The 57671-nt window shown below is 60.9% G+C and carries 54 protein-coding genes (1 of these 54 running past the window's edge); 14 read left to right on the top strand and 40 right to left on the bottom strand.

Features of this window, described 5'->3' with window-relative positions; genetic code table 11:
- Positions 1–109 precede the first annotated feature (109 nt).
- The 15 genes from ACUXUR_RS14430 to ACUXUR_RS14360 form a co-directional block, all read right to left on the bottom strand.
- The gene (locus ACUXUR_RS14430) at positions 110–895 is read right to left on the bottom strand and encodes a 3-hydroxybutyrate dehydrogenase (RefSeq protein ID WP_445503055.1); all 786 of its coding nucleotides are present in this window, start codon (positions 893–895) and stop codon (positions 110–112) included.
- A gap of 381 nt (positions 896–1276) precedes the next feature.
- Positions 1277–1687 carry a response regulator gene (locus ACUXUR_RS14425; RefSeq protein ID WP_445503054.1) on the bottom strand — a complete coding sequence of 137 codons (411 nt, stop codon included), beginning with the start codon at positions 1685–1687 and terminating at the stop codon, positions 1277–1279.
- A gap of 188 nt (positions 1688–1875) precedes the next feature.
- Complete coding sequence (locus ACUXUR_RS14420) at positions 1876–2661, bottom strand: acetoacetate decarboxylase (RefSeq protein WP_445503053.1); 786 nt, start codon at positions 2659–2661, stop codon at positions 1876–1878.
- 141 nt (positions 2662–2802) lie between these two features.
- Positions 2803–3975, bottom strand: coding sequence for a patatin-like phospholipase family protein (locus ACUXUR_RS14415; RefSeq protein ID WP_445503052.1), 1173 nt, complete (start codon positions 3973–3975; stop codon positions 2803–2805).
- Between the two features lie 18 nt (positions 3976–3993).
- Positions 3994–4170: a hypothetical protein gene (locus ACUXUR_RS14410; protein WP_445503051.1), complete on the bottom strand. Its 177-nt coding sequence runs from the start codon at positions 4168–4170 to the stop codon at positions 3994–3996.
- A gap of 1232 nt (positions 4171–5402) precedes the next feature.
- Positions 5403–7265 carry an ABC transporter ATP-binding protein gene (locus tag ACUXUR_RS14405; RefSeq protein WP_445503125.1) on the bottom strand — a complete coding sequence of 621 codons (1863 nt, stop codon included), beginning with the start codon at positions 7263–7265 and terminating at the stop codon, positions 5403–5405.
- Between the two features lie 18 nt (positions 7266–7283).
- Positions 7284–8216 (bottom strand): ABC transporter permease, encoded by a 933-nt coding sequence (locus ACUXUR_RS14400; protein ID WP_445503050.1) that lies wholly within the window; start codon positions 8214–8216, stop codon positions 7284–7286.
- Positions 8182–9141 carry an ABC transporter permease gene (locus ACUXUR_RS14395; RefSeq protein WP_445503049.1) on the bottom strand — a complete coding sequence of 320 codons (960 nt, stop codon included), beginning with the start codon at positions 9139–9141 and terminating at the stop codon, positions 8182–8184. Before ACUXUR_RS14395 ends, ACUXUR_RS14400 begins: the two co-directional genes overlap by 35 nt.
- A 40-nt stretch (positions 9142–9181) precedes the next feature.
- Positions 9182–10975, bottom strand: coding sequence for a peptide ABC transporter substrate-binding protein (locus ACUXUR_RS14390; RefSeq protein WP_445503048.1), 1794 nt, complete (start codon positions 10973–10975; stop codon positions 9182–9184).
- Between the two features lie 1294 nt (positions 10976–12269).
- Positions 12270–13592, bottom strand: coding sequence for an NAD(P)/FAD-dependent oxidoreductase (locus tag ACUXUR_RS14385; protein WP_445503124.1), 1323 nt, complete (start codon positions 13590–13592; stop codon positions 12270–12272).
- 27 nt (positions 13593–13619) lie between these two features.
- On the bottom strand, positions 13620–15185 hold the full coding sequence (locus ACUXUR_RS14380; protein WP_445503047.1) for an ABC transporter substrate-binding protein: 1566 nt from the start codon (positions 15183–15185) through the stop codon (positions 13620–13622).
- A gap of 14 nt (positions 15186–15199) precedes the next feature.
- Positions 15200–16534, bottom strand: coding sequence for an MmgE/PrpD family protein (locus tag ACUXUR_RS14375; protein WP_445503046.1), 1335 nt, complete (start codon positions 16532–16534; stop codon positions 15200–15202).
- A gap of 18 nt (positions 16535–16552) precedes the next feature.
- Positions 16553–18322, bottom strand: a complete 1770-nt coding sequence (locus tag ACUXUR_RS14370) for an ABC transporter ATP-binding protein (RefSeq protein WP_445503045.1) — start codon at positions 18320–18322, stop codon at positions 16553–16555.
- On the bottom strand, positions 18322–19200 hold the full coding sequence (locus ACUXUR_RS14365) for an ABC transporter permease (RefSeq protein ID WP_445503044.1): 879 nt from the start codon (positions 19198–19200) through the stop codon (positions 18322–18324). Before ACUXUR_RS14365 ends, ACUXUR_RS14370 begins: the two co-directional genes overlap by 1 nt.
- Positions 19197–20138 (bottom strand): ABC transporter permease, encoded by a 942-nt coding sequence (locus tag ACUXUR_RS14360; RefSeq protein ID WP_445503043.1) that lies wholly within the window; start codon positions 20136–20138, stop codon positions 19197–19199. The genes ACUXUR_RS14365 and ACUXUR_RS14360 overlap by 4 nt, the downstream gene beginning before the upstream one ends.
- 225 nt (positions 20139–20363) lie before the next feature.
- On the opposite strand from ACUXUR_RS14360, the gene ACUXUR_RS14355 reads away from it, so the two are divergent.
- The 5 genes from ACUXUR_RS14355 to ACUXUR_RS14335 all read left to right on the top strand — a co-directional run bounded on the left by ACUXUR_RS14355 (position 20364) and on the right by ACUXUR_RS14335 (position 23179).
- The gene (locus ACUXUR_RS14355) at positions 20364–21140 is read left to right on the top strand and encodes an IclR family transcriptional regulator (protein ID WP_445503042.1); all 777 of its coding nucleotides are present in this window, start codon (positions 20364–20366) and stop codon (positions 21138–21140) included.
- A 30-nt stretch (positions 21141–21170) separates the two neighbouring features.
- Positions 21171–21515, top strand: coding sequence for a RidA family protein (locus tag ACUXUR_RS14350; RefSeq protein WP_445503041.1), 345 nt, complete (start codon positions 21171–21173; stop codon positions 21513–21515).
- Between the two features lie 362 nt (positions 21516–21877).
- The gene (locus tag ACUXUR_RS14345) at positions 21878–22147 is read left to right on the top strand and encodes a hypothetical protein (protein ID WP_445503040.1); all 270 of its coding nucleotides are present in this window, start codon (positions 21878–21880) and stop codon (positions 22145–22147) included.
- The gene (locus ACUXUR_RS14340) at positions 22126–22332 is read left to right on the top strand and encodes a hypothetical protein (RefSeq protein ID WP_445503039.1); all 207 of its coding nucleotides are present in this window, start codon (positions 22126–22128) and stop codon (positions 22330–22332) included. The genes ACUXUR_RS14345 and ACUXUR_RS14340 overlap by 22 nt, the downstream gene beginning before the upstream one ends.
- A gap of 277 nt (positions 22333–22609) precedes the next feature.
- Positions 22610–23179, top strand: coding sequence for a tyrosine-type recombinase/integrase (locus ACUXUR_RS14335; RefSeq protein WP_445503123.1), 570 nt, complete (start codon positions 22610–22612; stop codon positions 23177–23179).
- A 212-nt stretch (positions 23180–23391) separates the two neighbouring features.
- On the opposite strand, the gene ACUXUR_RS14330 is transcribed toward ACUXUR_RS14335, so the two are convergent.
- The 4 genes from ACUXUR_RS14330 to ACUXUR_RS14315 all read right to left on the bottom strand — a co-directional run bounded on the left by ACUXUR_RS14330 (position 23392) and on the right by ACUXUR_RS14315 (position 27047).
- Entirely contained in the window at positions 23392–24480 is a 1089-nt protein-coding gene (locus ACUXUR_RS14330; RefSeq protein ID WP_445503038.1) for a sensor histidine kinase, read from the bottom strand.
- A 2-nt stretch (positions 24481–24482) separates the two neighbouring features.
- On the bottom strand, positions 24483–25979 hold the full coding sequence (locus tag ACUXUR_RS14325) for an ATPase domain-containing protein (protein WP_445503037.1): 1497 nt from the start codon (positions 25977–25979) through the stop codon (positions 24483–24485).
- Positions 25969–26319 carry a HigA family addiction module antitoxin gene (locus ACUXUR_RS14320; protein WP_445503036.1) on the bottom strand — a complete coding sequence of 117 codons (351 nt, stop codon included), beginning with the start codon at positions 26317–26319 and terminating at the stop codon, positions 25969–25971. The genes ACUXUR_RS14325 and ACUXUR_RS14320 overlap by 11 nt, the downstream gene beginning before the upstream one ends.
- A 503-nt stretch (positions 26320–26822) precedes the next feature.
- Positions 26823–27047, bottom strand: a complete 225-nt coding sequence (locus ACUXUR_RS14315) for a hypothetical protein (protein ID WP_445503035.1) — start codon at positions 27045–27047, stop codon at positions 26823–26825.
- Positions 27048–27131: 84 nt separating this feature from the next.
- Here ACUXUR_RS14315 and ACUXUR_RS14310 point away from each other — a divergent pair, with 84 nt between their 5' ends.
- On the top strand, positions 27132–27281 hold the full coding sequence (locus ACUXUR_RS14310) for a hypothetical protein (protein WP_445503034.1): 150 nt from the start codon (positions 27132–27134) through the stop codon (positions 27279–27281).
- A 152-nt stretch (positions 27282–27433) separates the two neighbouring features.
- Here ACUXUR_RS14310 and ACUXUR_RS14305 read toward each other — a convergent pair whose 3' ends face one another.
- The 6 genes from ACUXUR_RS14305 to ACUXUR_RS14280 all read right to left on the bottom strand — a co-directional run bounded on the left by ACUXUR_RS14305 (position 27434) and on the right by ACUXUR_RS14280 (position 32987).
- Complete coding sequence (locus ACUXUR_RS14305; protein WP_445503033.1) at positions 27434–29176, bottom strand: sensor histidine kinase; 1743 nt, start codon at positions 29174–29176, stop codon at positions 27434–27436.
- Entirely contained in the window at positions 29166–29360 is a 195-nt protein-coding gene (locus ACUXUR_RS14300) for a type II toxin-antitoxin system ParD family antitoxin (RefSeq protein WP_445503032.1), read from the bottom strand. The genes ACUXUR_RS14305 and ACUXUR_RS14300 overlap by 11 nt, the downstream gene beginning before the upstream one ends.
- A gap of 139 nt (positions 29361–29499) precedes the next feature.
- Positions 29500–29763, bottom strand: coding sequence for a hypothetical protein (locus ACUXUR_RS14295; RefSeq protein WP_445503031.1), 264 nt, complete (start codon positions 29761–29763; stop codon positions 29500–29502).
- 91 nt (positions 29764–29854) lie between these two features.
- Positions 29855–30100, bottom strand: coding sequence for a hypothetical protein (locus ACUXUR_RS14290; protein ID WP_445503030.1), 246 nt, complete (start codon positions 30098–30100; stop codon positions 29855–29857).
- A gap of 15 nt (positions 30101–30115) precedes the next feature.
- Entirely contained in the window at positions 30116–31378 is a 1263-nt protein-coding gene (locus ACUXUR_RS14285; protein WP_445503122.1) for a cysteine peptidase family C39 domain-containing protein, read from the bottom strand.
- Between the two features lie 709 nt (positions 31379–32087).
- Positions 32088–32987, bottom strand: a complete 900-nt coding sequence (locus tag ACUXUR_RS14280) for a LysR family transcriptional regulator (RefSeq protein WP_445503029.1) — start codon at positions 32985–32987, stop codon at positions 32088–32090.
- Between the two features lie 151 nt (positions 32988–33138).
- Between ACUXUR_RS14280 and ACUXUR_RS14275 the strand changes: the two genes are divergently transcribed.
- The 7 genes from ACUXUR_RS14275 to ACUXUR_RS14245 all read left to right on the top strand — a co-directional run bounded on the left by ACUXUR_RS14275 (position 33139) and on the right by ACUXUR_RS14245 (position 41326).
- Positions 33139–34479, top strand: a complete 1341-nt coding sequence (locus ACUXUR_RS14275) for an ABC transporter substrate-binding protein (protein ID WP_445503028.1) — start codon at positions 33139–33141, stop codon at positions 34477–34479.
- 65 nt (positions 34480–34544) lie between these two features.
- Complete coding sequence (gene argH / locus ACUXUR_RS14270; RefSeq protein WP_445503027.1) at positions 34545–36104, top strand: argininosuccinate lyase; 1560 nt, start codon at positions 34545–34547, stop codon at positions 36102–36104.
- 4 nt (positions 36105–36108) lie between these two features.
- A complete protein-coding gene (locus ACUXUR_RS14265) occupies positions 36109–37167 on the top strand; it encodes an ABC transporter ATP-binding protein (protein WP_445503026.1) in 1059 nt (352 codons plus the stop codon).
- Positions 37160–38056 (top strand): carbohydrate ABC transporter permease, encoded by an 897-nt coding sequence (locus ACUXUR_RS14260; protein ID WP_445503025.1) that lies wholly within the window; start codon positions 37160–37162, stop codon positions 38054–38056. The genes ACUXUR_RS14265 and ACUXUR_RS14260 overlap by 8 nt, the downstream gene beginning before the upstream one ends.
- On the top strand, positions 38053–38949 hold the full coding sequence (locus tag ACUXUR_RS14255; protein WP_445503024.1) for a carbohydrate ABC transporter permease: 897 nt from the start codon (positions 38053–38055) through the stop codon (positions 38947–38949). Before ACUXUR_RS14260 ends, ACUXUR_RS14255 begins: the two co-directional genes overlap by 4 nt.
- A gap of 35 nt (positions 38950–38984) precedes the next feature.
- Positions 38985–40091 (top strand): mandelate racemase/muconate lactonizing enzyme family protein, encoded by a 1107-nt coding sequence (locus tag ACUXUR_RS14250; RefSeq protein WP_445503023.1) that lies wholly within the window; start codon positions 38985–38987, stop codon positions 40089–40091.
- Positions 40092–40099: 8 nt separating this feature from the next.
- Positions 40100–41326, top strand: a complete 1227-nt coding sequence (locus ACUXUR_RS14245; protein ID WP_445503022.1) for an MFS transporter — start codon at positions 40100–40102, stop codon at positions 41324–41326.
- 281 nt (positions 41327–41607) lie between these two features.
- Here the strand turns inward: ACUXUR_RS14245 and ACUXUR_RS14240 are convergent, their stop codons facing one another.
- The 15 genes from ACUXUR_RS14240 to ACUXUR_RS14170 form a co-directional block, all read right to left on the bottom strand.
- Positions 41608–42402, bottom strand: a complete 795-nt coding sequence (locus ACUXUR_RS14240) for an ABC transporter permease (protein WP_445503021.1) — start codon at positions 42400–42402, stop codon at positions 41608–41610.
- 9 nt (positions 42403–42411) lie between these two features.
- Positions 42412–43293: an ABC transporter permease gene (locus ACUXUR_RS14235; RefSeq protein WP_445503020.1), complete on the bottom strand. Its 882-nt coding sequence runs from the start codon at positions 43291–43293 to the stop codon at positions 42412–42414.
- Positions 43290–44408 carry an ABC transporter ATP-binding protein gene (locus ACUXUR_RS14230; protein ID WP_445503019.1) on the bottom strand — a complete coding sequence of 373 codons (1119 nt, stop codon included), beginning with the start codon at positions 44406–44408 and terminating at the stop codon, positions 43290–43292. Before ACUXUR_RS14230 ends, ACUXUR_RS14235 begins: the two co-directional genes overlap by 4 nt.
- Positions 44409–44445: 37 nt before the next feature.
- A complete protein-coding gene (locus ACUXUR_RS14225; protein ID WP_445503121.1) occupies positions 44446–45495 on the bottom strand; it encodes an ABC transporter substrate-binding protein in 1050 nt (349 codons plus the stop codon).
- Positions 45496–45546: 51 nt separating this feature from the next.
- Positions 45547–46218, bottom strand: a complete 672-nt coding sequence (locus ACUXUR_RS14220) for an RraA family protein (protein WP_445503018.1) — start codon at positions 46216–46218, stop codon at positions 45547–45549.
- Positions 46219–46229: 11 nt separating this feature from the next.
- Positions 46230–47036, bottom strand: a complete 807-nt coding sequence (locus ACUXUR_RS14215) for a carbon-nitrogen hydrolase family protein (RefSeq protein WP_445503017.1) — start codon at positions 47034–47036, stop codon at positions 46230–46232.
- A 138-nt stretch (positions 47037–47174) separates the two neighbouring features.
- The gene (locus tag ACUXUR_RS14210; RefSeq protein WP_445503016.1) at positions 47175–48086 is read right to left on the bottom strand and encodes a LysR family transcriptional regulator; all 912 of its coding nucleotides are present in this window, start codon (positions 48084–48086) and stop codon (positions 47175–47177) included.
- A 686-nt stretch (positions 48087–48772) separates the two neighbouring features.
- On the bottom strand, positions 48773–49558 hold the full coding sequence (locus ACUXUR_RS14205; RefSeq protein WP_445503120.1) for an SDR family oxidoreductase: 786 nt from the start codon (positions 49556–49558) through the stop codon (positions 48773–48775).
- The gene (locus ACUXUR_RS14200; protein ID WP_445503015.1) at positions 49558–50484 is read right to left on the bottom strand and encodes a dihydrodipicolinate synthase family protein; all 927 of its coding nucleotides are present in this window, start codon (positions 50482–50484) and stop codon (positions 49558–49560) included. Before ACUXUR_RS14200 ends, ACUXUR_RS14205 begins: the two co-directional genes overlap by 1 nt.
- Before the next feature lie 13 nt (positions 50485–50497).
- Positions 50498–51922 (bottom strand): FAD-binding oxidoreductase, encoded by a 1425-nt coding sequence (locus ACUXUR_RS14195; protein ID WP_445503014.1) that lies wholly within the window; start codon positions 51920–51922, stop codon positions 50498–50500.
- Positions 51919–52608: an aspartate/glutamate racemase family protein gene (locus tag ACUXUR_RS14190; RefSeq protein WP_445503013.1), complete on the bottom strand. Its 690-nt coding sequence runs from the start codon at positions 52606–52608 to the stop codon at positions 51919–51921. The genes ACUXUR_RS14195 and ACUXUR_RS14190 overlap by 4 nt, the downstream gene beginning before the upstream one ends.
- Complete coding sequence (locus tag ACUXUR_RS14185; protein WP_445503012.1) at positions 52605–53276, bottom strand: flavin reductase family protein; 672 nt, start codon at positions 53274–53276, stop codon at positions 52605–52607. Before ACUXUR_RS14185 ends, ACUXUR_RS14190 begins: the two co-directional genes overlap by 4 nt.
- 4 nt (positions 53277–53280) lie before the next feature.
- A complete protein-coding gene (locus ACUXUR_RS14180; protein WP_445503011.1) occupies positions 53281–54525 on the bottom strand; it encodes a Zn-dependent hydrolase in 1245 nt (414 codons plus the stop codon).
- Between the two features lie 5 nt (positions 54526–54530).
- A complete protein-coding gene (locus tag ACUXUR_RS14175; RefSeq protein ID WP_445503010.1) occupies positions 54531–55880 on the bottom strand; it encodes a dihydroorotase in 1350 nt (449 codons plus the stop codon).
- Positions 55881–55992: 112 nt separating this feature from the next.
- Complete coding sequence (locus ACUXUR_RS14170; protein ID WP_445503009.1) at positions 55993–57114, bottom strand: DUF917 domain-containing protein; 1122 nt, start codon at positions 57112–57114, stop codon at positions 55993–55995.
- A gap of 120 nt (positions 57115–57234) precedes the next feature.
- On the opposite strand from ACUXUR_RS14170, the gene ACUXUR_RS14165 reads away from it, so the two are divergent.
- On the top strand, positions 57235–57671 hold the 5' end (the start) of the coding sequence (locus tag ACUXUR_RS14165) for a LysR family transcriptional regulator (protein ID WP_445503008.1). It continues 490 nt past the right edge of the window; only the first 437 of its 927 coding nucleotides appear in the window; it begins with the start codon at positions 57235–57237; the stop codon falls past the right edge of the window.

Genomic DNA, 57671 nt, shown 5'->3' with positions numbered 1-57671 from the left:
ATGACTTCTCGGCATTGCGGGTTGTGGCCTCGGGCAGAAATCGCCTTTCAGTCCGCCCGCAGCGCGACGTGGCCGCGGGGCACTCCATTCGGTTTCCTGGCTCGACCCGTCACTCCGCCGTCCAGCCACCGTCCATGGACAGATTAGTGCCAGTGATCTGGCTGGCAGCGTCCGAGCAGAGGAAGACGGCCAAGGCCGCCACCTGCTCGACGGTCACGAACTGCTTGGTGGGCTGCGCTTCCAGCAGGATGTCATTGATCACCTGCTCCCTGGTCATGTTGCGCGCCTTCATGGTGTCGGGGATCTGCCGCTCTACGAGTGGCGTCCAGACATAGCCGGGGCTGACGCAGTTGACCGTGACACCATGCGTCGCGAGTTCGAGAGCCACCGACTTGGTGAGGCCAGCGATGCCGTGCTTGGCCGCCACATAGGCAGACTTGAAGGGCGAGGCCACGAGGGAAAGGGCAGACGCCGTGTTGATGATGCGCCCCCACTTGCGCGCCTTCATGCCAGGAAGCGCAGCGCGGATGGCATGGAAGGCGGAGGAGAGATTGATCGCGAGGATCTGATCCCACTTCTCGACTGGGAACTCCTCGACCGGCGAGACGAACTGGATGCCCGCATTGTTGACGAGAATGTCCACGGCTCCGAACACCTCCTGCGCTTCGTGCACCATGCCGGCAATCTGGTCGGGCCTAGACACATCAGCGGGCGAGTAGACTGCCTTAATCCCGAACTCGGCCTCAAGGCCAGCCCGTTCCTTCTCGATATCGTGCGGATCGCCGAAGCCGTTGATCAATACATTTGCGCCCTCCTTTGCGAGCGCCCGGGCAATGGCCAATCCGATCCCGCTGGTTGAGCCGGTCACAACGGCGGATTTGGAGCAAAGCGTCATTGAAGCCTCCTTGTTGCTGTATCCAATCGTTCGGTCTGAAGCACTCGTCTTGTAGGGATCTCCCTACGATCCTCAGCCCATCGAGTGTGGCACCTTGTGCGAACCATCATCCGACCATTACTCGTATGCGTTCACTCTGCATGTCTCGCGGATCCTGACGACTGAACAACACTTCAACTTCAGCATGATACCAAGCACTTTCAGGGCATTGTCAGTGGAAGAACAACACCCACCCGACTAATGCGAGCGGGGCAACAGCCCCCAGGGCAAAAGACACTGCGTTGCCTGTCATGCCATGCCTTCCTGAATGCGTTCGCCATCGTTGTGAGCCATCACGTAGCTCCAATCTCGGTCATAGACCCGCGCTAGCGACACGGCTTCTCAGGCCGCCCGGTTTGTCTCGACCGCGTTCGTTGTGAAAGTTGCCGTCTCCGCGGCCACAAGGGCCTGATGAATGGCGTTGAATACCGTAACCGCGGTCGGCTGTTTCAAGACAAGATCCCCGCGTGACGATATGCGCTGCTCCGCGCCAGCCAGGATCACAACCCTGTTCCCGTGCACCTCATGGTACTGGTCAGCGAGAATCCAACCGTCGACCAGGCCGGGCAGCACGACACGCGTGTACAGCCAACTGATGGGGTGGCTCCAGTCACGCAAGGCTAAAAAGGCCCTCTCGCCCGTATCCGCCGTAATGACCTCATGGGCTTGAGCCCGCAGCCACTGCGCGAGTGTCTCCCGCATAATCGGGTTGTCGTCGGCAATGAGGATCCGTTGTGGTTTAACCGTGTTCATGGTGCTCTCCGGAGTTCGCCGAGGGCTCTTTCGTCCATCAGCGCACCCCCGTTTCGTTTTCCGTCTCAGTCCCGGGGTGTATGCTTGCTATCCCGCATTGCATGCGAGCCATTGGTGATGGTGCTGCACTGGGGATCGGCTTGCCTTGGTCCAGGGGGCGCAGCCTGTAGCATGCACACTGGAGAACTTCATTCCGCCGGTTCGTAGCGTCTCTGTTTCCAGTGAGACGGCTCGGATGGCGCCAGATAGTTATGCGCGACCTTGCCGAGTCCGAGCGTCAGATCGGTCACGATGTGGGTTGCCGAGACCACCTCCAGGACAGGTAGCTCGGCCAAGGGAGCCAACGCATGCGGCCACAGACTCAGGGACGCCGGACCGACCCAGACCTCTTTCAGGGTGATGTCCTCCAGGTGATACTCGACAAGTTCGCAGATGCGGATGGTGCCGTCGACATGCGGGATGATCTTGAGCAGGAAGTTGGGCTCGCGAAGCGAGGTCATGACGCTTCCGAAATCGGCAGCCCGGTGCTTGTAGCCCATTGTGGCGGTCGCGATGCGAACCGGACCGTAGTCGAGCGTGCCGACCAGGGCATCGACCTCAGTGCGCAGGGTGGGATTCGCAAGCTTCTTAGGAAAGCCCCACAGCTCACGCCCCCCAGCAATGGGCGAATGGTCGTTGAGAAACATGCAATGGGTGTAGCTGCCCTTGCGGCCGCGGAACGAGACGGGAATGACCTGTCCGCTCTCGGTGTAATCGCCGAAGCCGTTCGAGTCCGGCATGCGGATGAACTCGAACTTCACCAGCGGCTCGTCGATCTCGAGCGGTTCCGGGACGAGCTCCCGAAGCTTCTTCGGATCGGTGCGGTAGGTGATGATCAGATACTCCCGGTTGCGAAAGCGATAGGGTCCGATCGGGTAGGCCGGGCTGGTCAGGGGCATTGCGAATGCTCTGGTCCGAACAATGTCTTCGTGCATAGCTAAACTCTCCTGTTTTCGATTGAGCGGGCCACGAGTGCGGCAGGCCGACTCGCACATCACATAGGTTGGTGCTGAGCTCAGCCGCGCTTGAGATCTCCGGCGCAGGATGTTCCCGGCGCTCTATACTCTCGTTGCGCGCTACTCCCGCCCGTCCTTGCCGAGATCGAACGTGCGGACTCCCTCCTGACCGTCGGGGCACTGCAACACCTCGGGGTGGCGTAACGTGCGAACCGCATCGTGATAACCGGCGCGCCAGTGCTCCTCCATCGATAACCGGGAAAACTCGTAGTCCTTTGAGTGGCCTTCGTAGTGTTTCGACCGGTAAATCAGCTGGATGATGTTGTACGCTTTGCGATCCGCCTCCGGGCTGAGGATCTTTGCCTCCTCGCTGGTTCGCAAATTATCCGGCAGGTTCGACAGGAGGCTTGCAAGCGCATTGCGCAGATGCTGCACGCGCTTGAACTGGTCCGTGCTGGCGCGCGTCCGGCTGGAATACTGGATTTCCTTGTGCCGCGTCGCAACCTCGGCCAGGTTGCGGGGCAGTTCGCCGTGGGCGCTCCACAGATCGACTTGGAACGCGAGTGTATCCTGCCGTCGGCCCGCATCGACCACCCAGTCGAGCGGCGTGTTCGAGACGAGCCCACCGTCCCAGTAGTATTCGCCGTCGATTTCGACGGCCGGGAAGCCGGGCGGGAGCGATCCGCTTGCCATCACGTGTTCGGGATGGATTGTGTGCGTAGTGTTATCGAAATATACGAAATTGCCGGTGCGCACGTTCACGGCGCCGACACTGAAGCGCATCGCACCCGCATTGATCCGGTCAAAGTCGACAACCCGCTCCAATGTGCTTTTCAGGTGTTTGGTCTCGTAGAAACTCGTCGCCTCGTGGGCACCGTCCGGGTGCAGCCAGGGAACCAGCAGCCGGGGCGTGAAAAAACTTGCGGCCCCACCGAAGAGAGCCCAGGTCGCGCTCAGCTGGTTAAAGAGGGCGCGCGCGATATCACCTTTGGGGGTGATGGTATGGAGGACGCTGGACCAGTCGAGCAGCGGGTTGGCGGTAATCTCCTGCCAAAAGGAGCGCAGCTTGGCGACCCGTTCGGCAGGTCGGTTCCCGGCAATGATTGCGGAGTTGATGGCACCTATGGAGACTCCGGCGACCCAGTCGGGATCGATGCCGGCCTCCGCGAGAGCTTCGTAGACGCCGGCCTGATAGGCCCCGAGCGCACCGCCACCCTGCAACACCAATGCGACGCATTCGAACGGGAGGTGTCGTTTGGCGGCAGTTAGATGCGGTTGGACTTGAATGTTCACGGCAGGCGTTCCTTCGCCTCAATGGCTTGTCGCCGCCGCCGCCGCGCGGATCCGCGGCGCAGTCAGCAACCGGTTGACAATGTGAGTGATCGTGCGGACCGACCAGACCTCAAGCTCTTCGGTTGGTGTGGCCTCTCTGCGATAGCCCATCGGCAGGATGCGGATCAGCATCAAGTGGTTAGGTTGCAGCAGCATTTTGGTCTCCGCATACGTGTGGTCTGCCGCCAGTGCATACATCGCCAAATTGTCCGTGGTCCAATATATTGTTTTAGGCATTATGATTGGTTAAAAATATCAATGGACCGGCGCCAGCTTCGGTAATTCTTCACGCCTGTCGAGGAATTGCGTTGAGCACGTGATTTACAGACCCTGCTTCAGCAGTACGATGCGCCTCGAAGCTAGGATGTGTTCTCCCGGGACACTGACCATCCAGCCGTGATCAACTTCCTGGAGACCGTCCGCCTAGATCAAGCGTGGATATGACCAACCCGACCAACTTGTAGGTGCGTTCGACGTTGATGCATGGAGGTTTCGTGAAGTCGATCTGAGCTACAACTCACCCTCGGCGTTCTCCAGCATGTTCCGCCCCTAGGGCGGGCAGACCTCGAAGCAGTACCATCGTGCGATTTAGCTCCTTTGGCGGTACATTCCACTGCAGTGAACGGCAGCCTAGGAGCGAGCCTTGGCTTCCCCATTCCGGTCGGGCAGCATCCAAACAGATATCCAGTCAAAGTCAGCGACGGGTCACTTGCGGAAGTGCAGCCGTGTCTTCAGAAGGTCAGCTTCCATGTGACAAGCTGACCTTGAGCACCACGTCCAGGCATCAAGACAAGTCTCAGTTGGGGCTCCAACGGTCTCTGTTTGAGCCGCCCCTCAGAGCTCGGAAAATGCATTTTTCGACGAGGAGAAATCACCGCCTGAAGAGGCGTGTTACAGGCGTTTTGAACGATACATTCGGTGACAGAGAAAACGTCGACAACGCCCAGGTCATTGAGAATGCCACTGTCTCTGGCCATTTGGAAAGTCAGCGATTTTGGAAGAATGATGGTGGTCTTGAGAGGATTCGAACTTACTAACCGTGTCTCTGCCATCGAAGGTCCGACCTGGATGGAAAACTCAGACCGCTCGTAAATGCAGAGAGAATCGCTTCTCTCCTGCCCTGCCCCATGGGTCAGCTTTCATCGTGGCGTAAAAACCCTGGTTCAGTCAGATGCGCAGGTGCCGCTTCTAATCTCCTGGTTCGACCAGGTCTGAGCCATGTCAGAAGATCCGCTTATCGCCACAACGCGGACCTTTGATTGGCTTCGAACCCAGTCTGTGCCGACCGGACAAAAAGATTGCGTTAGGCCTGGATGCGATCTGCCGTCAGGCTCGGATCGGCAACAGCAAGGGCGGCCCCCTCCGACCGTACCCGACGGCTCGAGCGGTCAGCCGGCCAACGTTCCCTGAAGATCCTTGGCCAGCATCGGGTCATTCCACTCCTCGCCCCAGACCTGGACGACATGGCCTGGCGACGCCTCCCGGTACAGGCGCTCCGGCGGGAGGTAGTCGACTGACCTGATGGGGCTCTTGATATCCCCGTCCGAAACCCGATGGCGGCTGCCGCGTCGCGTCGGGTCGGGCACCGGGACAGCGGCAAGGAGGCGCCGGGTGTAGGGGTGCTGAGGGTTCTCGAGAATCGCGCTGCGCGGCCCAATCTCGACGATCTCGCCGAGATACATCACGGCGATGCGGTGGCTCACGCGCTCGACGACCGCCATATCGTGGGAGATGAACAGAAAGGCGAGGTGCAGATCCGCTTGCAGGTCGAGCATCAGGTTGACGACCTGGGCCTTGACCGAGACGTCCAGCGCCGAGACTGCTTCGTCCGCCACGATGACTTTCGGCCCCACCGCAAGAGCCCGCGCGATCGCGATGCGCTGCCTCTGACCGCCGGAGAACTCGTGCGGGAAGCGCCTGGTCATGTCGGGCGAGAGACCGACCCGGCTCAGGAGATCGGCGGCGATCTCACGCGCCTCGTGCCGCGTTGCGAGCTTATTGATCAGAAGAGGCTCGGCGATCGCGGTGCCGATCGTCATGCGAGGATCGAGGCTTGCGAACGGATCCTGGAAGATCATCTGGATGAGCCTGCGGCGCTGCTGCAGCTCGCGGGGGCTGAGCCCCATCAAGTCCTCACCGTCGAGCCGGACGGAGCCGGCGAGCGGCTCGATCAGCCGCATGACGGAACGTCCCGTCGTCGACTTGCCGCATCCGGATTCGCCAACCAGCGCCAGCGTCTCGCCACGAGCGAGGCTGAACGAGACGTTCTCAACCGCGTGAACCCGTCCGCTCACCCGGCCGAACAGGCCGGACCGCAGATCGAAGCGCGTCGTCAGTTCCTTGACTTCGAGCACGGGCCGTGTCGACGGCACGATCGTATCCGGCGTCTCGACGGCGGGCTCCAGGATCCCGGTCGCACGATCGACGACAGGAAAGCGCATTGGATGTTGTCGCCCAGCCATCGAGCCGAGCACCGGCACGGAGGCGATGAGCGCGCGCGTGTAGCCCTGGCGCGGCCTGGCGAAGATCGTCTCCGTGGACCCGCTCTCGACCGCTTCGCCGTCGAACATCACAACGGTTCGGTCAGCAATCTCGGCGACGACTCCCATGTCGTGGGTGATGAAGAGGACGGACATGCCCTCCTCGTCCTGGAGGCTCTTGATGAGGTCGAGGATCTGCGCCTGAATGGTCACGTCCAGGGCGGTCGTCGGTTCGTCGGCAATGAGAAGCTTCGGCCGGCAGGCGAGCGCCATGGCGATCATGACGCGCTGGCGCATGCCGCCCGAGAATCGGTGGGGGTAGTCGTGGAGACGGGCTCTCGCATTCGGGATGCGCACCTTCTCCAGCAGGCGCACCGTTTCCGCGTCGGCCTCCGCCCGCGAGAGACGCCGGTGCAGCATCAGCGCTTCCGCGATCTGAAAGCCGATGGTCAGCACGGGATTGAGGCTGGTCATTGGCTCCTGGAAGATCATGGCAATGTCGTCGCCACGAACGCGGCGCATCTCGGCGCTCGGTAATTCCAGGAGATCACGGCCTTTGAGGAGCACTCGCCCCGTGACCCGGCTCGTATCGCGGGGCAGGAGGCGCATGATGGAAAGAGCCGTCACGCTCTTGCCGGAGCCCGACTCGCCCACGATGGCGACGGTCTCTTTCGGCCCAATCGAGAAGGACAGGTTGCGCACGACGGGGCGCCACGCACCCTCGACGCGGAAGGCGGCGGTGAGTTCCTGAACATCGAGGATCGATTCCATCACGCTCCGGCCTGCTCTCTAGATGATGCGTCGCGGGTCGAGCGCATCGCGCAGGCCGTCACCGACGAAGTTGATTGACAGGACAGTGAGGAAGATCGCGGCTCCTGGAAAAAGCGCCCAGTGGGGAGCAAACTCAAGATGATCCTTGGCGTCAAAAAGGATGCGTCCCCACGTGGGAATGTCCGGTGGGAAGCCAAGGCCGAGGAACGAGAGGGTCGACTCCGCGATAATTGCCGTCGAGACCTCAATCGTGCTCGCTACGATCACAGGTCCGAGCGCGTTTGGCAGAATGTGGCGCATCACCTGATGCCACCGGCTCGCGCCTTGGGAGCGCGCCGCCTCGACGAATTCCTTCTCCCGCAGAGAGAGGAACTGCGCCCGCACCAAGCGAGCCACTGGCATCCAGCGCAAGCCTCCGATCACCAGCACGATCACGACGAAGACACCGCCCTCTAGGCCGAACACAGCCTTGAGCCGGTCGCGGAAGAGATAGATGACGAGAAGCAGGAGCGGCAGTTGAGGCAGCGACAGGAAGAGGTCGGTAAGCCACGTCAGAAAGGAGTTGGCGATGCCGCGGGACATGCCGGCGACCGCGCCGATCACGACCCCGACGAGGGTCGCGATGATCATCGCGGCGAATCCAACCGCAAGCGAGATGCGCCCGCCATAGATCATGCGCGCGAGCAGGTCTTGGCCCAGGTCATCGGTGCCAAACGGATGAGCGAGGGACGGGCCCTGCAAGGTTGCCGCGAAGTCGATGTCATTGATTGCGACGGACCAGAGCAGGGATCCGAACATCACGCCGAGGCACATCAAGCTCAAGATGAAAGCCCCCGCCACCGCCAGCCGGTGGCGACGGAACCGCCGCCAGGTCTCGCTGCCCCGTGAGGCGGAGTGAGCAACTGGGGAAGCCGCTTTATCGGAAAGAGATGCGGGGATCGAGCCAGCCATAGAGCACGTCTGCGAGGAGGTTGAAGAATACGACGAGGCAGGCGAAGACGAAAGTTACCGCCATGACGACCGGGGTGTCATTCGCGAGCATCGCGTTGATGAGAAGGGATCCGATGCCGGGCACCCGGAAGATCTGCTCGGTGACGATGGCGCCGCCGAAGACGGCGGGCATCTGCAACGCCACGAGGGTGACCACCGGGATAAGGGCGTTGCGCGCAACATGGCGCAGCGTCACGGTCCGCTCGGGCAAGCCCTTAGCGCGTGCCGTGGTGACGTAGTCCAGCCGAACCACGTCCAGCACCGCCGCGCGCACGTAACGAGTGTAGGACGCTGCCTGAAACAGGCCCAGGACGAGGACCGGCATGAAGGCCTGCCGGGCGTGCTCCCAGTACCAGCGCCAGCCCGTCTCCGGGATGTCGGCCCTGTAGACGAACGGCAGCCAGTCGAGCTTGATTGAGAAGATCAGGATGAAGAGCAGTCCCGTGAAGAAGGTTGGCAGCGAGAACCCGACAAAGGCGAGGGTGTTCGCGATCTGGTCGAACACGGAGTAAGGACGGGTCGCGGCATAGATCCCGACGGGCAGCGCGATGGCGAGCGCTAGAACTTGGGACGATCCGATGACGAAGAGCGTGGTGGGCACACGCTGGAGGATGAGCGTGTCGACGTCGACGCGGCTCGCGAACGAGAAGCCCCAGTCGCCCTGCGCCATCGCGGCAAGCCAGCGCAGGTAGCGCACCAGAATGGGGTCATCAAGCCCGAAACTTTCGCGCAGGTTCGCCCGCACCTCAGGCGGGATGTTCGGGTTTGTCGCAAGCTCGCTGAACGGGTCCCCCGGCGCAAGCGCCAGCACTGTGAACAGGATGAGGCTGATCCCGAGCAGGCTCGGGATCGCCACGAGGAGGCGCCTGATCACGTAATTCGTCATCGGGCGCCCTCGTATCTGCCAGTCCGTGACACCGGAGGGATCATGTCTCGCGGTACCAGCTGTTGAGCGTCCACAGGTCGGCGTCCCAGCCGCTGTAGTTGGGCACCAGCGTGTTGCTGCAGGCAGCCGTTCGCGTGCGGGAGATGATCGGCAGGATCACGTTCGCGCTGCAGAAGATGTCGTTCATCTTGATAAAGAGCGCAGCACGCTTGACCGGATCGAGCTCCTTCTGCGCCGCCCGATAGGCTTCGTCGGCCGCCGGATCGACATAGCGCGAGATGTTTCGCCCCTGCCACTTGTTCTCCTTCGTCGCGACCTCCCACGAGACGAACTGATTGAGGAACCGCTCCGGATCAGGTTGCGGCTGCGTCGTCGTGTACATCTCCATGTCGCAATAGAGCTTCGTGTAGGTGTCCGGATTCGCGACGTCCGACGAGAAGAACACCGTCGCCGTCACGGACTTGAGCTCGAGATCGATGCCGGCCTTCTGGCAGGCCTGCTTGATGATCGCCTGCGTCTTCTGGCGAGGCGCATTGATCGAAGTTTGGAAGACGTACTTGAGCTTTTTGCCGTCTTTTTCGCGGATCCCGTCTGCGCCTTGTTTCCAACCGGCTTCGTCGAGGATCTTGTTCGCCTTGTCGATATTGAACTCGTATTTCATGTTGGGCGAACGGAACTGCTCCGGAGCATTGACGAAGTTCGCCGTGGCCGTGCCGCCGCGGCCGTAGATGAACCGCTGGATCGAGTCCCGGTCGATGAGCAGGTTGATGGCTTGGCGCACCGCCGGATCTGTGAGAGTGGGGTGCTTCGACTTGGCGTGCGAGCGCTCGCCGTCGATCTCGGTCCAGGGATCGGTGGTGTTGAGGATGATGAATTCCAGATCGCCGCTCGGAACCGTGATGACCTTGCCGCGCCCACCCGTCTCCATGCGCTTAAGGATATCGTCCTCGACCTGCATGTTCCAGGCGTAGTCGAACTCACCGGTCTGAATCACCGCCCTGGCCGCCGAGACGGCATCGCCACCGCCCTTGATCTCGATCGTATCGAAATGGGGTTGACTGGGGATGTGGTAATCGGGGTTGCGCTCGCCGCGCAGGATGTCACCGGGCTTGAAGTCGACAAACCTGTAAGGCCCGGTTCCGACAGGCTTGAGGTTGGCTGGCGCCTCGCGGGATTTGGCGCCTTTATACTCCGCGAAGACATGCTTCGGGATGATCATGCCGACCACGCCGACGAAGGGGTCGGCCCAGAACGGCGTGGGCTGCTTAAAGACGAGCCGGACAGTATGGTCGTCTACCTTCTCGACGGTTTTCAAGCTGGTGTAGGAGCCGCTCGTCGTGGCGGCGGTCGCCGGATCGATCGCATACTCCCAATTGAACACCACGTCGTCGGCGGTGAAGGGCTGGCCGTCATGCCATTTCACGCCGCGCTTGAGCTTCCAGGTGACGGTAGTGCCGTCCGCAGAGAGCCCGCCGTTCTCGCGGCTCGGGATCTCGGCTGCGAGAAACGGGATGAGGTTGCCGTCCTTGTCCCAGCCGGCGAGCGGCTCGTAAAAGACCCGGGAGCCATTCTGGTCCTTGGTTCCCGTCGCGAAATGCGGGTTGATAAGGGTAACGGCTTGCCAGAACAGGAGCTTGAGCGGTCCGCCGCCGCCGGCCTTGGTCGGCTTGTAGGCTGGTTGGGTCTGCGCGAAGGCAACGCCTGCCTGAGCGAGCAGCATGCCTGCCATCGGAGCCGTAAACCCGACCGACGCCATCCGGGCGATGAAACCGCGGCGCGACATGCGCCCATCCTTGACGGCTCCAATTAATGACCGAAGCTTCTCTTCTTCCATGGAGTTCTCCCTGCGCGCGGACAGCTGGCCGACCAGCCCTCGCCTTTTCTAAGGCAACTCATGCGCCAGGTACCCCCGGGCGCCGTGCACCCCATCCTGAGCAGCATTCGCTCGACTTGCAATAGGGTTCGAGCCACTGAGTTGGTGGCCCCCTCGCACCCATAAGGCTGTTGCCGTTGACCGTCTTGGCCTCGGACCGGCTGCCTCGTGATCCCGCGCCAGACCAGCGACCCGCTCCAGCGCGAACAAGGAGCACGGCAGAAAAGCCCCTAAGATCTCGCTCTGCGAGCGAGGCCCGCTTTGCCCAGAGGCAATTTGAACTCCACGATGTCTCGGCAGGAGAGCACCAAGACGACCGCGACATCATTCCGAACCTCGTAGGCGCTCGCGATCTCAGCTTGCGGCACCACGGCATTTTCGCCGCCCCGCTGTAGAACCCGCACTTGATCCCCACCCGACGCTACCACGTCCCAACAAGCCTAATCTGCCTTGCATCCACCAGTGCACAATACGCTTCCTTCGGGCAAGCGGGCCCACGACAGGAAGCTTTGCGATCGAGACGAACGTCCACTTTGGGTAATTACGAAAGTGCAGCCGTGGCATTGGACGGTCAGCTTGCACACGATAAGCTGACCTTGAGCACCAAGTTCGGGGCAAGACAAGTCTCAGTCGCGGTTCGAACCGGTGTCTGTTGAACCACTCCTCAGAGCCGGGAAAATGCGCTTTTCGAGGAGGAGAAAGCGCTCAACCGCCGAGAACCGGGGTAGAGAGACAGCCCGCATCCAGCTAAACCATTGAGAAATGGCACCGTCTCCAGCCACTTGGAAAGTCAGCGATTTTGGAGGATTGCTTGGTGGGTGTGCAAGGATTCGAACCTTGGACCCGCTGATTAAGAGCTTGCGATGGACATCGCGGCGAGAATGAGCAGCCCCCCGCACCGCTTCGGGTCCGCGGAGATATCGAAGCTGCCGACGAGGTCATCAGGGTCTCCAGGCTAACGTAACGAGGGAAAGAACCAGGCGAGCCGATGCGAGAGCATCGGCTCGCCCCTCGTCCGTTTTAATCAACCTCGCCAGCGTGCAACCTTCTCGAGGAAACGATACAACCGTCCATCATCGGTAGGAACCAGGGATGCCCATCGGAGAAATTAAGGCGCGGGAAGTGAGTATTGACAACGCCTCGATCATGGCTCGAAACGCAAAGCATCCTCTCTGCAGTGCGTGCCGCATCCGAGGATTGGTGGCCGGTATGACGAGCGACGATAGGAGGTCCACAGGAGGGCAATCGTATTTCTCTACATTTCCAACCCTGCCTTGCGGCTCTCCAACGTCGATATCACGTTAAAGCCAATCGACCGGAATGGCTCAGGCGCGATCCAGCTGGCGGTACCCATGCTTGCAGCCATTTTGTCGTGCTCGCCAAAGCCAAGCATTAATTCGGCCAAGTGACGGCCTAACATGGTTCCCTTCGCAATGCCGCTGCCATTGCAGCCACCCGACGCATAGAGCCCATCGTCGGCCTGCCCCCACCAGGGCGCACCGTTCATCGTAAAGGCGGTCGTTCCCGCCCAGAGATATTCAAACTGAACGTCTCTCAGGTTGGGCCAGCGCCGCTCGAAACGATCCCTGAGTTTTCGCGCCGCATAGGCTCCGTCCAATTCGCCTTCGTGTGCATAGAGACTACGCACCATGACCCGGTTCCGGCCGATCCGGCGCAGGGTGGTGCCAAGCCGGTGCGAGGGCAGAAGGCCCCATGCCGCCGATTCACCAATCTCCCCGATTCTGTCGTCGGCGATTTCTTCCGTCACTGCCGCATAGGTGTAAATCGTCGCCATGCGTGACTTAAGATAACCAAATTTGGGGATGAAGGCGTTTGTCGCCAGTGCAAGCTTCTTGCATTTCACGACGCCGTTTGGCGTTTCCAGTACCCAGCCGTCACTTTTTCGGATGGCCGTCACGGGCGTGTTTTCGAAAAGCTGGATCGGCGCCGGCAGCGCATCCGCGAGACCCCTAATCAGCGCAGCCGGCTGCAGCAGCCAGGTGTCCTGCATGTAGATGCCAAAACGATAATAGGACGTGCCGATACGGCGATGGATGTCGTCGCGCGACAGCACCGTGTGAGCGATCTTGTTTGCGCGCGCAACTTCAAGCACATTGCGCAACGAAGCCTCGCCGAGTTCAGTCGCGGCGCCCCGGATCGACCCCGCCTGTTTCAGATCGCAGCCGATGCCGTTATCACGGACTATGCTCATGAGCCAGTCGAAAGCTTCGGTAAAAAAGCCGGTCTGGATACGCGCCTTCTCCGCCATTTCGATCGAAGCATTGCGCGGCAATACGTCTGAACCGGTGAAGCCGGAGTTGCGTGCGGAAGACCCCTCCCCGACCGTCGTCGCCTCAATCACTGCAATACGCGTGTCGGGGTTCAACTCGTGCAGGCGTCGCGCCACCGCAAGTCCGGTATAGCCTGCGCCAATGATCGCATAATCGACGGTTAGATCTTGTTGCAGCGAGGGACGCGGCTGACGCGGCGGAAGCATCGCGTTCCAGCCGCACAGATTGGAATACCGGGGATAGGTCAGTTTTGCCATTTTGATGCCTGAACAGTGGAGGGAACGCACCAAGGGCGCGCTCCCAAGACACTCGCTTTAATCCTTGAAATGCGCCTGCTCGGTCAGCAGAGGGCCAAGCGACATCGAACCCTTTAGTTCGAAGCCCCAGTCGAGCTTGTCCTTGCGTATCCAGACCTGGGCCGTTTCGGTGATCGGAACGCCGCAGACATCCGCTACGATCAGCTTCTGAGCTTCCTGCCAACGCTCGATCTGCTTCTTGGGATCAGTCTCGGTTCTTGCCGCCTCGATCTGCTTGTCGGCGACGCTGCAATGGCTGAAATTGGTCACCTGTCCGGGTTCGCCAATCCCGCTCTTGGAATAGTAGAACTGGGTGAGATAGGTGTCGGCCACCGGGAACCGGGCCGCGCCGTAGTCGACGAGCGGGCTCAGGTCCTTACGGATCATCTGGTGCCAGGTGGAGTGTTCCGCGGGCTGCAGCTCGAGCTTGATCCCGGCCTTGGCCAACTGTGCCTGCAGCAACTGGTCGGTTGTCGCGTAACTCGGCAACTGGCTCGAAATCATCTTGACCGTCAGGCCATTGGGGAATCCGGCTTCGGCCAGAAGAGCCTTGGCCTTTTCGAGATTATGCTGTGGAAGGCCCGGCTCCGGGTTCAGGCCCAAATTGTTGGATGGGATCACCGACTTCGCGACGCGCGTAAATTCGGGGCCACGGAACTGCGCGATCTGGGCAGGAGCAAGTGCATAGGCGACAGCCTGCCTCACCCTGATGTCGTCGAACGGCTTCTGGTTTCTGTTGATGTGGAGGACCGTCAATTCCGCAGGATCGAAAATGTCGATCACGGCACCGGGCATCGCCTTCATCCGCTGCAGCCAGCGCTGATCGGTCGTACCGGCAGAGACGTCGATTTCGCCCGACGTGAAAGCAAGATCGCGCCCAGCTGCCGCATTCAGGAAGCGGTAGGTCACCTTCTCGATTTTCGGGCTGCCGCGGAAATACTTTTTGTGTGCGGTGAAATGCACCGCAACGCCCGGCTCGATGGACTCGAACTGGAAGGGGCCGAAGCCGACCGGATTGCGAGTGAAGCCTTCTCCCCGCTCTTCGTACGCCTTCTTGCTGATGATGAAGCCGCCCGCATAATTGGTCAGCAAGCCAAGCAGGCTTGGCACCTGATTGGCGAGCGTGATACGAACCGTGTGTGGATCGACCGCTTCAACGCTCTTGAAGGCGGCATAGTCGGTCGAGAACGCGGAGCGCTTGGGGTCCGCGGCCTTCTGCAGGCTGAACACCACGTCATCGGCCGTCACTTCGCCATAGCCGTGCTGCCACTGTACGCCCGAGCGCAGCTTGAAAGTCCAGACCAGATTGTTGTTGGTCGCTTCCCAACTCTCCGCGAGATCGCCTTCGATGGTTGCAGGATCGGTCGAGCCAGGCGCGAATCGAACCAGACCGCCATAGATCCAGGCGACCAGCGTCCGGTCCGAAGTGCTTGACGCGAAATGCGGGTCGAGATTTCCGATATCAGCGGCGGCTGCGCCGAGACGCAATTCCGCCTGAGCTGCCATTGCAGTGACTGGCGCCAAAGCCGCTCCAGTAAGAAGGGCGGCGAGCAGTGGGACACCCAATTTTCCTCGATATTGCATTGTGATCTTCCTCCCTATTGTGGATTGTGTGTTTTAGAAATCGACAGCACTTTCAGAAGCGGTCCGAAGCCGGCTTCTCCGAGGCCGCTGACTGCCGAAATGATGTTGTTCTGGTGGGCCTCGTTGAGGTTTACCCGCCCGATGTTCTTGAACTTGCGGGCAACCTGTTCCCAGTTCATAGGATTGGCGACGTCGCCCAGCGGGTGATCGATCACTATCTCCTGCAGGCCCTCGCCTTGGTCCAGGAGAACACGGGCTGGCGTGCGCACTGGGAAGGCGGTGGCGAAATCTTCGGAGGCCTCAAGTTCGATCCTGTCGGCCAATCCAAGGACTTCTTCGTCCATTAGGCTGGATAGATCGACTGGCTGTAGCGCCTCGGGTCCGCGCAACGCAGCAAGCGCGCAGCTGAAATAGAAGCTGTACTGGCCGCCTTCCAATGAGCGCGGGGCGCGTTCATTGGCCAGCCGAAGACCTTGCGGGAAGGTCTCAATGCGAAGTCTCGTAATCTTGCGGCCCGGCTGGCGCAGTGCGAGAATCGCGTCGATCGCGGCGTGCATGTAGCGGCAGCAAGCGTAAGGTTTGAGATAACATTTCTGCAGCTCCCAAACCTCGCCCAGGTTTCCGAGGAGGATGTCGGGCGTGTAGCGGTCTTCCTTGTCGAGGAGATCGAGCGGACCAGTGGCACCCGCCAGCGCACGATAGGCGCCGGTGATACCAGCCACAACCGCCGGCGGAATGCCTTCCTTGACTGTGCTGCCCTGAAACTTTGACGATCCCGTTGGAAAGACGATCGGGCCTTCCGATCCGGCGATCGCCAGAGCGTGCGCCAGCTGCTCGTTGGTCAGGTCGAGCAACCGGCCTGCGGCGGCGGCGGCGCCATAGCTCACCCAGCGGCCGCTCGCGTACGTCTCAATCGTGCTGGTCGGGCGCGAGGCGGCGACGCGCAGTGCGATGTCATATCCGAGCGCAATCGCGTCCATGATGTCGGCGTCCGACGCGCCGAGCGCCTGCCCGACAGCCAAAGCCGCCGGAATAACACCCGCCCCGGCGTGTCCGGCCGCGCCCCGATGCCCGTCGTCAATATCGAGTGCGCTCGCCGCTGCGCTGTTGGCCATCGCAGCACCGGCCACGCTCAGGGCGATCTCTGTCATCCAGACCTGCGCCTTGCCCGGGCCATAAACGTCACAGGCCGCTTTGCGAGCGGAAGCGGCGAGTGGCGAATGTAGGCCAGCCGCAGTAGCGCCCATCAGGTCGAGCAAAAGCAGCGAGATCGCTTCGCGGGTCTGTTGCGGCAGTTGCCCGCGTGGGTAACCACTCACAAAATCCGCGAGCTTGGTAAGGGCATGCATTTTATTTGCTCCACATTCTCAGCTTGTCTGACGAATGAAATGACCGTCCGCCGCCTTGCTCCAGCGCGCGGCAGGTGCCACGTATCCCAAGGGCTTCAGCGGACTTCTCGGCGGCCCCGCGTCGGAGGCGCGGCGCACGCGCGTCCCACGCTGGTCGGGATGAGTGATCGGGATGGCCGACAGCAGGCGCTGGGTATAGGCATGTCCCGGTCGCCCGATGACTTCGTCCCGCGGGCCTATCTCGACGATCTCGCCGAAATACATCACCGCCACGCGATCGCAGATGCGTTCAACGGCGGCCATATCATGGCTGATGAAGAGATAGGATACGCCAAATTCCTTCTGGAGGTCGATCATCAGGTCGATGATCTGCCCCTTGATGGCGACGTCGAGCGCCGAGACCGCTTCATCCGCGATGATCAGGCGCGGTTCCATGGCGAGCGCCCTCGCAATGCAGATGCGCTGGCGTTGGCCGCCGGAGAACTCGTGCGGGAGACTGGATGCGCGTTTCGGGTCCAGTCCGACGCGTTCCATCAACCATTCCATGCGTTCTTGCGCGGCACGACCGGTCCGCAAACCGTGGACTTTCATCGGCTCCATGATCGCTGAGCCAATGGTCTGGCGCGCGTCAAGCGATCCGAATGGATCCTGGAAGATCATCTGCACCTGTCGGTGCATCTGCGCGAGGCTCTTCGGGTCCTGGTAGTCTATCTGGTGACCATCGACGACCACGGAACCGCTATGTACCGGGGCGAGATTGATGACCGCCTTACCAATCGTCGACTTACCCGACCCGGATTCTCCTACCAGCCCCAGCGTCTCGCCCTTGCTGATGGTGAAGGACACATTTTCGACGGCGTGCACCGCCCCCTTTACGCGACCGACCAGACCGCCGCGCACCGGGAACCGCACCGAAAGGTCGCGTACTACCAGCACCGGGTCCGTGCTCAGAGCCTCCGGCACGCTTTCGATGGGCGTTGCGGGGATTACATTGGCCTGCAATTTCCCGACAAGGCTTGGCGCCGCCTCAATCAGGCTGCGTGTATACTGGTCCTTCGGATTGCTGAAGACTTCGCTCACCGAGCCCTGCTCGATGACACGGCCATGCCGCATGACGAGAACATCGTCGGCGACTTCCGCAACAACGCCCATATCATGCGTGATAAATAGGACAGCGGTGCCGGTCTCGCGCTGCAATTCCTTCAGCAATTCGAGCGTTTGCGCCTGCACGGTCACGTCCAGCGCTGTCGTCGGCTCGTCGGCAATGATAAGCGCCGGATTGCAGGCCAGCGCCATCGCGATCATCACCCGCTGGCGCATGCCGCCCGAGAATGTATGAGGATACTGGTTGATGCGCTCCTCGGGGTCGGGAATGCGCACTTTGCGCAACAGTTCGAGAACCGCCTCACGGCGCGCCGCGCCATTCAGCTTACGGTGGATTTTCAGGACCTCACCCAGCTGTGCGCCAACCGTCTGCACCGGGTTGAGCGAGGTCATCGGCTCTTGGAAGATCATGCTGATCTGACCGCCGCGGACGCTGCGCATTTTTGCCTCGGGCAAGGCAAGAATCTCGCTACCGTCGATCTGAATCGAGCCTTCCACATGAGCGATGTGCTCAGGAAGCAGCCTCATGATCGCCAGAGAGGTCACACTCTTGCCAGAACCGGACTCTCCGACCAGCGCCAGGGTTTTGCCCGGCTTGATATCGAAGCTGATCCCGTGGACGACCGGCTTTTTGGCGAAGGATATCTTCAGATGCTTCACCGAGATCGCAGGTTGATCGCTCATCAGCTGGCATCCTTCAGTCGCGGATCGATGGCGTCGCGCAAACCGTCGCCGATCAGGTTGAGGGCAAGAACGAGCACCAGGATTGCAAGGCTCGGAAAAATAGCCAAATGGAAGGAGCTCAGGATGTTATCGAAGCCTTCGCGCACCATGCCACCCCAGGTTGGCGTGGGAGGGGCCAAGCCCAGGCCGATGAAGGCGAGCGATGCTTCGGTGCGCACAGCAGTCGCCATCCAAAGTGAGGCCATCACCATAATCTCGGGTAGGATGGCCGGGAGGATATGCCGGAAAAGAATGCGGGAGTTGGAGAAGCCCATGGAGTGACAGGCCTGGACATATTCCCGGTCGCGCTGCGTGATGACACCGGCACGCGCTATCCGCGCGAATGCCGGTATGGCCGTGAAGGCGATGGCGATAACTATGTTTGTCAATGTCGCGCCCATCAGCGCAACGAGCGCAAGACCGAGAATGAGCGAAGGAAACGCTAGAACAACGTCCATGATCTGCATCAGCACAATATCTGTGCGGTTGCCAGCGTAGCCAGCAATCATTCCCAGTAAAGAGCCAATAATCATCGCAATGACAATGGCGCAAAAACCGATGGTCAGCGAATAGCGCGCACCATAGAGCAAACGCGACAAGACATCCCGGCCGAATTGGTCGGTGCCCAACCAGTTCTCGGCGCTTGGCGGGTAAAGATTGAGGAGGATGTTTTGCTCATTTGGATCATAGGGCGCCAGGAGAGGCGCGAAGATTGCGCACAGCACCATCGCGACGACGACCGCCAGACCAAGCCATGTGGAGAAGTTCAAACGCCGCAGAAACTGCCACGCGAAGCGGGATTTTTCCGGCGCGACCTGAGGAATTGAAACGGTGGTCATTTGTACTGCACTCGCGGGTCGAGGAAGCCATAGGTGAGATCCGTGAGCAGATTCACCGCGACGACAATGAGCGTGTAGATGACGATCATCCCCTGCAACAGCGTGTAATCGCGCTGCGTAAGAGCATTCAGAATAAGCTTGCCCAGCCCCGGTCTGGAAAAGACGATCTCAGTCAAGACCGAGTTGCCAATAAGAATGCCGAGATACAGGCCCACCACCGTGGTGATCGGGATCATGCAATTGCCGAGCGCGTGACGCCACACAACGGCGTGATGCGACGCGCCCTTGGCTCGGGCGGTGCGCACGAAGTCCTGGCTGAGGACCTCAAGCATCGCAGAGCGCGTGACACGCGTGATGTAGGCCATCATGATTAAAGCAAGCGAAATCGTCGGCAGCGCCATTTGTCTCAGGCGATCGACCATGCCGTCCCCACCGCCAGAGCTGATGACCGGGAACCAACGTAGGTTGATGGCGAAGATCATCAGGAGGATGATCGCTGCGACGAAGGCTGGAAGCGAGAGCCCAATCAAAGAGACCAACCGCAGAATCAAGTCCGTAGGCTTGTTTCGCCTGACGGCGGCCCAGACGCCGGCAGGCACGCCGAGCAGGACGCCAAGGATCAACGAGGCGATTGTCAACTCCAGCGTATAGGGCAGCACGTTCGTGATCTCGGCGGTGATTGGACGCCCGGTGATCATTGAAGTCCCCAGATCGCCTTGCAACGACCTGAGCATGAATTGCCCGTACTGGATAAAAATGGGTCGATCCAGACCTAGCTTATGATGAAGGGCGGCAATGCTCTGAGGACTGGCTTGATCGCCCAGAATAACGAGTGCGGGATCCCCCGGCAGAATCCGCACGATCACGAAGACCAGCGTCAGGACGCTGAATAACGTGAAAAGTGCAAATCCTATGCGTTTGATCAGAAACGACACCATGCGGTTGCCCTCACTGAGAATTGGTTGGGAAAAAGGATGATGCGGACGCGCGGTGTCTCCCACCGACGAGCGGTTTGCACAGCAAGGTTCGAATGTTCCTCCCTCAGCTCGAAGCTGTATTGTTGGTGTTGAATGACAGCTAAAAAAATGGCACAAGTCAACCGGTTCCAGTTATTGGAATAGATTTTTCTTTTTGTTCTAATTATTAGAACTATGGAGCCTGATATGGCCCAGAACGCCTCCACCAATGCGGTGCGTGCGCTCGACATTCTCCTCGTTCTCGGCGAATGCGGCGCTGAGGGCATTGCCCTGGCGGATATCGCCGAGCGCGTTGGTGAGGCGAAGCCGGCAGTTCATCGCAGTCTGGTGTCCCTGATTCAGAAAGGATTCGCCGAGCCTGCAGGCCGTCATGGCCACTATCGGCTTGGACCTGCGATCCCCATGCTGGCAAGGCGTCAGGAACGGCTTGAGCCGTTAGTTTTGAAGTTCAGGCCCGGTATGACTGAATTCGCGCGCCGGACGGGCCACCCTGTCTACATGATGGTGCAGGCTGGCCTCGACGCTGTTTGCGCAGACATGGTCATACGCTCGCCAGACCGGCAATTCAGTATGGGTGTTGGTGGTCGCGTCCCAATGGGCGTCGCAGCGGGCAGTATTGCCTTAATGTCGATCATGCCGGAATCCGATTGTCTGTATCTGCTTGAGACCAACGCCCATCGATATCTGAGCCACCCGTCCGTCCAGTATGTCGACAAGTCAATTGTTCTTGGTCAGGTTCGTGATGCGCAACGCCGCGGCTTCGCCGTCAATATGGGCTACTATCTGCCAGGTGAAGGCGGTCTCGGCCTGCCTGTTCCCAGCTCGAGCCTGTACGAAGTCGATGTCGCAATCTCATTCAACGCGCCTCTCGAAATGATGACCGAGGCCTGGCTGCTAAGGGTCATTGATGAGTTGCGGGACTGCCTGGGCGACGCTATCGCTAGCAGGAGCGAGCAGCCTTAAATCGCGCTTTTCTTGTATGGAGGAAATCAAATGGACATCGAACGTGAGGACTTAAACCATCGCCGGAGCAGGCTTGTGAAGTATAACGGCATGTGTTTTCTTTCCGGCCAATTTTCCGACTCGGGCGGTGACATCACGCAGCAGACGACCGAGACGCTCGCCAAGATCGACGCCCTGCTAGAGCGCGCGGGCACGAACAAATCGCGATTGCTTACCGCACAGATCTGGTTGCGTGAGATGTCGGACTTCAAGGCGATGAACGAAGTCTGGGACGCATGGATCGACCCCTCCAATCCGCCTACGCGCTGCTGCGGTCAGGTGCTGATGGCGGACCCCGACATGCGCGTCGAAATTGTCGTCTCGGCGGCTCTTTGAGTACGATTCATTTTCCCATGGGCATCTCACCCGGTTGGTAAGACTAGCCCTGTGACCCCTCTCCAACCAATGGATATTACATGAGTTGCGAGATGACTTCCCCAATTTGCGGGACGCCATTCACGCCGCACGATCCTTGTTGGCACGTGGGGCGTCGACAGGCTCAAGGAACGACGTTGCAACTTGGCCGTGGTCTCTTCGAGCTTCATTAGCGGCGCCCTGCAGCGGAGACGTCAGGAATTGCTCATCATCGCATTCGAGGTGACTCTTCAAAAACGAGACGCACTAAGGCGCTTTTGATCTGGGCTTGAATCTATTCGGGTAGCTGTGCGTTGATTGGCCTATGGCCCAGGAGGCGAGCCATGCCGCAGCCCGATTCTCCTGATCTGCGTGAGCGTGTTTTGGTCGCCTGCAAGCGCAGCGACGGCAGTCAGGTCGAGATTGCCCGCCGCTTTCAGGTCTGCCTCGCCACCATGTCGAATTGGCGCCGCCAAGAGCGCGAGGAAGGCCGACGCTGCCCCAAGCCGCACAGCGGGAGCGTGCCCTCGCGCCTGGATGCGGCAGCTTTGGAGGTGCTACATCAGCTCGGGATCGAAGCCAATGACGCGCTGTGGCCGAGCGCACCAGCGTGACGGCGTGCCTGGCGGTAATCTGTGAGGCACTCAAGCGTCTCAAGCTGCAGCCGAAAAAGACCCTTCGCGCAGCTGAGCAGGAGCGGCGCGAGATTGCCGCCGAGCGCGAGGCTTACCGCCAGCAGATGAGCAAGGTTTCCGTGGAACGCTTGGTGTTTGGACACTTAAGAATCCGCGTGGGCTAACCCCGCTGCCGGGATTGTTCGATACGCTAGCCATTTGAGTCGGATCTGCCAGGGTCAGCTCCGGGTCACGAGCAGGAGATCGGCGCTAAGTAAAGGGCGTCCGGCCTACCTCGGAAAGCTGACGAAGGCTTTGGAAGGATTGCTCAGCCCGGGTTTTCTGTCGGCATAAACTGCCAAGTTTCATTGCGGGAGAGCTTCGCTTCAGGAGCACTGCAATGCAAGACAGTATCTCTGACCATCCCTACCAACCCACACACCTTGGAACCGGGGCAAGCTGATTGGGCATAAACCGCCTCTCAAGGCAAAGGAGATCTGGTCCATTTGGGTCAGGGTCCAGGTTGCTCACCGCATCCGGGATTTGGCTCTGTCCAATCTAGCCCTCGACAGCAAGCTGCGAGCTTGTGACCTCGTCGCGCTCCGGGTCGACGATGTTGCCCTCAATGGGCGGGTGCGACCCCGAGCTTCGGTCATACAGCGGAAGACGGGCCCGACCGTTCAGTTCGAGACCACGGAGCACACTCGTGAGGCTGTGGGACGCTGGCTGGAGAAGAAGGAGCTGCATAAGGGCGAGCCGCTGTTTCCCAGCCGGATCAATCGAGCGAGACCTATAACGACGGGCCAGTACGCTCGCCTGCTGGCATCCTGGCTTCGCGTGATTGGGCTCGATTCCCTCGCCTCCGGCACCCACTCACTCCGGCGCACCAAAGCGTCGATGACCTACCGAAGGACAGGCAATCTCCGAGCGGTTCAGCTTCTACTCGGCCATACCAAGATCAAGAGCACGGTTCGGTATCTTGGGATCGACGTCGACGATGCCCTTCTGATTGCAGAGCAGGTTGAAATCTAAGCGTAGGGGCGGCTCTCCGACGAGCCGCCTCAAAGCTCATGCACCGTCCGGACTTCAGGCTTAAGCAGCCACAAGAAAAATACCGAGGCGTGCCAAGAGGCGACATTTGGCATTTACGCTGGATCTCCTCCCATGTTCTTCAGAGGGATTTTCGTCGACCACTTTCGAACGGAACGGTATCGTCGCACAGGTTCCAGGCCGTAGTCGCAGATCTACGCAACGGGGGCATCGACGGTGCAGACAACTCCGGTTGCGGGAAAGGCAATCTCCACCTGACCATCCAGATCCTGCGCCAGGGTGCGCTCGATGAGACGCGACCCGAAACCGCGCCGACGAGGAGCCACTACGGGCGGTCCTCCAGCTTCAGTCCAGCGCAAGGTTAGCCGGGGCGGCGCAGCACCGTTCTGCACCTGCCACGTCACCTCAATCGTGCCGGTCTTGTTGGACAAGGCGCCATACTTCACCGCGTTGGTTGCCAGCTCATGCAGCGCCATCGCCAGCGCCAGCGACATGCGCGGCGTGACCCGCACATCGGGACCCTTGATGTGGAAGCGGCTCTCCCCCGCAATCTCGTAGGGCTTAAGAGCGTTTGCCACCACTTCGACCAAGTCGGCGCCCTCCCAGCTCTCGCGGGTGAGCACGTCGTGGGCTCTTGACAGAGCCAGCAGCCGCATCTCCAACGCCTCGCGAGCGTCACCTGTCGTCTCAGCGGTGCGCAAGGTCTGGGCTGAGATCGACTGCACGGTGGCGAGCGTGTTCTTCACCCGATGGTTTAACTCGTTGATGAGCACTCTCTGATGCTCGGCGGCGCGCCTTTCCTTGTCGAGTGCCGCTCTCAGCCGCTCCTCGCCATCGTGCAGCTCCTCCAGCCGGGCCCGGGCCTCGTATTGCCGAAGCCTTCCCCGCAAGGCGGAGCGGGCGACGCTCACGAGCGTGCCGGCATGGAAAGGGCGCTCCAGGAACACCACATTGCCGAGAACCTCGGACAGACGGGCCAGGGCTGGATTGCGCTCAACCCCGCCACCGCGACGTGTGAGGAGCACGAAGGCAAAGTCAGACCACGGGGGCTGGTTCGACAGCCAACGGGAAAGCTCCTTCAGATCAGCGGTGCGGAAAGCCTCGTCTGTGACGAGCGCGAAGCCCGCTCCCTGGGCGATCTCGCGCATCAGCGCCGGCAGGTCGGGGCAGATCTCGGCCGCAATTCCCGCAACGTGCAGGATGTCTGCCGCAACGGCCGCATCCCGACCATGCGGCGCCAGGATGAGCGCTCGCTCCGAGCGGGACTGGAGAGTGTCGCTCATACTCACCGGTCTTCGAGCAGCCGGGCCCGGTCACCCTCGGCCAGGATCGGAGTGCCGCGCAAAATCCCCTGGAAGTCCTCCAGGGGCTCTCCAATGGCAATGCCCCGGCTGTCGATCCGGATCTCGCGGATAGTGTTCTCGTGCGTGCCGAACCGCTTCTTGATGATCGAGATCGCCCGGCGAACCTGGCCGAAGGCCTCGAAATAGCGCAGCAGGATCACCGTGTCGGCCAAGTAGGTGACGTCAACGGGTGACCTCGTGTCGTCAAGAAGCCCGTGCTGGGCCATCGTCAGCAAGGTCGAGGCGCCCTGCCGGTTGAGGTACTGCAACAGCTCATGGATATGCAGGGTCAAAAACTGCTCGTCCGGCATGGCGGCCTGATAGCCATTAAGGCCATCGATCACGACGGTCTTCACGCTGTTGCTGTCAACCATGGCCCTAACCCTGTGGGCAAACTCTCCCGGTGAGAGCTCAGCGGCGTCGACCTGTTCGATGAACATGTTGCCGCTGGCGCACAAAGCGTCCAGGTCGATGCCCATCAGCTTGGTCCGGTCAATCAGCAGGCCAAGCTCCTCGTCGAAGATGAACAGCGCCGCCTTCCCGCCCCGCGCGGCAGCCGAGACGGCAAACTGGACAGCCAGCAGGGACTTGCCCGATCCCGCAGGTCCCATGATCAAGGTACTGGAGCCTTGCTCGATGCCGCCGCCCAAGAGCATGTCGAGCTCGCCGATGCCGCTGGTAAGCACATGGCGGGTGAAGTCTGTCTTGTGCTCACCGGAAACCAGCCGTGGAAAGACCTGCACGCCCCCTTCGGCGATGATGAAGTCGTGGAACCCGCCCCGGAACGCTTGGCCGCGGTACTTGATGATCCGCAGACGGCGGCGCTCGGCGCCATAGTTGGGCGTAAGCCCCTCCAGGCGGATGACACCATGGGCGAGGCTGTGCACCGTTTTGTCATTCGTGTCGGTGGTCAGGTCATCCAGCAGGAGAACGGTCGCGCCCTGGCGAGCGAAGTAGTGCTTCATCGCCAGGATCTGACGACGGTAGCGCAGAGAGCTTTGTGCCAAGAGGCGGATCTCGGAAAGGCTGTCAATCACGATCCGGACCGGCTGGGTTCGGTCAATGGCCTCGAACACGGCCTTGGTGGTCTCCCCGAGCTCGAGATCGGACGAGTAGAGCAGGCTCTGCTGGTGCTCCTCGTCGAGAAGGTTCTCCGGCGGCACCAGTTCGAACACCTGAATGCCATTGCCAATGTCCCAACCATGCGAGGCTGCGCCCTCACGCAGCTCCCGCTCGGTCTCCGACATGGTGATGTAGAGCCCAGCTTCTCCAATCTTAGCTCCTTCGAGCAGGAACTGGAGGGCAACTGTGGTCTTGCCGGTGCCGGGGCTACCCTCAAGCAGGTAGACGTGCCCGGGCGACAGGCCGCCCACAAGGATGTTGTCCAGACCCGCAACCCCGGTCCGGGCCTTCGCGGCGGGCTGAGGCTTAGCGGTCATAATGAAGTCCTATCTCTTTCTGAAGAGCGTCCGGAAGGGTGTGGGTGGGGATCAGCCCGAGCACACCCGCCAGCGTCTGTTCGGCATACCAGACGTCGTGCTGTTGCTGGCGGTCGAGCCAAAAGCCGGGTGTCGTGCCTGAAAGACGAGCCAGCCGCGTGGCCATCTCGGGACTAACAGCAGCCGAGCCGGCCAGAACGCGATGGAGCGTCTGACGCGCGATGCGAAGCTCGCGGGCCGCTTGGCTGACCGAGAGGCCAAGGCCCGGCAAAACACGGTCGCGCAAGATCCAGCCTGGATGGGGCGGAGCCACTGGAAAAGCATCTCGGGAGCGGATCATAGTCTTAACCGTGGGCTCAGGCCGAATGTAGCGTTATGGGCGACAGGTTGCCGAAAACAAGGGCTGCCGCGGATCTGAGCATAATCGATCTATCTGCTCGCCCTGCACGGCTCCTAAGGGAGATCTGCTTCTCCCTCATCAGTTCAGGAGCGCGAAGGTCGGCTTGGGATCAGGCTGCGATGTTCCTGCGACTCGAAGAAGGACGGCTGACGCGCCCTAAGCTGACCAAATGTTTTCGTTCGAGGAGTGCCATTTCCAGATCTTAATCCGTGACGTTCAAGCGCCTCCGCTCGGTGAACCTGCGGGTAACTGGATCGACGAGCGTTATGACCGGATTGCGGAGACTGCGATCCTTCCCGCCTCATCCGGCAACAAAAACCCCTTTCGTCCCTCGGTTCAGAAGGCTGGCTCCAACCGGAGCCATTCCAACTGGCAGCGATTGTCGAAATGTGCCTTTTCATCCTGCGACTGCCACAGGAACCCCATGGGCATCGAGTGCTTGCTCAACGATCGCGGAGAAGCGGTCTCCAGCCGCGGATCTGCCGGTCCGAGCAAATGCGCGGGGGATCGCCGAAGAGATGCCAGCATCCGATGCCCACGCCTGGCTTGACGGCCCAGAACCCCACATGCCACGGGATGTCAGGTGGTGTCTCGTCCTCGATCATCCAGAGGATCACGGGCGTGCCGTCGCGCGGCGCGGCGCTGACCGGGGACCAGTCGCCACTCATGATCGTCCTCGACAAGGCACGTGGGATCTTCCGGATTACTGCGGCGTTTGTAAGCACCCATAAATTTCATACGCGGGTTGCTCGATGAATGTTCCCGAGTCTGGACTTCGTTCCCCGGCCACGGACGCTCAAATCAAGCTCGTTCAATTCGAGAAGCAGGCCACCATTGCCTTGGCTTGCATCGTGATGCTCTCCGTCGCGGGCTACGCGCTCCTGCTGCAAGTGCTTCCCTAGACTCAGGTCCTTCGCTTATCCCTCGAGCCTGACGTCAGGCTCCGGCGCGTGGAGCTTTCCAAACCCACTTGCAAGACAGTCCGCGATCAGGCGACCCGTCATGGTGATCGTCATGGCGCAGGCATCAGCGGTGCTGCACGTGTTCCGGCTGCCTACTCATCCGTTTGCCCCTCATCGGCCAAGGGGGCCTTCACCTCGCACCTGACCCCGACGGGGTCATAGGTGATCCTGGCCTCGCCCGCGAGTTCATGCCCCAAACCGCGCTCGATCAGGCGCGAACCGAAGCCCTTTCGGGTCGGCGGCGAAACCGGTGGCCCGCCGCTCTCCTGCCAGCGAAGGAGAAGATGCGGTGGATCGCCTGGCTGAATCTCCCATGCGATCGCGATCCGACCCGAGGCATTCGAGAGCGCCCCGTATTTCGCGGCGTTGGTCGCCAACTCGTGCAGCGCCAGGTTCAGCGCCAGGGCCACGCTCGGGGACAGCCGCAGGCTCGGCCCGCCGATCTCGAAGCGGTCGCGCTGGTACGGCGCAAGAGCCTCGGCAACGACCTGTGACAGCTCCGCCCCCTTCCAGTTCTCGCGCATGAGCAGGTCGTGCGCTTTGGACATGGCGAGCAGGCGGGCCTCGAAGCTCTCGCGCGCCGTGGTGTCCCACTGCCCACTGCCGAAGGTCTGCCGCGCGAGCGCCTGCACCGTGGCCAGGACGTTCTTCACGCGATGATTGAGTTCATGCACCAGAAGGTCTTGCAGGCGCTCGGCCTGCTTGCGCCCGGTGATATCGCGGGCGATCTTCGACGCGCCGACGATCTGACCTTGTGCATCCCGGACCGGCGAAACTGTCAGCGAGACCTCGACCGGGCTACCGTCCTTGCGGCGGCGGATGCTTTCGTACGACTCAACACGCTCGCCGTGGCGGATGCGTTCGAGAATCCTTGCCTCCTCGTCGCGCCGGTCCGCCGGGAGCAGGATCGTGATCGGCTGGCCGATCACCTCCTCGGCGCGGTAGCCGTAGAGTCGTTCCGCGCCCCGATTCCAGCTTGCGATGGCGCCGGTCAGGTCTATGCTCAGAATAGCATCGTCCGACGACTCGATGATCGCAGCGAGCTGCCGCTCGGCCTCCTCCGCGCGTTTGCGTTCGCTGATGTCGCGGAAGTAAACCGACAAGCCGCCGTCATTGGTCGGATAAATGCTGACCTCCACCCACCGATGGAGGATCGCGGACACGGCCTCGATGCGGACGGGCTGCCGCTCCCGCATCACTCTTCGATGGGCCTCGTAGGGCTCGGAGCCGACAACCTGCGGGAACGCCCCGCGAAAATCCTTGCCGATCAGGTCGTCGCGCCTGCGGCCCCACCATTCCTCGGCCTTGCGGTTGACGTACGTGAAGCGCCATTGCGGATCGAGGGCATAGAAGGCGTCGGAGATGCTTTCCAGGATCTCGAAGGTCCGCTCCCGCGAGGCCGCAAGGGCGCTCTCGGTCCGTCGCTGCTCGGTCCGATCACGCAGCACCTTCACGTATCCGACGATCTCGCCGGTACTCTCTTTCAGCGGGGTGAGTTCGCCACTGGCCCAAAACCGTTCGCCGCTCTTGCGCTGGTGCCAGCGCTCATCCGTGGCAAACCCGTTCTCATAGGCCGTCCGCCTCTCCTGGGCGGGCGCGCCGGCTGCGACATCCTCCGGCGTGAAGAACCGGTCCATGGGCCGACCGAGCATTTCTTCCTCGGTCCATCCGAGGATACGCCGCGCTCCCTCGTTCCAGCTTGTCACGCGGCCTTCGAGATCACTGGCCACGACAGCATAGTCCGTCACGCTGTCGAGGATCTGCTGGGGCAGAGATTCCCGATCCCCGAAGATCGCCCTGGCGCGGGCCAACAGCGACTGGCTCTTATCGGACATCGCGGTCGCTTTCGGAGGAGGCCCGGCGCCGACGGCCATGGCCCCGGTCCTGCTCGGCCAGGAGGCGCAGGGCGGCGCGGACGACTTCGCTCGCGCTGCTGTAATGACCGGTGGCGATCTTCTCATCAATGAGCGCCGTCAGTTCCTGGGTGAGCGAGACGCTGCGGACGAATTTGGCGGGCATGGCTTCACCGAAGGGTAAGAACTATTACGACCGTAAATCGCGCCCCCAAAACTGTGCAATATAGATGTTCTACCTATCCCCTCGGGGTACGGAAGGGGCTGGATTGTGGGTTCCGGACGGGCGTCAGCCGAAATGCGCCTCATGGGACCGGAAGGGGACGGAGCTGCCCCCTGATCCGCATCAGGTGGCCCTCGGCGGCCCGCATCCGGTCCATGAGCCGGTTCATCCGGGTCAGCAGCCCCTGCCCGTCCTGGGCCGCGCGTGCAACGTCCTGGGCATCCTTGCTGAACCGCTGCCGTTGCTCCGTGCGGGCGAGTTCCCGGCCCAACCGGTCGCATTCGTCCGCGAGCTGACACAGATGCGCGACCAGTTCTTGTTCGGTCATGCGCTCCAAACTGGTCATGATCCCTCGGCCTCTCCGGAGGCATCCGGCACGCCGAAGCCATTGCCACCGGACCGACAGCATAACGCGCGATTGGGGTGAGTTCGTGACACTACTCCCAGAGAGGTGCCCCCAAAGGCAGGATTGCCGCCTTGCGGAGTCCGCCCACCTGGGACGGAGGCCACGCCGCAATCGATGAGAACCAGAGGAAGCCCATGGCCGCGATCCCCGACCATTCGACCGCCCCATCCGTCGCCCACGAGAGTGCCACCGGAAGCAGTGCGCCCTTGTCGCCCGGTAGCTCAAGGCCCTTCAGGCGCGCATCCGGACAGGTCCCGGTTCGTGATCGCCTGAACACGCCGATGGCCCTATCTCAACGCTCTGTCGGCATTGCCTTCCTTCTGGCCGGGGCGCGGCTTCTGCCCGTCACGGCCTTTCTCCCTGGAACCGTCGCAAGGCTCACGGTCCGGTCGATGTGAAGGATCTGATCCGCACCCGCCATCGTCTCCGGTCGATGGGCGACGCTGATACGCGTGATCGCAAGGCTCCTGAGGCCTTCGTTGATATGCCGTTCATTCTCGACATCAAGATGGGCCGTGCCCTCGTCGAGGAAAAGGATCTTGGGCTGCCGATAGAGCGCGCGGGCCAGGAGCACCCGCTGCTTCTGGCCTCCGGACAATGAACTGCCCATATCGCCGATGAGGGTGTTATAGGCCACAGGACTGTAAATGAAGATCATCACCAGGGTCGCGACGGCCATGAGGCTATCGATCAGGGCGGTGATGACACCCTCCGCAAGGAGATTGCGGATCGGCTCGATTGAGGAGAACCGCGAAAGAATGTCGCCGATATGCCGCTTCTCGAAGAACGACAGGGGCAGCCGGACCAGATGGTGAAACAGGCGCGCGCCGATCTGGAAGTGCAGCGTGTTCTGAAGGATCAGGACGATGTGGGATCGCAGGGCCGTGGACACCACCGTGATCGCCGTCAGCAACCCGAAACCGAGCGCCAGGATGAGCAGGAGATCGACATCGCCCCGCGCGATGACCTCGTCAATCGTAACCTGCATGTAAAAGGGGCTGGCGATGACGAGAACCTCGAGCACGATTGACAGGGCGAGGATCTGCACCAGCACATGCGGCATTCCCCGGATGTGTCCCCAGAAAGCCCTCAAGGGGAGTTGGGTCCGCTCGTCCTTCCCCGTGAAAGTCTCGGTCGGAGTGAGCTCGACGGCAATACCGCTCAGGTGCTTCGATGCCTCCTCGAGAGGGTAGCGTCTCTCGCCGGAGGCCGGATCATGGATGATGATACCCTTGCGCGTGACGGCCTTGAGAACCACGAAGTGGTTGAGATCCCAGTGCACGATCGCCGGCAGCCGCAGTTCCGGCAGATGGCCGAGCTCGAAGCGAACCGCCCTGCACGCGAGATGCAGGTAGCCAGCCACCTGGATGAGACTACGCAGGGTCACGCCCTTCAGCGAGACGGGAAAGCGTCGGCGAAGCGCATTCAGGTCTGTCTTGTGGCCATGATACGAAGCCACCATGGCCAGGCACGCAAGACCGCACTCCGCGGCTTCCGCCTGAACGATCACGGGCAGGCGCCGTCCTCCCGTGAAGTTCAGCAGGCTTGGCTTCATGCCCGCCGTGACGCTCATGAACGTGCACTCAGCAGCGGATCGAGCAGCCAATTCATCAGCGATCGCTTCAGCATGTCCTGCTGCTGCTTGAACGTCGCGCGATGGTTGTCCGATTGCATTATCCGCGTTCACGCCATGGCCTCGAAATAGAGGCACCAGTCCTGCGGACTGTCACCCCAAGCAGTAGAGGACGACGCCAGCGCCGAGCGTCGAGATCAGGCGGCAGGTCAGCAGGAATGTCCCCATCGCGGTCTGGACATCGACCTGAACCCGGCTCTTCGGCGTATCAGTTGGGTTAGACTAGATAGTCGGTCGATGTCGGATTGAATTGACGACATGACGACGCGTCCTCGGTGAAGCCGAGCTGGACGAAATACTTCAGCATATCGCCTCATGAGGGGATCGCAGGCCCCGTGTGCCAAGTAGGTGCCAGTCGCCAAGCTTTGTCACCAACCTCGATCGGGCAGGCCCGGCGAGCGGCTGGCGATGATAGCATATTGTGACTGCCACCGTCCTTCTCCTTGTCCGATGACCAAGCAAGCCCAAGGTCTGCAACGGATCAAAAAGCGATGTATTGCGGGGTCAACGAAGGTCCGCTTATCGCCACAACGCGGAATTTCGGCGAAGGTCAGCCTCGTGCCAGAAGGCGACATTCCTATATTGCCGGCGAATAGCCACGATTCGGTCTCTAAGAGATCTGCTCGATAGCCTATATGTCGCTAGAAAATCCCCGCAGGATCGACGTCGCGCGTGCAGCTACCTCGCGAGATGCACGACTGAGCGGCTTCTGCTGCCCGGTCACCAAGACGACATGGCGGTTGATGTAGGGGTTCCGAATCACGCTGCTCGCAAAAATGCCATCATGCTTCTCGCCTGCGATGGTCTGCGGAGCCTTGATCATGTAGCAGCCGCAATTCAGCGTCATCTCCTTCTGGGCAAGGATCGAGTCCGCCTCGGCAACGATCGTGAGCTCGATCCTCATGCGTTTGGCAACAGCGTCAACGGCCATTCGAAGGCCATTGGTGAGCGCAGGCAGAACGAGGGGAAAATTTGCAAGCTGCTCGAAATCGATCTCATCAGGCAGATCCCAATGGGCAGCAACGCCAGCCAGAACCAGCCGCGAGTTCAGCATCAGGCCGCTCCCTTTGAGGGAGCCTTCCTTGTACTTGCTATAGATGCCCACATCCACAATGCCTTCCGACAGCCAGCGTTCAATCTGCTCGCTGAAACCCTCGTAGACTCGCAGGCGGATCCCCGGCCTTTCGCGGCGTAGCTGGTTGAGTAGTTTTGGAATAACATAAGAGATCAGCGACGGCGGCAAGCCAAGCGAGACATTCCCGCTCGGAAGGCGGCTGAAGGCCCTTAAATCCTCCGAGACCTGCTCGACCTCCCGCAACAGAGATTGGGCCCTCATCAGAGCTTCCTGGCCGAGTTCCGATAGAGCAACACCACGTCCCGTCCGATAGAAAAGCGGGCCATCCCACTCTGCTTCCAGCTCACTGATGATCCGACTGACCGTCGGCTGGGCCACACCGAGAGAGACCGCGGCCTTGGTGAAGCTTCCCAATTCGGCTGCGCGGGTAAAGGTCCGCAAATGCTCCAGGTTCACAGCAAATCCATCCAGATTTCGGATATCCGATATTACTACCATGTACTGGACGGATCACAAATGACCGCTAGCATATCCTCCAACAATAAAGCTTCGGGCATATCCTTGCAGATTAGCCCAGAAGAAACAAAATAACATAGGGAGGAAATACATGCGATGCCATCAGGCGCGAGTTGGCGCAGGACTTGTCAGCTCTTTACTACTTGCCCTTGTCTCGACATCGGCGCTGGCCCAAACCAAGGTTGTCCGTTTTTTACATAACGAGACGGATCCACCGAGCATCGAATTCTACAACAAAGCGATCAAGGAATTCGAGGCGGCGAACCCAGACATCAAAATCGAGATGGAGGCCGTCAGCACCGACGGACGCCTCCAGAAGGTCTTGGCTTCCATCAATACAAAGACGATGCCGGAAGTCTTCAAGCTTCTCCCCGAGGAGAGATTCGAGTTTGCCCGCAAGGGATATCTTGTCCCACTTGACGATGTCATCAACGAGATCGGCGCGCAGGATTATGTCGCCGGCTCGCTCGTCCCTGTTGAGGGGAAGACCTACGATATCCCGTACACCTTGGGCAATTACGGCGTGTTGTGGCAGCGCGACGATCTGCTGAAGGCGAAGGGGCTGGAAACACCCAAGAACTGGGATGAACTCAAAACAGCCGCCAAGGCCCTCACCGATAGCGGCAACTTCGGCTTCATTTTTCCGGCCGGCAAGAACCGAATGACCAGCATCTATCTCTCGGAGATGATCTGGAACGCCGGTGGCACCTATTTCGACAAAGATCTGAACGTCACGTTCAACAACCCCGGCACAATCAAGGCCCTCACGTTCCTGAAGGAAATGGCGGCCTACTCGCCGTCCGGCATCAGCTCGTATTCCTACGGCGACATGATCAACGTCTATTTGACAGGCAAGATCGGGCTCGACATCTATGCCCCACGCCTTGCGGCCAATGCAGCAGCGAACACGCCGGAAATCTTCAAGCAGACGAGTGCTAAGCCCATGCCGGTGGGCCCGAGCGGCGTGGCGGTCAAATTCGTCAACGCCAACAGCTTCGCCCTCGCCTCACCCTCCGTCGGATCCAAGAATGTTGATGCGGCCCGCAAATTCCTGAAGTTCATCGTGACGGGCGAGCGCCTCGAGAAGTTCTCGCTCACGGCGTACCCGCACCTCATTCCGCCCCTGAAAGGCGTTCAGGAGAAGGTGATCAAGGCGGGCGCCGCAGAAGTTTTGAACGGACGTGAAGATATCGGGCGCCTGTCCTTCGATACCTCCAACTCCCTCGACTTCGAGTCCGAGGCCGGTGCGGTCTTCAAGGACGGCAAGGTGATCCGCTCCGGTGTGGTCAACCCCTATATCGGCTCGATTGTCGCCCGCGGCATTCCTGCCGAGGTCGTCCAGCGCGTTGTCCTCCAGGGAGAGGATCCCGCCAAGGCCGCCGCATGGGGCCAAGAGCGCATGAAGCGCATCGTCGACGAGCTCAAGAAGTAACCGTCGCGGCAAGAACCCAGCGTCCGCGTCATGCGACGCGGACCCCATTTTTCGGAGATGTTTTCATGGTCCAGGATCAGGCGAATCCGCCGGTCGTATCTCTGCGCGAACGCGTCAAATCCCCGCCCGCAGAGACCATGGTCGATTCCTATTACGCTCCGGCGGTTGCAGCCGGAATCCGGTTCCAGTTCGAGTCCGAATTGAAGATCCATCTGGCTCACGCGCTCATGCTGGCAGAACGCAAGATCGTCGACCGCTCGGAAGTCGCGCAGATACTTGCAACACTTTTGGAATTGCGCCAGGCCGGCGTGTCCGCGCTGACTATCGACTACCGCCAGGAGGATCTCTACTCCTATATTGAGCGCTTTATCGTGGAGCGCCTCGGCCCTGCCACAGGTGGACGCCTTCATACTGGTCGCAGCCGCAACGACTTGCATACTACATCCTGGCGGATGGCTCTAAGGACCCGCCTCCTCGATCTGCTAGCCACTGTCCTGCGTCTGCGCCGCACCCTTGTCAATCTCGCCGAGAAGCACATCGACACGGTGATGCCGGGTTACACACACACGCAGCATGCGCAGCCCATTTCCTTTGGCTATTATCTTCTCTCCGCCGCCGATCTCGTCGAACGCGACTTCCGCAGGCTTGCTAGCGCGTTTTCCTGCTGCGATCGAAGTCCACTCGGTTCCGGCGCCCTCTCCACCACGGGTTTTCCCATCGATCGCGAAATGACGAGCCGGTTGCTCGGTTTCTCGGGCTTGGTCGAGATCGGCTACGATGGCGTCGCCATCCGTGACGACGTGCACGAGACCGTTGCGGCTGTCGCGATCCTCATGACGGGCGTCTCGCGGGTTGCCACCGATCTCCAGAGCTGGAACACAATGGAATATGGCTTCATCGAGCTCGATGATGCCTATTCCAGTGTCAGCAGCATCATGCCGCAGAAAAAGAACCCGCAGGCGCTGGAGCATGTGAAAGCTGTCGCCGCCATCGCCATCGGTGCTCTCAATACCGTGCTGGCCTGCAGCAAGAACACGGCTTTGGCCGATGTCAACGACGGCGTCTCTGCACCCAATGCTCCCGCCCTTGAGACGATCGAGCGGGTCATCCGCTCACTTCTGGTGTTCGAGGGCGCATTGTCCTCACTCAAGGTGCGTGCCGATGTCATGCGGCGCTCGGCGGAAGTTGGATTTGGAACGGCGACCGAGCTTGCGGACATTATCGTCCGCGAGACCGGGATGTCCTTCCGGATGGCTCACAACGTCGTCGGGCGCGTCGTCCGTGAGACGATCGAGGCCAGTCGCATTGCGACGGACATCACCACGTCGGACCTCGATGCAGCCTCACAGGCCCTCTTCGGACATCCTCTCGGTATTCCCGAGAGCAAAGTCCGGACGGCCCTTGATCCGGCCGAGAACCTAAAGACCCGGACAGTAACGGGCGGCCCAGCTCCGGAGCGGATGTTCGACATGCTCGCCCGTCGGAAGACGGGCCTTGAGCATGACACAGGGGAGATTGATCGAGTCCTTCACCGTATCGGGGATGCCGATGCACAACTTGAAGCCCAGGCCCGGCAACTGATTGCTGAAGTGGGCCTGCCTGTTCAATCCCAGATCGCGAGATAACTCCATGGCGCGACTTGAAATCCGACAGGTCAGTAAGATTTTTGCGGATCACACTGCCGTTTCAAATGTCAGCCTTACCGTGAATGATGGCGAATTCTTGGTCCTCCTCGGGCCGTCAGGATGCGGAAAGAGCACGCTGCTTCGCATGATTGCGGGACTTGAGCTGCCGACTTATGGCGATATCGTCATCGGCGACAGGGTTGCGACCCGGCTTCAGCCGAAGGACCGCAACATCGCGATGGTGTTCCAGAACTACGCACTCTACCCGCATCTCACGGTATACGAGAATATCGCCTTCCCATTGCGGGTGCGTGGTGCGGACTCCAGGCTTGTCGACGAGAAAGTGCAATGGGCCGCCGGTCTTGTGGGGCTCGGCAAGCTGTTGAAGCGCAAGCCCCGTCAGATGTCCGGCGGCGAGCGGCAGCGCACCGCCCTGGCACGCTCCCTTGTGCGCGATCCGGATGTTTTCCTCCTGGATGAGCCGCTCTCGAATCTCGACGCGAAACTGCGTCACTCGGCCCGCGAGGAGCTGCGCCAGTTTCAGGATCGCGTCGGCGTCACGTCGGTCTATGTCACCCACGATCAGGTGGAAGCTATGGGCCTTGGTGACCGCATCGTCGTGATGCAGTCTGGAACGGTTCGACAGATCGGCACCCCGGAGGAGATCTACCAGCATCCTGCCGATACCTTTGTCGCCACCTTCATGGGCTCACCGCCCATGAACCTCGCCTCACAAGGAGATATCACCCTAGGCTTCAGACCCGAAAACTTTCTGCCCGAGAGCAACTACCCGGCAGGAAGCGAAATCACGCGCATCGCATTCCGCGTCCATCGTGTCGAATATCTCGGGGGCGACCGGCTGCTTTACGGCCATGTGTCAGGAAATCTGCCCGAAACGCCCGCGATTGCGCGAATTCCATCGAGCGTGACCTACTCGCCCATCATTGGTTCGGAGGCAACCTTTGCCGTTGCGACCAGCGATCTGCGGCGCTTTGATACTGCAAGCGGCAAGGCGCTCCCGGTCACCGGAATTGTGAGTGAACGGAGGCTCGCTAATGGTTGAAACCCGCGCTGCGCTTTCCGGCGATCGCACGCTAGCTTATGCGACGCTAGCCCCGAGCGCACTCTTCCTCCTGCTACTGGCCGGCGTGCCAACCATCACCGTGTTCGTCACGGCCACGCAGGATGTCGGCATGGGCGAGATGTCCGGCCCCTATGTGGGCCTTGAGAACTTCGCCTGGGCTCTGACCAGCGAAGCCTTCTACACGGCCTTGTGGAACACCTTCGTCTGGGTTTTCGGCAGCGTGTCGATTGAGATGGTGCTGGGCCTCGGTCTGGCGCTTCTTCTCAACAAAACCTTCGCGTTTCGCGGCATCGCCCGCGCCATTATCCTGGCGCCGTATCTCGTCCCCACCGTCGTGGCCGTACTCACCTGGCGCTACATGTTCCACGATATCGTGGGCATCATCAATGCAGGCCTCATCTCCATCGGGGTGATCGACAAACCGCTGCTCTGGCTCAACAGCCAGTCCCTGGCGATGATGTCCGTGATCCTAGTGGGCGTGTGGAAGTTCTTCCCCTTCGCGGTGATTGCCCTTCTGGGCATTCTTCAGGCGATCCCACAGGAGCAATACGAAGCAGCGAAGATCGACGGCGCGAGCAGCTTCCAGCAGTTCTGGCGCATCACCCTGCCCTATGTGATGCCAGTCTTTCTGCTGACGGCGCTTCTGCGCACCATCTGGACCTTCCACAAGTTCGAGATCATCTACCTGATGACCGGAGGCGGTCCCCTCGATGCGACAACGACACTGCCGATTCTCGTCTATCTGAAGGCTTTCTCCGATTTCGAGTTCGGACGCGCCGCGGCCGTGGCGATCCTGACATTCAGCATTCTCGTCATTCTCCTTGGATTGTATTTCGTCCTGATCAAGCGCGCGGAGGCCCGCCAATGACGTCCGCGACCCTGTCCATCGCCTCGGATCGCTCACGCCGCAACTATGAGATGGCCGATGTGCACCATCTTGCCTCGCGCATCATGCTGTACCTGCTGGTCTTCACAGCGGTGTCTGTCGTCGGATTCCCGCTGTTCTGGATGGTGCTGTGCTCCTTCAAGCCCGGCGGCGAGCTCTATGCGACCCCGCCCACTTTCCTGCCTCAGGAGTGGACGCTCCAGAACTATCGCGACCTGTTCGTGCAAACCAACTTTCCCACATATTTCGCGAACAGTCTCATCGTGGCCGGCGGAGCCACCTTTCTGTCGCTCGTGATTGGTGGTCTAGGCGCCTACAGCCTCAGCAGGTTCAAGTTCTTCGGCATCGCCGCGTTCTCGAATGCAGCGCTGATTTGCTATATGCTGCCGGAAGTTCTCATCGTTCTTCCGCTCTACATCTACGTGGTCAAGCTCGGCCTGGCCGACACGCTGATCGCGCTGATCATCGCCAATACCGCCTTCACCCTGCCGCTCGCGCTCTGGTTCATGCGGTCCTACTTCAATGCGATCCCCGTGAGCCTTGAAGAGAGCGCAATGATCGACGGATGCACGCGCCTGCAAGCCATGTACCGGGTAACCGTTCCACTTGCCCTCCCCGGAATCGTTTCAGTGGGCGTTTTCGCCTTTAATCACGCCTGGAACGAGTTCCTGTTCGCGCTCGTGTTCACCTCCTCCGAGCGCAACAAGACGCTGCCGCTCGGCCTCGCCACCTGGATCGGGCAGGACAACATCTATTCCTGGGGCATGCTTCTGGCCGGCGCCGTCCTCGTCACGATCCCCGTGGTCCTGTTCTACCTGCTTGTCCAGCGCAAACTGGTCGTCGGCCTCTCCGAGGGCGGCGCCAAGGGCGAATAGGTTTCAACGCAATATCCCTTAGTCCTGAGGTTATCATGAAGATCAAGAACATGACGGTCATGGCCGTTGAAATCCCTCTCTCGAAGAATTTCGGCGGCAGCCGGTACAACGTCACGAAGAGATGCACCATCATCACCCGCATGGAAACCGACACAGGCCTGATCAGCGAGGTCTATAACGGTGACAATCGGGATCACATGCCGGAGGTCGTCGACATAATCGAGAAAGAGCTTGTGCCGCTCGTGATCGGCGAGGAGATCTTCGCCGTCGAGCGCATCTGGCAGAAGCTCTTCAAGCAAGCGGAGTGGAACCGCGACCGCAAGCTGGTCATGGAGGCCATTGCCTGCATCGACAGCGCGATTTGGGATCTCATGGGCAAGGCAGCTGGCGTCAATGTCTGCCGCCTGCTCGGCGGATATCGCCAGGAGTTACCGATCATCTGCATTGGCGGCTATTACGAAGAGGGCAAGACTCTCTCCGATCTCGGAAAGGAGATGGAGCGCTTGAAGAATGCGGGCCTTGCCGGTTGCAAAGTCAAGGTCGGCGGATTGTCCGCCGAGAAGGATGCCGAGCGTGTGGAGGCCGCCCGCAAGGGCGCCGGCGACGACTTTCTGATCGCCGTCGATGCCAATCGCGGCTGGCCGGTCTCGGAAGCCACGCGCTTCGCGCGCATGATCGAGAAGTACAACATCGCTTGGTTCGAGGAACCATGCCATTGGTATGACGATGCACGAATGATGGCGCAGGTGCGCCGCTCCACGAGCATCCCCATCGATGCTGGCCAGAGCGAGGCCACGAGCGCCGGCGTCCGTCGCCTCATTGCCGAGGGCGCGGTGGACATTGTGAACTTCGACGCCTCGGAAGCCGGAGGCATCACCGAATGGCGGCGGGCGGCAGCCCTGTGCGCCTTGCACGACATCCGCGTCGGGCACCACGAAGAAGCGCAGATCGCCATGCACATGATTGCGGCGATTCCGAATGGTGTCTGCGTGGAATGCTTCGAGCCGGCACGCGATCCGATTTGGGCCGAGATGATCGCCAACCGTCCCAACCCGAAGAACGGCATCATCCAGGTGCCGCAAGGGCCCGGCTTCGGTCTTGAGCTCAACTGGGACATGGTCCGGCGCTTCCAGGTTCACTGAGTCCGAACGTGACGGCTCTCGACCACGTGGTTCCTTCGGGCTTGAAGGCCCGAAGCCATCGGGTTCGTCTGGCAAAGCGTACCCGTCTGGCCACGGCCTTCATCCTGATGGCCATTTCCGGGCTCATCTGGACCTCATTCAGCCTCTTTCTCGTCGCTATTGAAGCAGAGCTCCACTGGTCGAGGACTGAGATCTCGGGGGCTTTCAGCGTCTTCGCGCTGACCAATGCCCTCACGGCTCCGGCCTTCGGTTATGCATTGGGTCGGTGGGACAGCCGTCGCCTGCTCGCGGCGGCGGCGCTTGTTCTGGGACTCGCCCTGTGTGGAGTGACTCTGGTCGAAACGCCTGACGTCTACTGGATCGTTTTTGGCGTGATCGGCGGCATCGGGAGCCACTGCACAAGTTCATACGCTGTCTTCGCGGTTTTGGCAGGCCGCTTCCGCGAGCGCCCGGCGACCGCGATGGCTATCGCTGATGCGGGATCGAGCTTCGCCACCTTCCTGGGACTTCCCTTGATCCACTGGATCATCGTGGAGGCCGGATGGCGCACGGCCTATTTTATCCTTGGCAGCTCGGTGGCTCTCGTCGGTGGCGCTCTCCATCTCCTGGCCATGGATCCGGTTCGGCGATTGCAGCAGGGGCCGGCCGACGGGCCTTCGATCAAGTCGCCCCTCCTGCCCCTTCTAGCACTCGCCGTTGCCTATTTCTGCGGCTCGGCAGCCTATCAGGGACTTGTCACCCAGCAGATCGCACTTCTGGAGCATTATGGCCTGGCCGAAAGCCTTGCCGTATGGGTCGTTGCGCTGGCCGGCCTGATCCTTTTCGTCTGGCGCCTCTGGTCCGGCCATCTCTGTGATCTGCGGGGCCCGGGAAGAGTGATGATGATCGCAGCCATCGGGATCATCGCAACCTTCGCGTCCGTCGCGATAGCCGCGGCGCTTGCTGCACCAGGTGCGCTGCTCGTATTCCCAATCGCTGCGGGCATCGCATTTGGCGGACAGCAGGTACTACTCGCCGCCACCGCGCGGCTCATGACCCATCCCGCTACTCTCGCAAGCATCCTCGGGATCTGCCGCATGGCCTCGGGCCTCGGTATGGCCGCCGGCCCACTTGTCGCCGGTTATGCTTATGACTGGACCGGTCAATATGCATTGCCGATCAGTCTGCTCGCAATCACGTCCCTCGGGCACGTTGCAGGATATGCGACGGCGCTCAGCGTTAGCGCCAGGAGATGAAGCTCCGCACTCATAGCCTAGGGATCATTGATCCAATGTCCTGGCGCATAAAGTCCGCTCTGGGTCAGGAACCGAGATTCCCTGCGTTTTCGGAACGTCCGGTTCGATGAGGATTGCTGCCTTCGAGCTTAGTCTCAGGCGTGCCAATTCCTGACCTTCCACTTATCGTCATATCCCAATGGGATCAGGATCGCTCCATGCCTCGCGCCTCGCAGTGGCGTACTCTGACATTAGCTTTTCCAACCTGCACAGGGTTAATAATCCACAAGCGGCCGGGGCCCTCACTTCACGAAGGTCTTCGACAGGCCAACCGTACGGTCGACGATCATCACCACCGCGAGGGTGAGCAGAATCAGCAGCACCGACACGCTTGCCACCAGCGGATCGGCTCGGCTCTCCACATGGTGGAACAGTTCTACCGGCAGAGTGGTGAGGCGCGGCCCAGTGAGGAAGAGCGTGATCACCACCTCGTCGAAGGAGACGAGGAAGCATAGAGCCGTCGCCGCCACGATGCCGGGCGCCATCATGGGCAGCGTCACGCGTCGGAAAACCGTGAGCGGACGCCCGCCAAGTGTCGAGGCCGCCTCCTCGCAAGCGAGGTTGAGGTTTCCGAGGGTCGTCGCGAGCACGCGCAGAGCATAGGGCAGCGTGATCACGAGGTGCCCGATGATGAGGCCTGTGAAGGTGCCGAGAAAGCCTATCGACGCGAAGACGATGAGAATCGCGAGCCCCAGCACAATGGTGGGCAGCAACAGCGGTGCAGTGAAGAGATTGTAGAGGAACGTCGATCCGAAGGTCCGCATCCGTACGATCACGTAGGCGGCCGGGATCGCAACCGCGAGAGAGATGACGGTCACGATCGCGCCGAGCATCAGGCTCGTCCAGAAGGCCGAGATCATCTTCGGACTGTCGGCGAGCGCCGCGTACCAGCGCAAGGACCAGCTCCCGGGTGGGAACGACAGGATCTGCTCGCCGCTGAAGGAGATCGGCACGACGAGGATCACGGGTGCCAGGAGGAATAGGAACAGGAGCGCCACGAGAATCTTCATGGGCACCGAGGTTTCATTCGCTTCCATGGAGAGCTCCTAATCGATGGCGCGCAGAACGCGGGCATAGGCTCCGAGCGCGGCCCCGAAGATGATCAGAACGAGCATCGAGAGCGTCGCGGCGAGTGGCCAGTTCAGGGTGACAATGGCTTGATCGTAGATCTCGGTCGCGAGCAGGAAGACCCGCCCTCCCCCGAGCAACTTCGGGGTAATGAAGGAGGAGACCGCCAGCACGAAGCAGAGAAGGCAGCCTAACGCGATGCCGGGCAGCGTCAGGGGTAGGATTACCCGCCAGAATGTCTTGGCCGGTGGGGCGCCAAGGGTCATCGCCGCCTCCTCGATCCGGGGGTCGAGCCGTCCAAAGCCGGCGAGAAGAGACAGGATCATGTAGGGCATCAGGATCTCGGTCAGGCCGATGATGACGCCAGTCGTGTTGAACATGAGTCGCGGAGGCGCGAAGCCCATGGCCGCGATGGTGCTGACGATCGGGCCCTGGTCGGCAAGGAGTGCGATCCAGCCATAGGTGCGCACCACCGCAGAGGTGAGCAACGGCGAGATGACCAATACGGTCAGAAAGGTGCGCCACCGTCCGGAACTGCGGTGGAGATAAAGCGCGATCGGATAGGACACGACGAGGGTCGCCAGCGTAATGCCGAGGCTGACCGTGATCGAGTTGACGATGAGCTCGATGTAGAAGGAATCTCCGAAGAGCCCCGTCCAGTTGGCGAGTGTGAAGGCTTCGCGCACGCCGCCGCCAGCCAGTGCCTCGTTGAAGGACATCCGCAGCAGGTTGAGAACCGGCACGATGAACCCGATGGCGTTGATGACCGCGATCGGCAGGAGAAGCATAATGGCCGTTCCCGTCCGGCCGAGAGCCAGACGGGGCATGGTAAAAGCCGTAGGGGCAGCGATTACCGTCATGCACCCCTCCCGAACACCATCGTGTCCTCGACGCGCCAGAGCACGGCCACCGGCGTTCCTACTTTCCGGAAGCCGCGTCCATGATCAGAAGCCGCCTCGACCACGATCTCCGCCCCGTCCACATCGACATGATACTGGAGCAGGTCGCCGATGAAGGTAACCCGGGTCAGACGTCCGGCGACACGGTTCACTCCCTCTGGGGCGGCATCCTCGCCAGAGCCTGCCTCGATGAGCCTCATGCGGTGCGGGCGGATCATGATCTCGACCATGCCGCCCGGCCGACCGGGCACGCGGACTTCCATGGAACCAATGGCGACGCGCCCGTCCCCTTGGGCCGTACCCTCGAGGCGATTGGTACGTCCGACGAAGGACGCAACGAACGGGGTCGCCGGATGCTCATAGACGTCGACGGGTGTTCCCACTTGTTCGAGCTGGCCGCCGCGCATGACCACGACCTTGTCGCACATGCTGAGTGCCTCGACCTGATCATGGGTGACGAAGACGGCGGTGATGCCTAGGCTTTGCTGAATGTCGCGGATCTCGTTACGCATCTCGTCGCGCAGCTTGGCATCGAGATTCGACAATGGCTCGTCGAGAAGGAGGATCGAGGGGCGGATCACGAGGGCGCGGGCAAGGGCCACGCGCTGCTGCTGTCCGCCCGAGAGCTCGCGCGGCTTGCGCTCGGCGAGTGCCTCGAGGCGCACCATGGCGAGCGCCTCCCTAACGCGCCGCTCGATCTCAGGCTTCGGCACGGAGCGCATCTCGAGCCCGAAGGCCACGTTCTTCGCCACGCTCATATGGGGAAAGAGAGCATAAGACTGGAACACGAGCCCCATGTCGCGCCGGTAGGGCGGTATCACCGTGATGTCATGCCCGCCAACCGCGATGCGCCCATCGGTCGGCTTGATGAGACCGGCGACCATGCGCAGGGTCGTTGTCTTGCCGCAGCCGGACGGCCCGAGAAGCGCGACCAGCTCTCCCTTCGGAACCGCCAGGTCGAGGGCTGCGACGGCGACGGCGTCGCCATAGCGCTTCGAGAGCCCCTCGAGGCGCAGGTGCACGTCGCGATCGTTGGATACGATCGGGCTTCCGGAACGGATTGTCTGATGCATCATGGCTTACTCCAGCGGGCATTCGGCTGCGGCAGGGCGGTTAGCGGCTCAGCGGAATGACGCGGCGGCGCCATTGCTCCGTGATCGCATCGCGGATCCCGGCGACGGCAATCCAGTCGATGGCGATCATCTTGTCCATCGAGCCGGCCGCCGTGCGGGCCAATGCCTCCTTGGAGATCTTCTCCTGCGCCTTCGTGTTGGTCGGCGCGTAGAACATCGCCTCCGTAAACGCGGCCTGGGTCTCAGGCTTGAGAGCATAGTCGATGAAGGTCTTGGCGGCATCGCCCGCCGGCGCGCTCTTCACCAGATTGATCGTGTTGATCTGGAAGCCGCTGCCCTCCTGCGGCAGGACGACGCCGAGCTTGCCGCCAGACGTGTCCGCATAGACCTGAGCGCGGGCGTTCCAGCCGATTCCGAGCGCCGCCTGACCGTTGGCGATAGGCGTATAGACGTCCGGCTTCGGGTCCCAGGTCTGCACGTTGGGAGCGAGTTCGCCGAGCTTCTTGATGCCGGGCTCAACGGTCTTCTTGTAGTCCTCCTGGCCTGCCATCTTGTTGGCGATGATCGTGAGCGTCGTGCCCTGGATATCCGGTACAGCGGGAATTGTGACCTTACCGGCATATTGTTTATCCCAGAGCGCGTTCCAGGAGGTGGGCTGCGTCTTCACCTGATCCTTGTTGTAGAGCAGGACGAGATTGTCGAAGGTCACAGCAACGCCCCCGACGCCCTCGATTCGGGCGGTGGGGTAGAGATCGGCCACGTTCTTCGACACGCTCTCGTCTATCTTGTCGAACAGGCCCTCGTCGGTGGCCGCCTTCGAAACAGACACGTCCATGATCATGACGTCGATCTGCGGCGCCGCTTTCTGAGCGCGAAGCGTGCCGAGCATCTGGGCCGAGTTCGGCATACCGTAGAACTGCACCTTGATGTCCGGGTGAGCCTTCATGAACGGCTCGATGACCGCCTTCGTGTAGTAGTCCTGAAAGATGCCGCTATAGGCAGCGAGCGTCACCGTCTTCGTCTGGGCCAGGGCAGGCGTACCGGCGACAAAAGCCATCGCCGACACGCCGACCAGAATACGCAGCTTCATCATCGTCATTGTTTCCCTCTGATTTTTGACTTCTCTTCCCGAACCGGCACGTCAGGCGACGCGCCGGACCTTCTCTTCCACAAGACGAGTCGCGCCGGAGATGTCCGGCAGCCTCTCGCCATTGCGAAGCCGCTCCAGCAGCTTGATCTCGGCTTCCTGCATGCCGATCGCCCGCTCGGCGACGGCCTTCGCCTCGGCTGGGTTGAGGACGATCACGCCGCTCTCGTCAGCAAGGATCGCATCACCCGGCTCGATCACCTGGCCGCCGACCGTCACGGGCACGTTGATCGCGCCCTCGAGGCCGAGGATCTTGGTCGTGATCGGCGATGGGCCGCGACACCACATGGGCATCTCGACCCGGCGGATTTCCGAGAAGTCGGTGGCCGGACCGTCGACGATGCCTGCCTTCACGCCCGCGATCTTCATGGAATGAGTGATGACGCCGCCCCAGCAGGCATGCCTGTCGTCACTGCAACGATCCACCACCACGATGTCGCCCGGGCGGACGAGCTTGGTGAGATAGTGCAGGATCGTGCTGTCCGCATGCGGGAGCCGCACGGTGACGGCGGTGCCGGCAACCCGCTTCTCAGGCAGGACAGCACGAAGCTCGCGGTCGACGAAGCCCGAATGGAGGAAGTGCCCAACGGTCGCAGTCTCGACCTGCTCCAGCAGCGCAGTCAGCTCCTGAGAGATCTGCTTCGGCATCTCATTGACAGTGAACATATGCGCGCTCCTCAGGCCAGGACGTGGTGCTGAGCGACCGGCACGTTGCGGCGCACATGCTCAATGTAGTCCAGGTCGAGGCGTGCGCTGGTGGTTGCGACCTTGTCGGAGCACTGAGCAACCATGTGCCCCCAGGGGTCGATCACCATGGAATGGCCCCAACACCACTTCTTGCCGTCTGCGTGCGAGAGCACCTGTCCGACGGCCAGGAAATAGGTCTGGGTCTCAATGGCGCGAGCGCGAGCCAGCGCCTCCCAATGGTCCTTACCCGTCATAAGCGTAAAGGCGGCCGGCAAGACGATCACGTCGGCGCCCGCATCACGCAGCTTGCGGAAAAGTTCGGGGAAGCGGATGTCGTAGCAGATAGCGCAACCAACGGTGACGTCTCCGACCTTGTAGGTCACGACGTCTTGGCCGCGGCTGATCGTGTCCGACTCGCGGTAGCTCACGCCGCCCGGGACATCGACGTCGAAGAGGTGGATCTTGCGGTAGCGAGCAAGCTCGTCGCCATTGGGGCCGAACACCAGAGTCGTGTTGTAATGGTTGTTGCCCTCGCGCTCGACGACGCTGCCTGCATGGATAGTCACCCGGTGCTTGGCAGCAAGACCCGACATGAGCTTATAGGACTCACCGTCGGGGAAGAACTCGCCATTGCCATGGATGTTGTCACGCCCCTCACCGAGATAGGCGTAGTACTCGGGAAGAACGATGAGATCGGGCGCCTCCTCGGCTACCGCCTTCTCGATCATCGCGGCGGCGGTTTTCAGGTTCTCCGCCTTGTTGTTCTGGGAATTCATCTGAATTAGACTGACTTTCACGGCACGGCCTCCTTTGAACCTATGGTCAAATGTGACCGTACCGTGCTCGCCGGGACAACCGCGAAATACTTTCCCTGGAGCCTAAGTTTTCCTTGTTCGGCACTGCACAAATGGTGCGCTGCGCCGATCAAGGTCGACCTACCAGGATGCTCCATCCATCTGCGCCAATGAAAAACTATGGGCGACTTCCTGCGCCATCTGCGCCATTACAGCCGAAATCAGGTTGTCCGGATGGTCAGAATAGACTGCGTGGAAGCTGAGTGGCGGAAAGGCTGGCGTCACGTCGAGCGCTATCAGCGTTCGGGCCGCGAGCTGCTCTCGCACGATCACGGTTGGCAGTGGCGTTATACCGATGCCGTCCTGCGCCAGCCGGATGATAGTGGCGAGGGAATTGGAATTGTAGATCGTCGGATCCTCGATCCCTATGTCGGAGAGCTGCCGCAGGACACGATGATGGGGCACGCTGTCCTTGGAATAGGCCAGGATGGGCTGGTCTGCGACCTCCGCCAGAGTCAGTGGTTTGTCTGGGAGGGCGAGCTTCGGGCTGGCGAGCCAGGTGCACGCGAAGGTGCATAAATCGAGATTGATGATTTCGGGTGCGATCACCGGCCCCATGATGAGCGCGAGGTCGATACGTCGTTCGGCAACCTCACGGGCAAGGTTGAGGCTCGTATCGGTATTGAGATCGATGGCGACGCTTGGGTAGCGCGTCCGGATGCGCTCGATGAATTGCGGTAGCCAGGCATGAACGATGGAGTCGATCGTACCAATCTTGATTGACCCACGAAGGCTTCCAGGATCGCTTACGGCCTCCCGAAACTCGTTGGCGACCCGCACCAGTTCCTCGGCCTTCGGGACTGCCTGCTGCCCTAAGGGGGTGAGGCGGACACAGCGGACATCCCGCTCAAAAAGCCGGATCCCGAGATCTCGCTCGAGGGTGGCAATACGGTTCGAAATTGCCGCTTGTGTGGTGTGAAGCCTCTCGGCTGCCGCGCTGAAACTCCCCAGCCTCGCGACCCAAAGAAACGTCTCGACGAAGCGCAGGTTCATTTCCGAACATCCTAACAGGGGCGGAGCTTCTTTCTCAGAGCCTAAAGGCTCATTGGTGAGTGATGCAAGTTACCCATGTTTCTGAGAGGTAAGGCGCTCATGAGAGGGAATGCGGCAATGTCTGCAAAGGATCAATTGCGGAAGTTCAGCCGCGGCTTCAGACAGTCAGCTTGCACACGATAAGCTGACCGTGAGCACTAAGTCCGGGACAAGACAAGTCTCAGTCGCGGTTCGAACCGGTCTCTGTTGAGCCACTCCCAGAGCCCGGAAAATGTACTTTTTGCGGAGGAGAAAACGCCGGCGAAAGAAGCGGACAGAAAGCGCTCAACTGCCGAGAACCGGGGCAGAGAGACGGCCCGCATCCAGCTAAACCATTGAGAAATGCCACTGTCTCTGGCCATTTGGAAAGTCAGCGATTTTCGAGGACTGCTTGGTGGGTGTGCAAGGATTCGAACTTACTAACCGTGTCTCTGCCATCGAAGGTCCGACCTGGATGGAAAACTCAGACCGCTCGTGAATGCCGAAAGAACCATCCCTCTCCTGCCCTGCCCCATGGGTCAGCTTTCATCGTGACGTAAAGCCCCTGGTTCAGTCAAACGAGCAAGTTTTAGTCCGCACACCCGCTCCCCACCCGGGCCTCTCCATATCGAACGAGAGATAGTGGGCGGGGAGGCCGGAGCGGCCGACTAGATTGACCGCGTGGCACCGCCGTCAATGCGGATTTTTGAGCCTGTCACGTAAGAGGCGCGCTCGCTGGCAAGAAATGCCACCATATCGGCAAATTCCTGCGGGCGGCCGTAGCGGCCAGCCGGAATGCTTGCCATCGAGGCCTTTGCGACAGCCTCAACGGACGAGTTGCTACGGTCGGCGGCTGCCTTGTCGAGCTGATCAACACGCTCCGTGTGGATGCGGCCCGGCAGCACAACGTTGACGGTAATTCCTTGTGCGGCCACTTCGGACGCGAGCGTCTTCGACCAGCCGATCACCGCGGACCGAATTCCGTTGGACAGCGCTAGGCGGGGGATTGGCTGTTCGACACCGGAAGATGCGATGGTGATGATCCGTCCCCAGCCTCGTTCGGCCATAGGCGGCAGCAGGCGCTGCGTTACGTGAAAGAGGTTTGCAGCCATCGCCTCAAAATGGACGAGCCAATCATCGCGCTTGGACTCGCGAGCTTCCGCTGGCGGCGGACCACCGGAGTTCCCGACGAGAATGTCGACCCCGCCTGTCCCGAGGAGCCGGTCACAAAGGACATCGACAGATGCGACGTCTGAGAGATCAAGTTGCTCGGCAGTCACGCGCCCGCGGACATCTGCCGGGAGTTCGGCGATCCAACCATTGATCGCTTCCACACGGCGAGCCGCCGCTACGACGGTTGCTCCCTCCACTGCAAGAGTCCGTGCTATGGCTGCGCCGAGGCCCCGGCTCGCCCCAATGACAAGCGCCCGCTTTCCATAAAGTCCGAGGTCCATCATCCAATCTCCGCAAGGCGACGAGTCTGACGAGCGATGAGGCGCTCGACCTCTGCGATGTCTTTATTCGAGAGCTTGGGGCCGGGCTTGCGCAGGGCTCCCGAGGCAATAGCCCCACGCTTCGCTAGCGTGTACTTGCGGAGTGTCAACCCAAGGCCCGGCTGCTGCTCGTAGCGCGCGAGAGGAAGATAGGCATCGAAGAGATCATGAGCGTGCTCGACGTCACCTGCCGTGTAGGCCTTCCAGACGTCGACCATCATTTCCGGATAGGCGAAGCCAGTCATGGCCCCGTCGGCGCCGCGCCCTAGCTCCTCAGGAAGGAACATGCCGCCGTTGCCGACCAGGATTGAGATGCGCCGCTCTCCCCTGTCGCTCGCCGCGCGTAGCGCCGAAATCTTGGAAAGGCCGGGCCAATCCTCGTGCTTCAGCATTACGCAGGTCGACAGCTCCTTCACGATACGCAGGATCGTCGCAGGAGAGATCTGCACGCTTGTCACTAACGGAAAATCCTGGAGCACAAAGGGCGTATTGCCGAGAGTTTCAGCGACCGCCTCATAATAATTGTAGATTTGATCGTCAGTCCTGAGATTGCCGGGCGGCGCCACCATGACACCGGCAGCGCCTTCCGCCATCACGCTCTCGGACAACTCGCGCATCGGCGCGAAGCCGGGAGCCGACACGCCCACGACCACCGGCACGCGGCCTCCAACCCGCGCCAGAACGCGCTTCACAAAAGCGTTCGACTCCGCAGCAGTCAGCTTGGGTGCCTCGCCCATCATGCCCAACACGGTCAGGCCGGTGGCGCCCTTCTCGAGATAGAAATCGACCATCCGGTCGGTGCTCTCCAGGTCGAGAGCGCCGTCATCTGCGAAGGGAGTGACGGCGATGACATAGACGCCCTTGGCGCTTTCATCGAGCAATGCCATGAGATGTCGTTCCTTACTCTTTTTCTGTGAGAGGCAGAAGTTTGCCCGGATTGAGGAGCCCGGCGGGATCGAATAATCCTTTCAGGGCAGCCATGATTTGGAGTTCTATAGGGGCCTTGTAGCGTGGCATGTCGCCGACGCGCAGCTGCCCGATTCCGTGTTCGGCGCTGATGGAGCCTCGGTAGGCTTTGGCTTCGTCATGCACGACTCGGGTGAGGCTCGGGGCCAGAGCGGCGAAGTCGGCTTCGCTCATATCCGTGGCCCTTAGCAGGTTATAGTGCAGATTCCCGTCTCCGAGGTGACCGAAAACCACATGCCGGACGCGGGAGGATACCGCCGCCACAGCCTTATCGGCAGCCACGATGAATTCGGCCATGCGGGCAACGGGAACCGAAATATCATGTTTGGCGGCTTTTCCCTCGCGCACCAGAGCCTCGGAAATTGCCTCACGCAGGCGCCAGAAAACCCTGGCCTGGGCAATGTCCTGGGCAATCGTGGCATCCAGAGCAAGCTCAGTTTCAGTTGCGGCGACGAGCGCGTCCTCTAGCCGGGCTGTCAGAGCCGCGTCGTCATCCGTATCAGACAACTCCACCAGCACCACGGCCGGAGGCACGGCTCCAAAGGGAATACGGGCATCGGCGACGTGGCGAAGTACGAGGTTTACGCACGCGTCGGTCATAAATTCGAAGGCCGTGAGGCGATCGCCGCACTTGTCCCGCACGACAGAAAGCAAAGAGAGTGCCGCCTCCGCATCCTGAACGGCAACGAGAGCCGTTGCCTTCGCCTTTGGTTCAGGAAAAAGCTTCAGTACCGCGCCGGTAATGACGCCGAGTGTACCTTCGGAGCCGATGAAGAGATCGCGTAGGGCATAACCGGTATTGTCCTTGCGCAGGGCTGCGAGACCGTCCCAGATGCGACCGTCTGGCAGGGCAACCTCGAGGCCGAGGGTCAGTTCCCGCATTGTGCCGTAGCGCAGCACGGCAACCCCGCCTGCATTCGTCGCGAGATTACCGCCGATTGTGCAGCTTCCTTCGGCTCCGAGACTCAAGGGGAAGAAGCGACCGATCTCTTTCGCGGCAGTCTGAACGTGGGCCAGCACGGCTCCGGCATCAACGGTGATCGTGTTTCCAATGGGATCGATCTCGCGGATTCGGTTCATTCGCGTCAGCGACAGGACGATTGCGCCCCCAGATGTATCGGGAGTTGCACCGCCCGACATGCTTGTGTTGCCGCCCTGCGGAACTATCGGAGTTCTCGTCTCATGGCAAAGGGCGAGAATGGCCGCCACCTCCGCCGCAGAGCCGGGCCGGACCACTGCCTGTGCCGCGCCATGGTACTTTCCGAGCCAGTCATTGAGATACGGACCGATCGATGCATCGTCGGTGAGAACGTTCCTCTCGCCAACGATGGTTGCAAGCCTCGTGAGCAGATTGGTCATCGGGCGGATCCCACGGATGGACGGCCGCCCCACCCCAGACGCACCCGGCCGACCGCCATGGTGACGGCCGCCTGCGTAGGCTCCACGACAGGGATCCCGAGTTCCCGCTCCAGCGTCTCGCGAAAACGGGCCATGCCGGCACATCCCATCACAAGAACGTCAGCCCCATGTGTATCCCGGAGCGTACGGCCGACTTCGATCATACGCCCGAGGGTGCGCGTCTCGTCGGAAAGCTCGGAAACGCCCAGTCCGATGGAAAGATCGGCGGCGAAACGATCGAGTACGCCCATAGCACCGAAATAGCGAAGATGACGTGGAATCGAGGTGGGCAGAATCGCAATCACGCCGAAGCGCTGGCCGAGCGTCAGGGCAGTCAGGACGCCGCACTCGGCAATACCCAAGACCGGTCGCACACTCTGCTCGCGCAGCGCATACATGCCTGGGTCGGAGAAGCAGGCCACCACGAAGGCCGCTGCCTCGCTCTCAAGCGACGCCGCTTGTTTCAGGAGCGGGCCGACAATGCCGTCCACATCGCGCTGGGACTGGATCCCTGGAGGGCCATCAAGCAGGGTCACACAAGCAATCGCAGGGCCGTCTGTGGAGCGCAGCGGTGCCACAGCAGCGTCGATGCCCGCCGTTACGGTTTCATTGGAGTTGGGATTGATGACGTAGATGGTTCCGCTCATGGTTCGCCTTTATCGTTGTCGGCCCGCGATCTCTCTTGTTTTGCGTGCCACGACTCGTAGCTCTGCCGCGGCACTTGGAAACGATCCCGCGTGGTGACATACCAGTCTGCACCATGCAGACGGCCAACGAGGTCCAGCGCGTCGATATCGACATGGAAGTTCTCGTCTACGAGACCATCCCGGATGTGCAGATGGATGACTTCGCCCACAACGAGATTGCGATGGCGCGTGCCCAGTGACAGGGATACCGTTTCTCGGCACTCAAGTTGCACTGGAGACGCCGCAATTCGTGGAGCTGCTACCTGTCGACTTGGGGTGGATGCTAGGCCGGCGGCGGCAAGTTCGTCGATCCCGGACGGCAGGTCGATAGCGCAGACCGTCATGGCTTCCACAAGAGCTCGGTCGACGAGATTAACCACGAAGCTCCCTGTCGCACGGATATTGCGCATCGTATCCTTCAACGGCGCTTCTGCCGGCTCACGACCCTCAATGCCCAAGACGACAAGCGGGGGAGCATGGCTGAAAACGTTGAAGAAGCTGAATGGCGCGGCGTTGACGTTTCCCTGTCCGTCAACAGTGGTGACGAGTGCAATGGGTCGCGGTAGAACCGTGTTCACCAGAAGCTTGTAAAGGTTGCGATCGGTTAGCTCGCCTGTCGCCCAATCCATGGCATCACCCGAGTATCGTGTCGAGCCGGCGCACGGTCTCGAAGAGAACGCGGGCGCCGTCAGCAGCCTGCTGCGGTTCAATCGATTCCTCCGGCGCGTGGCTGCGACCGTCGCGGCAAGGCACGAAAATCATTCCAATCGGCCCCGTCAGCGCAACGAAAACACCATCGTGTCCCGCCCCGCTCGGTAGGTTCCTTGCCGATAATCCCTGGGATGATGCTGCAGCCCTGATCGCCTCGCGCACGAAAGGAGCGCAGGGTGTCGGCGAAGCATGGCTCACAGGCTCCACCTGAACTTGGAGTCTGAGTGCCTCAAGCGAAGGGCGGACCTCTTCAATCAATGTTTCGCTGAAGGTACGGGTCGCGGCTTCGTCGCCGCATCGTACTTCAAGAACCATTTCGACTTCACCCGGCACCGCATTAGCCGCGTTCGGACGAACATCCAGCTTTCCGACCGTAGCCACGAGGGGCTTGTCGCTGTCCGACAGCGCGAGAGCGCGCGCATAGACTGTCTCTACGATGCGCACCGCACCGACCAATGCATCCGCCCGAAGGGGCATTGGAGTTGCGCCCGCGTGATCGGCGCGACCCTTGATCGTGATGCGCTCGCGGTGGATACCGACAATATCCGTGACGATCCCAATGGGAGTGCCCTCCTGTTCGAGCACACGCCCCTGTTCGATATGCACCTCCACATAGGCCGCCGTGCCGTCGGGGGAGCGTCTGACGGAAGCGAGGTTTTCGGGATCTCCGCCAACATAGGCCAAGCCCTCCCTCAAGCTCATACCGTCAGGCCGCCTGAGATCCAGCATGTCGGCGGACAGCATTCCGGCCAGAGCCCTGCTGCCGATGCAGGACAGGCCGAATTCGCTCGGCTCCTCGGCCAGAAAATCGTAGACTTCCAAGGGATGACGCAGACGCTCGCCACGTTCAATGAGGCTCTGCGCTACTTCAAGTCCGGCGAGTACGCCAAGAATGCCGTCATAACGACCACCCGAGGGCACCGTATCCGAGTGGGAGCCGATGACGATCGGCTTCAGGTTCGGATCGGATCCGGCGAGCCGGCCGACGAGGTTGCCGGCAGCATCTATCGATGTCTCAAGCCCGCCAGCGCGGAACTCGTTGGCGAGCCATTCCCGCCCCTTTAAGAAGAGGGGCGAGAAGGAGCGGCGCGTCCACGGGCGGTCGGGATCGGTGATCCGCGACAGGGCCTCGATGCGCTTCCATAGGCGATCGGAGTCGATGGTCACGGCCGTTACGCCGCCGGACGGAGGAAGCGACCGTCGCCGGCGTTGTTGCGGATCGCCGATCCGTCCCAGGCGAGTGCGCCGCGCACATAAGTTGCCGCCACGCGGACGGTGAACTCACGGCCCTCGAAGGAACTCCACTTCACAGCGGAGAGGCTCTTCGACGGATCGAACGGGAAGCGGCCGGATTCCAGTACGACGATATCCGCATCGGCTCCCGCTTCAAGGCGCCCCTTATCGGCCAAAAGGAAAGCCTTCGCCGGTCCCTCGCAGAGCTGCTTGACCACCATGGTCGGCGAGATGCCGTGCTCCTCGCAGCCGGTCCAGAAGGCCGGCAGAAGGGTTTCGATACCCGGACCGCCTGAGGTGTTCTTGAAGATGTTCGGGTCACTCTTCTTCTCAAGTCCCCACGAGACATGGTCGGAGGAGACGAAGTCGCAATGTCCCGCTGCAATATGGCTCCAGAGGAGCTCCGTTTCGGCCTTCGGGCGAATCGGCGGATAATGCTTCACCTTCGCGCCAAAGCGCCGGACATGCTCCTCTTCGTTCAGCATCAGATATTGCACGCAGCTCTCAATAGAAGCCTTATAGCCGGCGCGCTTGTACAGGTTGGCGATCTCGAACCCGCGCGAGGTCGAAACATGGACTGCGTGCGCGCGCGCACCTGTCTCAGCACCGATCTCGTAAATACGGGCGGTGGCGAGGTTCTCGATCAGCGGAGTGTGCGCGCGGCCGAAGGCATCGGGTCCAGTGTCGCCAGCCTCGATGAGGCGGGCGATGTTGCGCCTCGTCATTTCCTGGTCCTGGTTATGGACACCACAGAGCAAGCCCGTCGGGGCAAGGCGCCTGAAAGCCTCATAGATTGTGTCATCACCAATTCTCGGGAAGCGGGTGGGGTTCGCCTCGAAAGTTGAGAACTTAAACGCGCATGCGCCCGCCTCAACCAGACCCGGAATCGCATCAAGGCCATTCTCGACTGTGATCGTGGCATAGAGCGCCACATCAACGTGGGCGTCACGTTGGACCGTGGCGACCTTTTCATTGAACAGGGTGGAATTCGTCACCGGCTCCGGCTCGTCGTAGGGCATATCGACCATGACCGTCACGCCGCCCGCCGCGGCCGCACGCGAGCACATGCCGATGCCCTCGTGGTTGGCCTGGCTGCCGGAATGGACCTGCCCATCGATCACACCGGGGATGATCCACTGGCCACGGAAATCCTGCGCCTCGCGAGCCGAAGGCGGCGCGCCTGCACCGACGGCCGCAACTTTTCCACCGGAGACGGCGACATAGCCGTCTTCGATGATCCGGTCTGACAGAACTACGTTGCCGCGAAGGACGAGATCAAAATCGCTCATGAGAACCTGCTTATTTGAGAGTGGCGGGCAAAGCCGACCTGTGATGCCGCGAGCATAACGGCAACCGTTCAAGACCGATCATGCTTATTCTGGCATGCTTCATAACAGCGTGTTATTCCCTGCTGTGAGATGCCTCCGTGCGGTTCCTGCCCAGAGCATAGCTCGTCAAGTCGAGCCCCAGAGCTTCCTCGACGACGGGGTACACGCTAGGATCAGACACGCTGGCGCTGAGCGGGATATGATCTTTCGCAATACGCAGGATGGCGAGCTCCATGCCTTCCCGTACGTGGCCGACGCTGATCGGCATGCCATCATTATCCAGCGTGGTTATGACGTCCGGATAGGTCGCGACACGCTGCCCGTCGAGGTCGGTCACAGCCATATATTCATTCATCACGTGCAGAATGCGGGCACTCTTCCCCTCACCGATCTGAATGGTGCCGACATCAAAGGCCTGTCGGGTATACTCGACGGATTTTCGCACGACGGTGCCTCGGCCGACCACCACAGCCAACGTCTGATCGCAAATCGCGTCAATGACAGCGCGGCCGCCTTTCGGCCTTGCAGCCAGAATACGTTCGCCGAGCGCCAATGCCATTGAGATCCCACCGAGAGCCGCATGCTGGCGGACATAGGAGGCCGGAACGGGGTTGCGGCAGGAAGCAATGAAGCCGCCCGACATATCGGAAGCCGTACGCAGGATTGGCGAGACTTTCCCAGTCGTACCGCGAACCACGAGCTCGATATAGGCATTTTGGGAACGGTTTCCGCCCGCCGCTGTCTGAATTGTCACTTCCGGACTGCCCGCAAGCCCGATCGATCCCATATCACCGGTCGGGTGAGCCCGAATGTCGCCCACCGCATCGATGACCTTCGTGCCCAGAACAGCACCCGGCAGCCAAGCGTTCAACGTACTGGACATGCCATTCTGGCCGATCATCAGACCGTAAACTGGTTTCCCGAGTGCGTCCTGCAGCAGCTCGACAGCACGCACGTAGTCGATGCCAAGCATCTGCCAATCAGTCGTGCCAGCGGGGGCTCCAATGGCTGCCGCTGTTGCGATGATGGCATCGTCGGGAACCTCATCCATGGAAACAAGCTCGGGCTGACCTGTCATGACCGCTGCCTGGCCCAACATGCGGCCATGATCCGGCCAACCGCCCCCTCCGGCTGCGAAAACCGATCCGCCAGCGATTGCCGCCTCGACATCATTAATGGTCAGGATGCGTTTCATGTCCCCTCCCTCGCCGGTGCGGAATGCCGCCTACATGCCGGCCGATACCCGACCATAGTGGCTGTTATACCAACGGGTTCATGCTATTTCTGCGTCAGGCCATAACAGGGTGTTATCTGGATGCGTTTCAATCTGCGTCAGATCGAGGTTTTTCGGGCCGTCATGGTGACGGGCTCGATTAGCGGCGCGGCCCGCCTCTTGGCGGTATCGCAGCCTGCGATCAGCCGGTTGCTCGCATATACGGAGGACCGTCTCGGCATGAAGCTCTTTGAACGGGTGAAAGGCCGCGTCCAGCCGACCCCTGAGGCCAGGCGGCTCTTTGCAGAGGTGGATCAGGTCCACCAGGGTGTTGTGCGGGTCAACAACCTCGCGCAGGAATTGCGTGAGCGTGGCACGGGCGGCATGCATGTTGTCGCCAGCCCAAGCGTCGGCCAGGCTTTCGTGCCTGAAGCCATCTGCCACTTCCGGCACCATTTTCCCGATGTGCGGGTAGAGTTTGAGATCCTAACCCTGCAGGAACTTGTGGCCCGTGTCAGCGCAAACCGGGTTGATCTTGG

This window comes from Microvirga medicaginis (genome assembly GCF_052658925.1).
Note: the sequence above shows the minus strand (reverse complement) of the source record. Positions and strands in the feature narration are given on the sequence as shown.

Coding starts and splice junctions, on each gene's coding strand:
- ACUXUR_RS14360 (WP_445503043.1), bottom strand. CDS start 20,138: ATGGTGTCGTTTCTGATCAAACGCATAGGATTTGCACTTTTCACGTTA.
- ACUXUR_RS14275 (WP_445503028.1), top strand. CDS start 33,139: ATGCGATGCCATCAGGCGCGAGTTGGCGCAGGACTTGTCAGCTCTTTA.
- ACUXUR_RS14315 (WP_445503035.1), bottom strand. CDS start 27,047: ATGAGTGGCGACTGGTCCCCGGTCAGCGCCGCGCCGCGCGACGGCACG.
- ACUXUR_RS14365 (WP_445503044.1), bottom strand. CDS start 19,200: ATGACCACCGTTTCAATTCCTCAGGTCGCGCCGGAAAAATCCCGCTTC.
- ACUXUR_RS14390 (WP_445503048.1), bottom strand. CDS start 10,975: ATGGAAGAAGAGAAGCTTCGGTCATTAATTGGAGCCGTCAAGGATGGG.
- ACUXUR_RS14425 (WP_445503054.1), bottom strand. CDS start 1,687: ATGAACACGGTTAAACCACAACGGATCCTCATTGCCGACGACAACCCG.
- ACUXUR_RS14175 (WP_445503010.1), bottom strand. CDS start 55,880: ATGAGCGATTTTGATCTCGTCCTTCGCGGCAACGTAGTTCTGTCAGAC.
- ACUXUR_RS14400 (WP_445503050.1), bottom strand. CDS start 8,216: ATGGCTGGCTCGATCCCCGCATCTCTTTCCGATAAAGCGGCTTCCCCA.
- ACUXUR_RS14220 (WP_445503018.1), bottom strand. CDS start 46,218: ATGTTCACTGTCAATGAGATGCCGAAGCAGATCTCTCAGGAGCTGACT.
- ACUXUR_RS14295 (WP_445503031.1), bottom strand. CDS start 29,763: ATGACCAGTTTGGAGCGCATGACCGAACAAGAACTGGTCGCGCATCTG.
- ACUXUR_RS14225 (WP_445503121.1), bottom strand. CDS start 45,495: ATGAAGCTGCGTATTCTGGTCGGCGTGTCGGCGATGGCTTTTGTCGCC.
- ACUXUR_RS14305 (WP_445503033.1), bottom strand. CDS start 29,176: ATGTCCGATAAGAGCCAGTCGCTGTTGGCCCGCGCCAGGGCGATCTTC.
- ACUXUR_RS14405 (WP_445503125.1), bottom strand. CDS start 7,265: ATGGAATCGATCCTCGATGTTCAGGAACTCACCGCCGCCTTCCGCGTC.
- ACUXUR_RS14240 (WP_445503021.1), bottom strand. CDS start 42,402: ATGGAAGCGAATGAAACCTCGGTGCCCATGAAGATTCTCGTGGCGCTC.
- ACUXUR_RS14285 (WP_445503122.1), bottom strand. CDS start 31,378: ATGAAGCCAAGCCTGCTGAACTTCACGGGAGGACGGCGCCTGCCCGTG.
- ACUXUR_RS14380 (WP_445503047.1), bottom strand. CDS start 15,185: ATGCAATATCGAGGAAAATTGGGTGTCCCACTGCTCGCCGCCCTTCTT.
- ACUXUR_RS14355 (WP_445503042.1), top strand. CDS start 20,364: ATGGCCCAGAACGCCTCCACCAATGCGGTGCGTGCGCTCGACATTCTC.
- ACUXUR_RS14255 (WP_445503024.1), top strand. CDS start 38,053: ATGACGTCCGCGACCCTGTCCATCGCCTCGGATCGCTCACGCCGCAAC.
- ACUXUR_RS14260 (WP_445503025.1), top strand. CDS start 37,160: ATGGTTGAAACCCGCGCTGCGCTTTCCGGCGATCGCACGCTAGCTTAT.
- ACUXUR_RS14185 (WP_445503012.1), bottom strand. CDS start 53,276: ATGGATTGGGCGACAGGCGAGCTAACCGATCGCAACCTTTACAAGCTT.
- ACUXUR_RS14320 (WP_445503036.1), bottom strand. CDS start 26,319: ATGATCCGCTCCCGAGATGCTTTTCCAGTGGCTCCGCCCCATCCAGGC.
- ACUXUR_RS14370 (WP_445503045.1), bottom strand. CDS start 18,322: ATGAGCGATCAACCTGCGATCTCGGTGAAGCATCTGAAGATATCCTTC.
- ACUXUR_RS14265 (WP_445503026.1), top strand. CDS start 36,109: ATGGCGCGACTTGAAATCCGACAGGTCAGTAAGATTTTTGCGGATCAC.
- ACUXUR_RS14395 (WP_445503049.1), bottom strand. CDS start 9,141: ATGACGAATTACGTGATCAGGCGCCTCCTCGTGGCGATCCCGAGCCTG.
- ACUXUR_RS14205 (WP_445503120.1), bottom strand. CDS start 49,558: ATGGACCTCGGACTTTATGGAAAGCGGGCGCTTGTCATTGGGGCGAGC.
- ACUXUR_RS14195 (WP_445503014.1), bottom strand. CDS start 51,922: ATGACCAATCTGCTCACGAGGCTTGCAACCATCGTTGGCGAGAGGAAC.
- ACUXUR_RS14420 (WP_445503053.1), bottom strand. CDS start 2,661: ATGCACGAAGACATTGTTCGGACCAGAGCATTCGCAATGCCCCTGACC.
- ACUXUR_RS14350 (WP_445503041.1), top strand. CDS start 21,171: ATGGACATCGAACGTGAGGACTTAAACCATCGCCGGAGCAGGCTTGTG.
- ACUXUR_RS14410 (WP_445503051.1), bottom strand. CDS start 4,170: ATGCTGCTGCAACCTAACCACTTGATGCTGATCCGCATCCTGCCGATG.
- ACUXUR_RS14235 (WP_445503020.1), bottom strand. CDS start 43,293: ATGACGGTAATCGCTGCCCCTACGGCTTTTACCATGCCCCGTCTGGCT.
- ACUXUR_RS14300 (WP_445503032.1), bottom strand. CDS start 29,360: ATGCCCGCCAAATTCGTCCGCAGCGTCTCGCTCACCCAGGAACTGACG.
- argH (WP_445503027.1), top strand. CDS start 34,545: ATGGTCCAGGATCAGGCGAATCCGCCGGTCGTATCTCTGCGCGAACGC.
- ACUXUR_RS14190 (WP_445503013.1), bottom strand. CDS start 52,608: ATGAGCGGAACCATCTACGTCATCAATCCCAACTCCAATGAAACCGTA.
- ACUXUR_RS14430 (WP_445503055.1), bottom strand. CDS start 895: ATGACGCTTTGCTCCAAATCCGCCGTTGTGACCGGCTCAACCAGCGGG.
- ACUXUR_RS14330 (WP_445503038.1), bottom strand. CDS start 24,480: ATGAGCGACACTCTCCAGTCCCGCTCGGAGCGAGCGCTCATCCTGGCG.
- ACUXUR_RS14200 (WP_445503015.1), bottom strand. CDS start 50,484: ATGGCATTGCTCGATGAAAGCGCCAAGGGCGTCTATGTCATCGCCGTC.
- ACUXUR_RS14310 (WP_445503034.1), top strand. CDS start 27,132: ATGAATGTTCCCGAGTCTGGACTTCGTTCCCCGGCCACGGACGCTCAA.
- ACUXUR_RS14345 (WP_445503040.1), top strand. CDS start 21,878: ATGCCGCAGCCCGATTCTCCTGATCTGCGTGAGCGTGTTTTGGTCGCC.
- ACUXUR_RS14325 (WP_445503037.1), bottom strand. CDS start 25,979: ATGACCGCTAAGCCTCAGCCCGCCGCGAAGGCCCGGACCGGGGTTGCG.
- ACUXUR_RS14375 (WP_445503046.1), bottom strand. CDS start 16,534: ATGCATGCCCTTACCAAGCTCGCGGATTTTGTGAGTGGTTACCCACGC.
- ACUXUR_RS14210 (WP_445503016.1), bottom strand. CDS start 48,086: ATGAACCTGCGCTTCGTCGAGACGTTTCTTTGGGTCGCGAGGCTGGGG.
- ACUXUR_RS14170 (WP_445503009.1), bottom strand. CDS start 57,114: ATGAAACGCATCCTGACCATTAATGATGTCGAGGCGGCAATCGCTGGC.
- ACUXUR_RS14250 (WP_445503023.1), top strand. CDS start 38,985: ATGAAGATCAAGAACATGACGGTCATGGCCGTTGAAATCCCTCTCTCG.
- ACUXUR_RS14230 (WP_445503019.1), bottom strand. CDS start 44,408: ATGATGCATCAGACAATCCGTTCCGGAAGCCCGATCGTATCCAACGAT.